This is a genomic window from Psychroserpens luteus, from assembly GCF_015319355.1.
GTDB lineage: Bacteria > Bacteroidota > Bacteroidia > Flavobacteriales > Flavobacteriaceae > Psychroserpens > Psychroserpens luteus.
Window position 1 is genome coordinate 461,372 of the sequence record NZ_JADILU010000004.1, and the last position, 56,067, is coordinate 517,438.

49 protein-coding genes, 2 tRNA genes and 1 rRNA gene (1 of these 52 running past the window's edge) are annotated in these 56,067 nt (G+C 32.1%); 24 read left to right on the forward strand and 28 right to left on the reverse strand.

Annotation, left to right across the window (positions count from 1 at the left end; genetic code table 11):
- From IM744_RS11950 to IM744_RS12000, 11 genes are all read left to right on the forward strand, one after another.
- On the forward strand, window positions 1-1,023 hold the 3' portion of the coding sequence (locus tag IM744_RS11950) for a PDDEXK-like family protein (RefSeq protein ID WP_194508366.1). 123 nt of this gene lie to the left of the window's left edge; the window shows 1,023 of its 1,146 coding nt (coding positions 124-1,146); the start codon falls outside the window, past its left edge; the stop codon is at window positions 1,021-1,023.
- A gap of 115 nt (window positions 1,024-1,138) precedes the next feature.
- A complete protein-coding gene (locus IM744_RS11955) occupies window positions 1,139-1,450 on the forward strand; it encodes a hypothetical protein (protein ID WP_194508367.1) in 312 nt (103 codons plus the stop codon).
- Complete coding sequence (locus IM744_RS11960) at window positions 1,447-1,938, forward strand: hypothetical protein (RefSeq protein WP_194508368.1); 492 nt, start codon at window positions 1,447-1,449, stop codon at window positions 1,936-1,938. Before IM744_RS11955 ends, IM744_RS11960 begins: the two co-directional genes overlap by 4 nt.
- A gap of 228 nt (window positions 1,939-2,166) precedes the next feature.
- Window positions 2,167-3,603, forward strand: a complete 1,437-nt coding sequence (locus IM744_RS11965) for a P-loop ATPase, Sll1717 family (RefSeq protein ID WP_194508369.1) — start codon at window positions 2,167-2,169, stop codon at window positions 3,601-3,603.
- Between the two features lie 149 nt (window positions 3,604-3,752).
- The gene (locus IM744_RS11970) at window positions 3,753-4,679 is read left to right on the forward strand and encodes a hypothetical protein (RefSeq protein WP_194508370.1); all 927 of its coding nucleotides are present in this window, start codon (window positions 3,753-3,755) and stop codon (window positions 4,677-4,679) included.
- A 116-nt stretch (window positions 4,680-4,795) separates the two neighbouring features.
- Window positions 4,796-6,448, forward strand: a complete 1,653-nt coding sequence (locus IM744_RS11975) for a serine hydrolase (protein WP_241738325.1) — start codon at window positions 4,796-4,798, stop codon at window positions 6,446-6,448.
- Window positions 6,449-6,885: 437 nt separating this feature from the next.
- On the forward strand, window positions 6,886-10,338 hold the full coding sequence (locus IM744_RS11980) for a pyruvate carboxylase (RefSeq protein ID WP_194508371.1): 3,453 nt from the start codon (window positions 6,886-6,888) through the stop codon (window positions 10,336-10,338).
- Window positions 10,339-10,551: 213 nt separating this feature from the next.
- Window positions 10,552-11,883 carry an MFS transporter gene (locus IM744_RS11985; protein WP_194508372.1) on the forward strand — a complete coding sequence of 444 codons (1,332 nt, stop codon included), beginning with the start codon at window positions 10,552-10,554 and terminating at the stop codon, window positions 11,881-11,883.
- 73 nt (window positions 11,884-11,956) lie between these two features.
- Window positions 11,957-12,598: an MOSC domain-containing protein gene (locus tag IM744_RS11990; RefSeq protein WP_194508373.1), complete on the forward strand. Its 642-nt coding sequence runs from the start codon at window positions 11,957-11,959 to the stop codon at window positions 12,596-12,598.
- A gap of 36 nt (window positions 12,599-12,634) precedes the next feature.
- On the forward strand, window positions 12,635-13,870 hold the full coding sequence (locus tag IM744_RS11995) for a DEAD/DEAH box helicase (protein WP_194508374.1): 1,236 nt from the start codon (window positions 12,635-12,637) through the stop codon (window positions 13,868-13,870).
- Window positions 13,871-13,899: 29 nt separating this feature from the next.
- On the forward strand, window positions 13,900-14,289 hold the full coding sequence (locus IM744_RS12000) for a DUF2306 domain-containing protein (RefSeq protein ID WP_206694487.1): 390 nt from the start codon (window positions 13,900-13,902) through the stop codon (window positions 14,287-14,289).
- Window positions 14,290-14,292: 3 nt separating this feature from the next.
- Here IM744_RS12000 and IM744_RS12005 read toward each other — a convergent pair whose 3' ends face one another.
- The 6 genes from IM744_RS12005 to IM744_RS12030 all read right to left on the reverse strand — a co-directional run bounded on the left by IM744_RS12005 (window position 14,293) and on the right by IM744_RS12030 (window position 18,404).
- On the reverse strand, window positions 14,293-14,928 hold the full coding sequence (locus IM744_RS12005; protein WP_194508375.1) for a hypothetical protein: 636 nt from the start codon (window positions 14,926-14,928) through the stop codon (window positions 14,293-14,295).
- Window positions 14,929-14,934: 6 nt separating this feature from the next.
- A complete protein-coding gene (locus tag IM744_RS12010) occupies window positions 14,935-16,116 on the reverse strand; it encodes a hypothetical protein (RefSeq protein ID WP_194508376.1) in 1,182 nt (393 codons plus the stop codon).
- The gene (locus IM744_RS12015; RefSeq protein WP_194508377.1) at window positions 16,097-16,654 is read right to left on the reverse strand and encodes a hypothetical protein; all 558 of its coding nucleotides are present in this window, start codon (window positions 16,652-16,654) and stop codon (window positions 16,097-16,099) included. Before IM744_RS12015 ends, IM744_RS12010 begins: the two co-directional genes overlap by 20 nt.
- Window positions 16,638-17,183, reverse strand: a complete 546-nt coding sequence (locus tag IM744_RS12020; RefSeq protein WP_194508378.1) for an RNA polymerase sigma factor — start codon at window positions 17,181-17,183, stop codon at window positions 16,638-16,640. The genes IM744_RS12015 and IM744_RS12020 overlap by 17 nt, the downstream gene beginning before the upstream one ends.
- A gap of 254 nt (window positions 17,184-17,437) precedes the next feature.
- Window positions 17,438-17,833 (reverse strand): hypothetical protein, encoded by a 396-nt coding sequence (locus IM744_RS12025; protein ID WP_194508379.1) that lies wholly within the window; start codon window positions 17,831-17,833, stop codon window positions 17,438-17,440.
- Window positions 17,814-18,404 (reverse strand): RNA polymerase sigma factor, encoded by a 591-nt coding sequence (locus IM744_RS12030; protein ID WP_194508380.1) that lies wholly within the window; start codon window positions 18,402-18,404, stop codon window positions 17,814-17,816. Before IM744_RS12030 ends, IM744_RS12025 begins: the two co-directional genes overlap by 20 nt.
- A 153-nt stretch (window positions 18,405-18,557) precedes the next feature.
- Here IM744_RS12030 and IM744_RS12035 point away from each other — a divergent pair, with 153 nt between their 5' ends.
- The 6 genes from IM744_RS12035 to IM744_RS12060 all read left to right on the forward strand — a co-directional run bounded on the left by IM744_RS12035 (window position 18,558) and on the right by IM744_RS12060 (window position 22,373).
- Window positions 18,558-18,902 (forward strand): DUF6249 domain-containing protein, encoded by a 345-nt coding sequence (locus IM744_RS12035; RefSeq protein WP_194508381.1) that lies wholly within the window; start codon window positions 18,558-18,560, stop codon window positions 18,900-18,902.
- A 119-nt stretch (window positions 18,903-19,021) separates the two neighbouring features.
- Window positions 19,022-20,008, forward strand: a complete 987-nt coding sequence (locus tag IM744_RS12040; RefSeq protein WP_206694488.1) for a peptidase associated/transthyretin-like domain-containing protein — start codon at window positions 19,022-19,024, stop codon at window positions 20,006-20,008.
- Between the two features lie 128 nt (window positions 20,009-20,136).
- The gene (locus IM744_RS12045) at window positions 20,137-20,361 is read left to right on the forward strand and encodes a hypothetical protein (protein ID WP_194508382.1); all 225 of its coding nucleotides are present in this window, start codon (window positions 20,137-20,139) and stop codon (window positions 20,359-20,361) included.
- A gap of 86 nt (window positions 20,362-20,447) precedes the next feature.
- On the forward strand, window positions 20,448-20,825 hold the full coding sequence (locus IM744_RS12050; protein ID WP_194508383.1) for a DUF3703 domain-containing protein: 378 nt from the start codon (window positions 20,448-20,450) through the stop codon (window positions 20,823-20,825).
- A gap of 134 nt (window positions 20,826-20,959) precedes the next feature.
- Window positions 20,960-21,883 (forward strand): hypothetical protein, encoded by a 924-nt coding sequence (locus tag IM744_RS12055; RefSeq protein ID WP_194508384.1) that lies wholly within the window; start codon window positions 20,960-20,962, stop codon window positions 21,881-21,883.
- Window positions 21,884-21,893: 10 nt separating this feature from the next.
- A complete protein-coding gene (locus IM744_RS12060) occupies window positions 21,894-22,373 on the forward strand; it encodes a hypothetical protein (RefSeq protein ID WP_194508385.1) in 480 nt (159 codons plus the stop codon).
- A gap of 163 nt (window positions 22,374-22,536) precedes the next feature.
- Here the strand turns inward: IM744_RS12060 and IM744_RS12065 are convergent, their stop codons facing one another.
- Window positions 22,537-23,325 (reverse strand): DUF4349 domain-containing protein, encoded by a 789-nt coding sequence (locus IM744_RS12065; RefSeq protein WP_194508386.1) that lies wholly within the window; start codon window positions 23,323-23,325, stop codon window positions 22,537-22,539.
- Between the two features lie 279 nt (window positions 23,326-23,604).
- On the opposite strand from IM744_RS12065, the gene IM744_RS12070 reads away from it, so the two are divergent.
- The 3 genes from IM744_RS12070 to IM744_RS12080 are packed head-to-tail and all read left to right on the forward strand — an operon-like array spanning window position 23,605 to window position 25,858.
- A complete protein-coding gene (locus IM744_RS12070; protein ID WP_194508387.1) occupies window positions 23,605-24,429 on the forward strand; it encodes a lipocalin/fatty acid-binding family protein in 825 nt (274 codons plus the stop codon).
- The gene (locus IM744_RS12075) at window positions 24,426-24,920 is read left to right on the forward strand and encodes a hypothetical protein (protein ID WP_194508388.1); all 495 of its coding nucleotides are present in this window, start codon (window positions 24,426-24,428) and stop codon (window positions 24,918-24,920) included. The genes IM744_RS12070 and IM744_RS12075 overlap by 4 nt, the downstream gene beginning before the upstream one ends.
- A gap of 5 nt (window positions 24,921-24,925) precedes the next feature.
- Window positions 24,926-25,858, forward strand: a complete 933-nt coding sequence (locus IM744_RS12080; RefSeq protein ID WP_194508389.1) for a DUF1963 domain-containing protein — start codon at window positions 24,926-24,928, stop codon at window positions 25,856-25,858.
- Window positions 25,859-25,861: 3 nt separating this feature from the next.
- On the opposite strand, the gene IM744_RS12085 is transcribed toward IM744_RS12080, so the two are convergent.
- The 7 genes from IM744_RS12085 to porU form a co-directional block, all read right to left on the reverse strand.
- The gene (locus IM744_RS12085) at window positions 25,862-26,548 is read right to left on the reverse strand and encodes an SDR family NAD(P)-dependent oxidoreductase (protein WP_194508390.1); all 687 of its coding nucleotides are present in this window, start codon (window positions 26,546-26,548) and stop codon (window positions 25,862-25,864) included.
- Window positions 26,538-27,515, reverse strand: a complete 978-nt coding sequence (locus IM744_RS12090) for a M28 family peptidase (protein WP_194508391.1) — start codon at window positions 27,513-27,515, stop codon at window positions 26,538-26,540. Before IM744_RS12090 ends, IM744_RS12085 begins: the two co-directional genes overlap by 11 nt.
- Window positions 27,516-27,627: 112 nt before the next feature.
- Window positions 27,628-29,313, reverse strand: coding sequence for a pyruvate dehydrogenase complex dihydrolipoamide acetyltransferase (locus tag IM744_RS12095; protein WP_194508392.1), 1,686 nt, complete (start codon window positions 29,311-29,313; stop codon window positions 27,628-27,630).
- Between the two features lie 3 nt (window positions 29,314-29,316).
- A complete protein-coding gene (pdhA, locus tag IM744_RS12100; RefSeq protein ID WP_194508393.1) occupies window positions 29,317-30,315 on the reverse strand; it encodes a pyruvate dehydrogenase (acetyl-transferring) E1 component subunit alpha in 999 nt (332 codons plus the stop codon).
- Between the two features lie 156 nt (window positions 30,316-30,471).
- Window positions 30,472-30,954, reverse strand: a complete 483-nt coding sequence (gene cdd, locus IM744_RS12105; protein WP_194508394.1) for a cytidine deaminase — start codon at window positions 30,952-30,954, stop codon at window positions 30,472-30,474.
- Between the two features lie 72 nt (window positions 30,955-31,026).
- On the reverse strand, window positions 31,027-32,262 hold the full coding sequence (gene porV, locus IM744_RS12110; protein WP_194508395.1) for a type IX secretion system outer membrane channel protein PorV: 1,236 nt from the start codon (window positions 32,260-32,262) through the stop codon (window positions 31,027-31,029).
- 65 nt (window positions 32,263-32,327) lie between these two features.
- Complete coding sequence (gene porU, locus IM744_RS12115; RefSeq protein WP_194508396.1) at window positions 32,328-36,173, reverse strand: type IX secretion system sortase PorU; 3,846 nt, start codon at window positions 36,171-36,173, stop codon at window positions 32,328-32,330.
- A 250-nt stretch (window positions 36,174-36,423) separates the two neighbouring features.
- Here porU and gldJ point away from each other — a divergent pair, with 250 nt between their 5' ends.
- Window positions 36,424-38,100, forward strand: a complete 1,677-nt coding sequence (gene gldJ / locus IM744_RS12120; protein ID WP_194508397.1) for a gliding motility lipoprotein GldJ — start codon at window positions 36,424-36,426, stop codon at window positions 38,098-38,100.
- Window positions 38,101-38,168: 68 nt separating this feature from the next.
- Window positions 38,169-39,434 (forward strand): UDP-N-acetylmuramoyl-tripeptide--D-alanyl-D-alanine ligase, encoded by a 1,266-nt coding sequence (locus IM744_RS12125; RefSeq protein ID WP_194508398.1) that lies wholly within the window; start codon window positions 38,169-38,171, stop codon window positions 39,432-39,434.
- 367 nt (window positions 39,435-39,801) lie between these two features.
- Here IM744_RS12125 and IM744_RS12130 read toward each other — a convergent pair.
- Window positions 39,802-39,876, reverse strand: a tRNA-Val gene (locus tag IM744_RS12130).
- A 38-nt stretch (window positions 39,877-39,914) separates the two neighbouring features.
- Window positions 39,915-39,989 (reverse strand) — tRNA-Val (locus IM744_RS12135).
- 159 nt (window positions 39,990-40,148) lie between these two features.
- Here IM744_RS12135 and IM744_RS12140 point away from each other — a divergent pair.
- On the forward strand, window positions 40,149-41,795 hold the full coding sequence (locus IM744_RS12140; protein WP_194508399.1) for a hypothetical protein: 1,647 nt from the start codon (window positions 40,149-40,151) through the stop codon (window positions 41,793-41,795).
- Here the strand turns inward: IM744_RS12140 and IM744_RS12145 are convergent.
- The 10 genes from IM744_RS12145 to IM744_RS12190 all read right to left on the reverse strand — a co-directional run bounded on the left by IM744_RS12145 (window position 41,792) and on the right by IM744_RS12190 (window position 52,166).
- Window positions 41,792-44,287 (reverse strand): Hsp70 family protein, encoded by a 2,496-nt coding sequence (locus IM744_RS12145; RefSeq protein ID WP_194508400.1) that lies wholly within the window; start codon window positions 44,285-44,287, stop codon window positions 41,792-41,794. The two genes, IM744_RS12140 and IM744_RS12145, sit on opposite strands and share 4 nt — an antisense overlap.
- A gap of 6 nt (window positions 44,288-44,293) precedes the next feature.
- Window positions 44,294-44,587: a hypothetical protein gene (locus tag IM744_RS12150; RefSeq protein ID WP_194508401.1), complete on the reverse strand. Its 294-nt coding sequence runs from the start codon at window positions 44,585-44,587 to the stop codon at window positions 44,294-44,296.
- Between the two features lie 44 nt (window positions 44,588-44,631).
- A complete protein-coding gene (locus IM744_RS12155; protein ID WP_194508402.1) occupies window positions 44,632-45,846 on the reverse strand; it encodes a bifunctional folylpolyglutamate synthase/dihydrofolate synthase in 1,215 nt (404 codons plus the stop codon).
- Between the two features lies 1 nt (window position 45,847).
- Complete coding sequence (locus IM744_RS12160) at window positions 45,848-46,717, reverse strand: energy transducer TonB (RefSeq protein WP_194508403.1); 870 nt, start codon at window positions 46,715-46,717, stop codon at window positions 45,848-45,850.
- Window positions 46,718-46,773: 56 nt separating this feature from the next.
- A complete protein-coding gene (locus IM744_RS12165; protein WP_194508404.1) occupies window positions 46,774-47,160 on the reverse strand; it encodes an ExbD/TolR family protein in 387 nt (128 codons plus the stop codon).
- A gap of 1 nt (window position 47,161) precedes the next feature.
- Window positions 47,162-47,557, reverse strand: a complete 396-nt coding sequence (locus IM744_RS12170) for an ExbD/TolR family protein (protein ID WP_194508405.1) — start codon at window positions 47,555-47,557, stop codon at window positions 47,162-47,164.
- Window positions 47,557-48,252, reverse strand: coding sequence for a MotA/TolQ/ExbB proton channel family protein (locus IM744_RS12175; RefSeq protein WP_194508406.1), 696 nt, complete (start codon window positions 48,250-48,252; stop codon window positions 47,557-47,559). The genes IM744_RS12170 and IM744_RS12175 overlap by 1 nt, the downstream gene beginning before the upstream one ends.
- A 67-nt stretch (window positions 48,253-48,319) precedes the next feature.
- Entirely contained in the window at window positions 48,320-49,717 is a 1,398-nt protein-coding gene (gene nhaD / locus IM744_RS12180) for a sodium:proton antiporter NhaD (protein WP_194508407.1), read from the reverse strand.
- A gap of 10 nt (window positions 49,718-49,727) precedes the next feature.
- A complete protein-coding gene (locus IM744_RS12185) occupies window positions 49,728-50,954 on the reverse strand; it encodes a Glu/Leu/Phe/Val dehydrogenase (RefSeq protein ID WP_194508408.1) in 1,227 nt (408 codons plus the stop codon).
- 153 nt (window positions 50,955-51,107) lie between these two features.
- Window positions 51,108-52,166, reverse strand: coding sequence for an anhydro-N-acetylmuramic acid kinase (locus tag IM744_RS12190; protein ID WP_194508409.1), 1,059 nt, complete (start codon window positions 52,164-52,166; stop codon window positions 51,108-51,110).
- A 93-nt stretch (window positions 52,167-52,259) separates the two neighbouring features.
- Here IM744_RS12190 and IM744_RS12195 point away from each other — a divergent pair, with 93 nt between their 5' ends.
- Window positions 52,260-53,402: an acyl-CoA dehydrogenase gene (locus IM744_RS12195; protein ID WP_194508410.1), complete on the forward strand. Its 1,143-nt coding sequence runs from the start codon at window positions 52,260-52,262 to the stop codon at window positions 53,400-53,402.
- Window positions 53,403-53,451: 49 nt separating this feature from the next.
- Here IM744_RS12195 and IM744_RS12200 read toward each other — a convergent pair whose 3' ends face one another.
- Window positions 53,452-55,893: a helix-turn-helix domain-containing protein gene (locus tag IM744_RS12200; protein ID WP_194508411.1), complete on the reverse strand. Its 2,442-nt coding sequence runs from the start codon at window positions 55,891-55,893 to the stop codon at window positions 53,452-53,454.
- Between the two features lie 97 nt (window positions 55,894-55,990).
- Window positions 55,991-56,067, reverse strand: a 5S ribosomal RNA gene (gene rrf, locus IM744_RS21005); the annotation flags it as partial.

Here is a 56,067-nt window from a genome sequence, read left to right on the forward strand (position 1 = left end):
TTTACAATTGGAGAAAATAAGATTAGCCAAGTTTTAGCTTATTTTTTAGATGTAAATCAAAATCACGGTCAAGGAAACATTTTTTTAAAAGAGTTTATTAAAACTTTCTATGATAAAGAAATAGAAATAAAACAATTAGAAAATGTCTGCGAAAAATTAATTACGGACAATAGAAGAATTGATATTTACATTAAACTTAAAGGCTTGACAATTGCCATTGAGAATAAGATTTGGGCAGATGACCAAAATAATCAATTAAGAGACTATTCAACATTTTTAGAACAGAAATCTCAAGGCAATTATCTACTACTTTATTTAAGTCCTTATGGTTTAGAACCAAAACCAAAGAGTATTAAAGAAAAACTCAAAGGAAGTCTTGTGGAACAGAACAAATTGAAAATCATCAGCTACAAAGACGACATAATCAACCTAATAAACAGTTGGTTAGTAATTTGTGAAGCAGATAATGTTTCACATTTCCTCAAAGAATTTAAGAAACATCTTGAAATTAAATTTCTTGGTAAAAACACATTAAATATGTCAAAAGAATTAAGAACTATAATTCACAAAAACGAAAGAGAAGTTCAGCAGTTAGTAAATGAATATAAAGTAATTGAGAATGAAATTTTAAGTAAACTAAATACAGTTGGAAAAGAATTGGACAAAAACCATCCTGATTTAGATTTCGGAATTGAAATTAGTAAAAGTGGATTGTTCAATTGGAATGGTTCAAGAGTTTACAAATATTCAATCTCAAAAAACGGAAATAAGGTTTGGATACAATTTGCAAAAGAAGAAATACACTTGTACTCAAATTACTATTTAGAAGAAGGAACAGATGTGATTTTCAAAGAAATTCTGACTGAGTTAAATATCAATAACAACATTAAAATAAATCACAATCAAAATAAATCTGAATTAGTAAACATCTTTTTGAGCCAAGTAAAAGTTGCAAACGAAAGTTTTAGAATTTATGATGATCGAATGAAAACTAAAGAAAAGCCAGTTTTCAACAGCCTATAAAAAAAGCAGTTGCATGTTTGCTATATCCAATTTTCGGATCAGAAAATCCTCGTACACAAGACCGCACTATTCTTACATATAACTGTTGTGCTTAATTTAAAACAAACTATAGAGAATGAGACTATTTGTCAGAAATAGATATGGAAAAAAAGTTATTTTAGACATCAAAGCCAATTCAAGAAAAGAACTTGCTGGAAAGATAGGATATAACTTTTTTGTACAGAATCAACGGTATTCTATTCAAGAGGTTCACGCCGAATCAAGTAGTAATGACACTGCTGGAGGAGCAATAATTGGTGGACTAATAGGTTTGTTAGGAGGAGGAATTGGAATGGCAATTGGTGGTCTTGCAGGAGGATTGATTGGTGGAAAAAGAGATGAGGATGAGAATAAAATGATTCGTAACTTTAATAACAGTCAAATATGAAAAAGATAGACTATAAAGTTGTTGGTGTCGCTATTGTTCTGTTTCTAATTTCTGTGTTTTCATATACTAATTGGATTCTTGTATCTACCTTTCTTATGAAATTTTTGGAAAGTAAAATATTGACTTTTGCAATTTGGATTTTATTAATAATTACATCTATTATTCATTATAACAAAAACTATAACGAGGACAATAATATGATTAGTGATAAAGAAGGTTTAGACAAACCTATTGATTATCTCTTATTTATTTTTACTTATGGTGCAATTGGTTCTAGTGTACAAGCTCTTGCTAAGGAAACTTTTGCTAATTATAACTTCAAAGAATTATCTAAATGTGTTGAATTTACAGGTTTTGATAACGTTAGTTTTTTTATAGTAATTATTGTTTTGATTTTTTATAGCTATGGAAAAATAAAACCAATTATTCAAGAGACATATGTTGTTAAAAATAAAATTAGACTACAAGAAACAGAAGAGGAAATATAAAACAAAGAAATAAGTCAAAAAACAAGCAATTTTAAGCTAATCTTAAAACAAAGCTTTCTTCACTACGGTAACCCGTAAAAAAAACAAATTACTTTAACATACTTTTATTGAAATCTACGTAGAACTACGTATAGGTTTTGTAGGAAAAATAGTTGAGATTTGTTTGACAAAGAATATCGATAATTGAAACAGGTGATATCCTAGTGTATTAGGCTTAATTAAAAAGATATGAATAGAACATTAAAGAATATAGCTGAAAATTGGAAACTTGAAGCAAAACTAGAAAACACAGAAAAATACTTTTATAATTATTCCGAAGTTGATAAAATAGTAAAAAATGATAAATGTTACGTAATAGGGAGGAAAGGCTCTGGTAAATCAGCAATTTGTGAACATATCTTAAAAAGAAAAGAACATAATTCGTTTTCAGTCAAACTAAATTTTAAGAACTTCCCATTTAATGAATTATACCACTTAGATAATCAAAAATATACTGCACCAAATCAATACATTACATTGTGGAAATATTTAATTTATTCGAATGTTTGTAGACTAATGGTTCGAAATGAAGCAGTTGACTCTATTGTAAGAAATACATTAGAAAAACTCTACCCTAAACAAGCTATTAAATCGTTGGCTAGGACAATATCTAAATGGACTTCAGCAGAATTTGGCGCAACCGTTTTAGGCAATGGTGGAGCCCTAAAATTAGAAAGAGAAAACACAAGAAACGAGATTCCTTGGATTGAGAAAACTAACATACTAGAAGATATAATTTTTGAACATTGTGACATTTCAAATTATTTTATAGTTTTCGATGAATTAGATGAAGATTATCGTACGGTCAAAGACACTCAAACTTCAGAGCAATATATCTTTTTACTTACAAGCCTATTTAAAGCAGTTCAAGATATAAAATCAACATTTATAGAAACTAATTTGAATATTAAACCTATAGTATTTTTAAGAGATGACATTTATAGTCTAATAAAGGATTCTGATAAAAACAAATGGAGAGATTTTAAGATTGAAATTGAATGGAATAAACAAAAACTTAAAGACCTTCTTGCTTATAGAATTTCAAAAGATTATAATGAAAATATAAATACTCTTCCATTCATTGATGCTTGGCAAAAAATCTTCTTTCGAGAACAAATTGGATTTGGTAATAAACAAGAAAAAAAAATAGACTCCTTTGACTTCATATCACGAAGTACACATTTAAGACCAAGAGATTTTATACAATACATACAAAAATGTGCTGAAGAGACTGACGCAAAAGGCTTTAAATACATTAAAGAAGCAAATATTAAATTTGTGGATAGAGCTTTCTCAAACTATTTAAGAGATGAGATTGTAGATGAAGTTTTCCCCGTATTGCCTGAAATAGAGCAATATTTCCAAATTTTTGCTAATATTAGAAAATGGAATTTTACTTTAAAAGAATTCACAAAAGAGTATGAAAAATATTTAAAAGCTGGGACAATAAAAGAACAAAATATTGATTATGTTTTAGATAATCTCTATAATTTTAGTGTAATAGGTAATCAACACAAGCATAGAAAAGATAAGTTGTTTTTTAAATATTTACATTCAAATATGACATTTAATAGAACCGAAAACATTGTAATTCACAGAGGACTTTTTAAAGCATTGCAATTATAACCAAACCTAATATCCTTTTTTCCAGCACACTTACAAACATTTGTAGATTTTCTATTCGGGTTATATTTGCTTAATTAGGTGCTTAAAACACGTAACAAACCATATATACAATGTTACAAAGCATTTGAGAAAAACCAAAACAACAACATATGAATAGTTTAAAAGAATTCTTTCTATCCTTTTTCGAATCAGCAAAAGATAGGCTAAAAAACCCTGTGATTGGAGCATTTGTAATAGCCTGGCTAGCTGTTAATTGGCGTTTTCTTGCAATACTTTTATTTTCAAGTAAAACAATTGAACAAAAAATTGAATTTGTAGAAACGAATTATTTTGATATTGATTTCAACTTATGGATTCCATTAACTTTTTCAGTTTTCTATGTGCTAATACTGCCATACATAATGGCACTTTTTGATTGGCTATCACAAAAGGGAATTGCAAGTCGTAAATTAATTTCAAAAAATCATAGAATAACTGACATTCAAAACCGACAAGAAATTGCTGCTGAAGAATGGCAACTCGAAAAAATTAAAGAAGGTAGTCCAGATATACAAGCTATGAAACTAAAAATTTCTCAACTTGAAGAACAATTATTAGAAAAAGATGATGTTATAACAAACCTTTCTGAAAACTTGACACCTGATGATGTAGAATCTGTAGAAGTTAAGAACTTATCAGAAAATAAAAAATCGCAAACTAAAAGAAAAACTTCTACAAAACCCAAGAAAACCAGGCCAGAAAAAGATACTAAAGAAAAAACAAAAAATATTAATCTTGAATTAAAGGATTTTCCAGTAATGAAAGATATAGTAATAAGAGATTTAGCAAAAACCGAAAGAGAATGGATTTTAATTTTCGCATTGTATTCAAGTGATTATGGGAAAAAAGTTTTTACGAGAGAAAATATAATAACGAAATATGATGAATCAAATAGAAAAACAAATAGTCGATTAGCAAACGTGTCAAATAACCTAAAGAATATGGTGAAAGCTGGACAAGTTAAGTTCGTAAATGACGACGATATGCTTTTGACCGAAATTGGAAAAGAAATAGCTATTGAAATTTTAAATAGATAAAAATGGTGTGCAACAAAAAACTGGAGTAAAAAAACCAAACAAAACCCGTAACATAACCCAAATTCTGTCGTCAAACCATAAAGTATTAACTTTAATCAATCAAAAATCAATTCGACATGAAGACCAATCATCACATTTCCAAAGTCATTATGGGTTGCATCTGTTTACTGCTAACAGTAAGCAGTTTAGCCCAAAACTTAGAACAACAAATTGACACTTACATTAGTGAGCAATACACATCAGACGCACCAGGTGTTTCTGTTTTAGTCGCCAAAGATGGCAAAACCATTTACCAAAAAGGCTTTGGAGACGCTAACTTGGAGTTAGATATTTCCGTAGCACCAAAACACGTTTTTGAAATTGGATCTATCACCAAACAATTCACAGCAGTTGCTATTTTAATGTTAGAAGAACAAGGCAAACTCAGCGTCAATGATCCCATTACTAAATTTATTCCAGACTATCCAACCCAAGGTAAAACCATAACGATTCATCACTTATTAAATCACACCTCTGGGATTAAGAGTTATACCAATATGCCAAGTTTTATGACAGAAGCTCGTACAGATATGACACCAACAGAGCTCATAGATAAATTTAAAAATGAGCCTATGGAGTTTGATCCAGGCACTCAATTTAATTACAATAACTCTGGCTATATCCTTCTAGGTCATATCATAGAAGTGCTTTCTGGACAATCTTATGCAGATTTTATCCAAACCCATATTTTTGACAAAGTTGGCATGACCAATTCGTATTATGGCAGTATGGTGAACCTCATCCCAAATCGTGCAAGCGGTTATTCTCAAACGGAAACAGGTTATAGAAACGCCAATTATTTGAGTCTCACGCTTCCTTATGCTGCTGGTTCTATCATGTCTACCACAGATGATTTACTCAAATGGCAAAATGCAATTAGTGCCAATACACTCATTAAAAGAAGTTCTTTAGAAAAAGCAATTAATGGCTCTACATTATCAACTGGAAAAGCGATTCCTTATGGTTATGGCTGGCTTAAAGGTGATATTAATGGCTCACGTACAGTAGAACACTCTGGCGGAATTTTCGGCTATTCTACAAATGGTATTTATCTTCCAAAAGAGAAGGTCTATGTGATTGGATTGTCTAATTGTGACTGCGGAAATGTTAGTGCGATCACCACAAATATAGCAGCAATGACTATTGGGAAGCCATTTCCTAAAAAAGAAGATGCGATTGCATTAACCGAAGCGCAATTAAGCAAATGGGTTGGTGCTTATGAGTTTGAAGGCACGATTCGTCATATTACCCTAAAAGACAAACAATTATTTAGTCAGCGAGAAGGGAGTGTCAATCTGGAAATTTATCCAATGACAGCAACCAACTTTATTTTTGATGGTGGTGATACGGTTTATGATTTTTATACTGAAAATGGAAACCGCATGGTCACTATGAAAGTTAGCGGAAATGCTGTAACAGGAAAAGGAATTGATAAAGCGCCTCCTGCGGAACGTGAAGAACTTGCATTAAATGTTGATGTGCTCAAGCAATATATTGGGACTTATGAAATTCAACCTGGATTTAATATTGTAGTCAGCGTTAAAGACAATAAGATTTATGGTCAAGCTACAGGTCAAGGTGAATTTGAATTATTTGCTGAGGACAAAGACAAATTCTTTTTAAAAGTGGTTGCAGCAGATCTTCACTTTTATAGAAATGCAGAAGATAAAGTTGAAAGCTTAACCTTATTTCAAGGCGGACAAGAAATGCCTGGAAAGAAAGTAGACTAGAGTTTTTATATACAATAATGATGAACCACTTCTCCCAATAATTACTGGAACGAAGTGGTTTTTTTATGTCCTACAAGACGCTGTCTGAAAAGTATTTAGAATGTCATTCAGAGCGCTAGCGAAGCATCTCAATGTACCAACTTCCAATATTTTAATTACTATAGATGCTTCCTAAGCATTTAAAATGTCACTTTTTAGACAGCTTCTTCTCATGCGCTACAAAAATGACAAAGTCAAATTATTTTACAATTTTTTATAATATCTATCTTGTAAATCATAGATTTTAAAATTACCTTATAGCTTTATTTGGTCACTATCCATACAGTCATGATTTAGCAATACATCTGACTGTGAATTTGATCGTTTCCGAAGTAAAAAATAAAGACATAATATTTAAAAACAAACATCTATACTTCATCACATAATTCCACAAAAAAATGAAAATAAAAAAGGTTCTTGTTGCCAATCGAGGAGAAATTGCAATTCGTGTATTACGCGCTTGCACTGAGTTAAACATAGCTACTGTAGCCATTTACACCTATGAAGATCGTTATTCTCAACATAGAAACAAAGCTGATGAATCTTATCAAATTGGAGAAAACAACCAACCTTTAAAACCGTATTTGGATATCGCTCAAATTATAGATTTGGCAAAATCTAAAAACGTTGATGCCATTCATCCTGGTTATGGTTTTTTATCTGAAAACTCTGAGTTTGCAAGACAATGTGCTGCAAATGACATCATTTTCATTGGACCAAAACCCGAAGTCATGGATGCTTTAGGCGATAAAATTACAGCCAAAAAAGTCGCTGTAAAATGTAAAGTTCCAATTATTGAAAGTAATAAAAAGAAACTATCATCGCTTAAAGTAGCGCTTTCTGAAGCTGCAACTATTGGCTATCCATTAATGCTAAAAGCTGCATCTGGAGGTGGTGGTCGTGGGATGCGAATTATTAGAAAAGATGAGGATTTAGAACATAATTTTGATTCTGCCAGAAATGAAGCTTTAAATGCGTTTGGTGATGACACCATGTTTTTAGAAAAATATGTGGAGAACCCAAAACATATTGAAGTTCAAATTGTAGCAGATAACCACGGAAACATAAGACATTTACATGAGCGCGATTGCTCTGTACAACGTCGCCATCAAAAAGTGGTTGAGATTGCGCCTTCTTATAATGTAAGTGAGGAAGTTAAAACTGATTTATACAAATATGCGGTTGCTATTGCTACCGAAGTTGGCTACAACAACATTGGTACCGTAGAATTTTTAGTCGATCCAGAGGATCACATTTATTTTATAGAAGTCAACCCAAGAATCCAGGTAGAACATACCGTTACCGAAATGGTAACAGGTATTGACTTAGTGAAAACACAAATTTTTGTTGCTGGTGGTTACCCATTAGATAGTCTGCAAATTAAAATTTTCGATCAGGAATCTATCGCAACCTATGGTTTTGCGTTACAATGTCGTTTAACGACTGAAGATCCTGCAAATAATTTCACACCAGATTATGGTAACATCACCACCTATAGAAGTGCTTCCGGAATGGGAATTCGCTTAGATGCTGGAAGTATTTATCAAGGTTATAACGTGAGTCCGTTTTTTGATTCTATGCTAGTTAAAGTCTCCTCTCATGGGAGAACTTTGGATGGTGCCATTAGAAAAATGGTGCGTGCTTTAAAAGAATTTAGAATTCGTGGTGTAAAGACGAACATCCATTTTTTACAAAATGTGATTCAGCATGACACCTTTAAAGAAGGAAAAGTATCGGTTAATTTTATTGAGAATACACCAGCATTATTCGACATAAAACTTCCTCAGGATAGAACCTCTAAAGTGGTTCATTTTTTAGCTGAAGTGATTGTGAATGGAAATTCTGATGTGAAGCACATTGATGAGAACAAAGTGTTTAGAACGCCTAAAGTTCCAAAGTTTAGTCTTTCCGAAGCACATCCAAAAGGCACCAAGGACATGCTCACAGAATTAGGTCCTGAGAAATTTTGTGCTTGGTTAAAAGATGAGAAAAAAATTCATTTTACAGATACCACAATGCGAGATGCGCATCAATCTTTATTAGCAACACGAATGCGAACCTTTGACATGCTCAAAGTTGCAGAGAGTTTTGCAAAAAACCATCCCAACACGTTTAGTATGGAAGTTTGGGGAGGCGCTACTTTTGATGTGTGTTTGAGATTCTTGCATGAAAGTCCGTGGACACGTTTAAGAGAATTGCGAAAAGCAGTGCCTAATATATTATTCCAAATGTTATTGAGAGGTTCTAATGGTGTTGGTTACAAAGCCTATCCTGACAACCTCATCGAAAAATTTGTAGAGAAATCTTGGGAGAATGGTGTGGATATTTTCAGAATTTTTGATTCCTTAAACTGGGTCAAAGCCATGGAACCAAGTATCAATTATGTTCGTGATAAAACGGGCGGAATTGCAGAAGCTGCCTTAAGTTATACAGGAGATATTTTAGATGTTAATGAAACCAAATACAATCTTAAATACTACACGCAACTCGCCAAAGATTTAGAAAATGCTGGTGCGCACATGATTTGTATTAAAGATATGGCAGGTTTACTAAAACCGTATGCTGCTACTGAGTTGGTGTCTGCATTAAAAGACACTGTGAACATCCCAATTCATTTGCATACACATGATACGTCATCGTTACAAAGTGCAACCTATCTAAAAGCTATTGAAGCTGGTGTTGATGTGGTTGATGTTGCGCTAAGTGGCTTGTCTGGATTGACCTCTCAACCTAATTTTAATAGTATTGTTGAGATGATGAAAAGTCAACCAAGAGCACATGAGTTTGAAATGTCTAAACTAAATGCTTTTTCTAATTTCTGGGAAGATACTCGTGAGTTATATTACCCATTTGAGTCTGGATTAAAAGCTGGAACTGCAGAAGTGTTTCAGCATGAAATTCCTGGCGGTCAATATTCAAATTTGCGTCCGCAAGCTACTGCACTAGGTTTAGGAGATCGTTTTGATGAGGTTAAAAAAATGTATGCTGAGGTTAATACCCTCTTCGGAAATTTGATAAAAGTGACACCTAGTTCTAAAGTTGTTGGAGATATGGCCATTTTTATGGTGACCAATAATTTCACTACAGCTGATGTTATGGAACGTGGAAAGGAGATGTCTTTTCCAGATTCTGTCATTAGTTTCTTTATGGGAGATTTAGGTCAACCGTCTGGCGGATTTCCGAAGAAACTACAGAAAATCATTCTGAAAAATAAAAAACCATATACCAATAGACCAAACGCACATTTAGAACCTGTAGATTTTGATTTAGAATTTAAAGCCTTTACGAAGAAGTTCCAAAAAGGTTTTACGCGTGCAATAGAAATGGAAGATTTTCTATCGTACACCTTATATCCTAAAGTATTTGAACAAGCGCATGAGAACTATAAAAAATATGGTAATCTGACATTAGTTCCAACAAAGAATTTTTTCTACGGAATGAAGCTTGGCGAAGAAATACTCATTGAATTAGAACCTGGAAAAACAGTCATTATCAAATTATTGTCTATTGGGATTCCTAATGATCAAGGTATGAGAACCGTCTTTTTCAAAGTCAACGGAGAAAATAGATTTGTTGAGATCTTAGACACAACATTAAACCTTAAACTTGAAGTCAACACTAAAGCAGATCCAGCAGATGCCAATCAAATTGGAGCACCATTACAAGGGTCGCTTTATAAGGTTTTAGTCAAAAAAGGACAAGAGGTTAAGGAGAATGATCCGCTTTTTATCATTGAAGCCATGAAAATGGAAACCACTGTGACTGCTTCTAAAGCTGGGAAAGTGAAAACGGTGTCGCTTAAAGAAGGCTCTATGGTAAAACAAGATGATTTGATTGTGACTATAGAATAACCTTAATAGATTTAGTTTAAAATTCTAACTACCAATAAATAGTTCGTAACCGTATACCTTTAATAGGAACGACAAAACGGAAACTATTGGTAGTTTTATTTTTTAAACATACTTGAAATGCATTTAAATCAAGTTATTTTTTCAATGGATTGCATTAATTTCATTAAAGAAATAGGCTTTAATTTGTAATTGAACACCTTCAACATCTCACTTTTGGCAAAACATTTACTTCAAAAATTATATGGATTTCTAAATAACGAACATGGCGAACGTGTTTGTAAAGGCATTACTGATGACGCTTGTGATCATGTGACTCGCAATTATTTTTTAATTCTACTGAGTTCCACATTTACAAAATTGGGAGACACACTTAGCAACCCAAAAACAGTATTAACTTGGCTTATGACCTATGTGAATGCACCTGTATCTATTATAAGTCTCATTGTCCCAATACGAGAATCTGGCTCAATGCTTCCGCAAATAGCACTCACAAAATACATTAGTAAAAAACCCATTAGAAAATGGATTTGGGTGATTGGATCTTGCTTGCAGTTTTGTGCAATTGCCTCTATTGGTTTTATCGCACTGTATTTTAAAGGTGCTGTAGCTGGATGGTTGATTTTATTGGCTGTTGTGCTTTTTAGTTTATCAAGAAGTATGTGCTCTGTAACGTCAAAAGATGTCTTGGGAAAAAGCATCCCGAAAACAAGACGTGGAAAATTAAAAGGTTATACGGTTTCGGTTTCTGGTGTTCTTGTATTATTAGCTGGACTGTTTATACTTTACAAATCAAAAACAGATGTATCTATTGAATTCTATAGCTATCTCGTATTTTTCGCTTCTATTATGTGGCTTTTAGCTGCAATTGCGTATTCTAGGATTAAGGAATTTCCGCAGACCATTTCCGAAGAAAAGGATAAACAAGATGAAGAACCTCCTGAAGGTCTATTATCAAAATTCAAATTGCTCAAAGAGAATAAACAATTTCGGAATTTTGTCATTGCCAGATCGCTTTTATTATGCTCTGCTTTAACAGCTCCATATTATGTTGTACTAGCGCAAAATAATGTAGGAAAGAAAAGTTACCTGCTCGGTTTGTTTATCATTGTCAACGGAATTGCTTCTATTATTAGCGCACCATTTTGGGGCAAATTCTCAGACAAATCCAGTAAGAATGTGATGGCACTTGCTGTACTTATAGCTTCTATTTTAGGGATTATTGCTTATTTTATTATCTCATTTTCAACAGATTTAAAATCGACAATATGGATTTATCCTACTGCTTTTTTCATCCTTGGGATTGCTCATGGTGGTGTAAGACTAGGTCGAAAAACATACATCGTAGATATGGCAACTGGAAATGAGCGCACTAATTATGTTGCAGTAAGCAATACCATTATTGGATTGATTCTTTTAGTCACAGGAGGTTTGAGTGCTTTGGTATCTCTGATTTCTGTAGAAGGTGTGATTCTTGTGTTATCGCTCTTTGGGGTTTTAGGCGCTTATAAAAGTTACAAATTACCTAATGTAGAAAAAACGGACTAACATTAAAAAGACCTAAAAACGATATTGAAATTTCTATCCAATTTAGCTATCTTAGTCGTCTATTCATACGTTAATGAAAATACTCTCTACTAATATTGCCAAACCAATCACCTTCATCTGGAACGGTAAAGAAGAAACGACTGGGATCTATAAAAAACCGGTTGACACTCCTATTTTCCTCGGAAATGAAGATGTAAAAGGCGATGAAGTCTCAGACAGAAAATATCATGGAGGCGAGTTTAAGGCATGTTATTTGTTTTCAGCAGATCAGTATCCGTATTGGAAAAACCTCTACCCTAACCTAGATTGGACCTACGGAATGTTAGGTGAAAATCTAACTGTAGAAGACCTGAACGAAAAAGAACTTCACATTGGTGACATCTATAAAGTTGGCAATGCCTTAGTTCAAATTACGCAACCTAGAGAGCCTTGTTATAAGTTTGCGATGAAATTTGACTCTAATGACGTTTTAAAACAATTTATTGATCATGGGTATTCAGGCACTTATGTTCGGGTTTTAGAAGAAGGTAGTGTTGCAACTGGTGATGTGTTTGAACTTGTTGAAAAAGCAAAAGACAGCATTTCTATCTTTCAGTTTTTTGAGCTTTTATATGCTAAAGAAAAAGACCAAAAATTGCTTCATAAGGTTGTAGATAACGAAGTACTTCCTCTAAAAAAACGTGTTAAATTGGCATCATATATTAAAAATAGTTGATTTGCTTTAACCTATCTTTGCCACAAATAATTATGTATGTCATTTAAAGACTTAAAACTCAACAAACCTATTTTAAGAGCAGTTGCCGAAGCGGGTTACGATAATCCAACATTGGTACAAGAGCAAACGATTCCTTTTGTTTTAGAACGAAGAGATGTGATTACCTCAGCTCAAACAGGAACTGGTAAAACAGCAGCTTTTGCGTTGCCTATTTTACAGCTATTGTATGACAAACAAACTGCACCAAAAAAAGGTAAGAAAATTAAAGCGTTGGTTATAAGTCCGACGCGAGAATTAGCAATCCAAATTAATAAAAACTTTGTAACCTACGCTGCACATACCAATTTAACATCTGCTGTAGTCTATGGTGGAACATCGATAGAACCACAAAAAGACATTCTAAAAAAGGGTATTGATATTTTGGTGGCAACTCCTGGACGTTTACTCGATCTTCATAAACAAGATTTATTAAATTTAGATTATATAGAAACTTTAGTTCTTGATGAAGCAGATTTAATGCTTGACATGGGATTTATTGATGATGTCAAAAAAATTGATCGTTTGTGTCCAGACACAAAGCAAACGCTTCTGTTTTCGGCAACAATGCCTTTTAAAGTAGAACAATTAGCTAATTCTATATTAAAAAATCCAGAACGTATTGAAGTGACACCTACATCTTCCGCAGCAAAAAATGTGAGTCAGGTGTTGTATTACGTTCCTAAACAAAGTAAAATAGAATTGTGTTTACATGTGCTTAGAAATACCATAGAAGGTAATATTCTTATTTTTAGACGTACTAAGTTTGGTGTAGATAAATTACATGAAACACTCATAAATAATGGCTTTACTGCAGAACGTTTGCATGGAGACCGTTCTCAAATTGAACGTCAAAATGCGTTGGCAGATTTTAAACGTGGTAAAGTAAATATTCTTATTGCAACAGATGTTGCTGCTCGTGGAATTGACATTATTGACTTAGATGCTGTTATCAATTTTGACTTACCTAACGTACCAGAAACCTATGTTCATAGAATTGGTAGAACAGGTCGTGCAGGTGAGTTTGGAAACTCCTATTCGTTTTGCTCTGCAGACGAGAAACCTTATGTAAAAGCCATCCAGCAATTGATTAATGTTCAAATTCCTGTTGAAGAAACACATCCTTATCCTTTAGATCCAAAAGCGCAACCTGTTGTTCATAAAAAACAAGGAAGCAAGTATAGAAAAGGTCGTAAAGGTGAAGGTTCTAAACAGAAAAAGAAACGTTGGTATTAATAACAAAACAGACTTAAAAATCATTTAAAATGACAAATTATGAGATTTTGATGTTTTTACATTTATACACTGTAATTCCTTGTGTATTTATTGGTGGCTTACTTCTTATCATAAAAAAAGGAACAGGTACTCATAAGAGACTTGGAAGAATTTACATGATTCTAATGTTGTTTACTGCTATAGTCACATTATTAATGCCTGCTGCTGTTGGTGGACGTATTTTAAATCATTTTGGATGGATTCATCTTTTTAGTTTTTTAACACTTTGGACAGTACCCACTGCTTATTTAGCAATTAAAAAAGGAAATATAAAAGCACACAAACGAAAAATGATTTTACTTTATTTTGGTGCTATTGTAATCGCTGGCGCCTTTACCTTTACTCCTGGTCGTTATTTGCATGAGGTGTTTTTTATGTAATGATTAGTCAAACTTCATTTCAAAAAGCAGGTAGTGTTCAATCCCAAATTTTTCTCCCCATTTTTCGATAGATTCTCCTGAGGTTCCAACTTCACACCATGATTTAGAACCATCTTCTCTCTCATAAGGCAAGATGTAAGCCAAGAAGTAAAACTTTTTATCATATCCAATTTGCAAATTACTTTCATCTGCAAGATTACGTAAGCTATAATCTTCAGATCCTGTCGCATCATAATCTTTGGTCACACTAAATCTTGGAAACTTAAATTTTACCCTTAGGTTTTTACCTGTATGTCTAGCAATGATTCGCATGCTAAGTATGGAGTCGTTTATCGTTTCAAATTGTTTGATTCCAAGATTTTTACTATCGAATACCGTTGTGTCATTAACAACTTTACCGTTCCAGATTTCTTTTACGGTTAAATGATAGCTTTTCCCTTTTAGGTCTTTCCCTGAAAAATCGACTTTCATATAATCAATACCTTGAAAGCTTAGCAAATCATTGACTTCTGAATTATCAGATCCATATTCTGTTTCCATTTTCAAACCCGAAGTATTATTAAAATCCACCTCGTTTTTTTGCGCATTTAGTGTGCTGAAGCAAATGAATGCCACAGCTAATAAAAATAAATTTTTCATTTTGCTTTAGTTTTTAGAAGAGGTAAATGTGTCGTTGTAATTATAGATGATACCATGAATGATATCAAAATTTATGGCTCCAGAGAAATGGCCTTCGCCTTTGGCTTTCCGTTCCATCATATTAAATTTTTCGCCTTTGCTCGTAGGCTGCATATTGACTTCATATTTGTTGCCATACATGCTCTTCGTATTATTACCCATGACTTTCATACTAAAATCGTTGTCTTGAGGATAGAAGAGATGAATTTTAGAATATTCTGAAAACAGATCAAAGCGTTTAAAATTCGGGTCCCAGTTATAGAAAAAGTACTCGCTATTGAAATCTGTAATGGATACTTTCTCTTTAAGTTCTCCAATTTGGATTTTCGAAAACTCAGAAGTAATACTCACATTCTGAACACTCCCAATCAAGCCTTTAGAAATATTATTAAAATTATAAGCTCCTCCAACAATCCCTTCTGCCCTTAGATTGGCATTTTCAATTTTAAAGAGATTGTATTCATTTATTAATTGTTTGGCATAAAAATAACCTCGTTTCAAAACAACAGAGAGTTCATTCATACGATCATCACGCATGGTTATTTGTGCATCTTTACCATTAATTTTAAGCTTTAAATATGGCGGAATTTTAATCACAAATTGACTTCTTAAAATCTTGACATTTCCCTTTCTAATGTTTTTTAATTTTCCGTTTTCATCTTTTGTTTTAAAACGATCATTAAAGTATTTGAATGGCGCTTTAATCTTTCCGAAGGCATTATAACGAATCTCCTCAACTATAGAATCTCTAGATTTTCTAACAATGGTATCATTTGATGTTTTTGAGTTTTCATAATCATAAACCAATCCTTCTGGTGCTGTGTAAGCATAAGTAACATCTGAAATTTGGGTGACACTATTAGATATTAAAGTAATATGGTTTTCAAATTTTGTCGCCTCAACTTTTATATTTCGCAGCTTCTCTTCTATCTCTTTATTTGAATAGCCATCAAATTCTAGTGTGTAATCAAAATGGACTTTCCCGTCTGTAGAGTTTTCAATAGAAACCGTTGTATTCTCTAAATTAAAAATTGCTGTTGTCTTTTTATCTGCGGAAAAACTCTCGGAATACACCGTTTTTTTCTGTGCAAAAAGCGCTCCTGATGTGATGAGCATCAACAAGCAAATTTTAAATGTTAATCGTTTCATATTGCTCGGTTTTTTGATTTAATACTTTGATGTGTTCTTGAATGTCTTTTAGTAATTGTAATCTGGTTTGGAGATTTTCTACTAATGATTCTATAACTAGAATATTGTTAGTATCTGTTTTAAACTGTTTTGAAATCTCTTTGTAATCATTATCTAAATCATCAAGTTTGGTTCGATATCGTTTTACTAGATTTTCATCATTAGCAACATTTATAAAGTGCTTCCACTCGACATCTATACTTGCTAGATATTCTTTTTCTATAGTTTCTATTTGAGTTTCCATAGAAGACTCTTCTACAACTTGGTTTGTTGTATTATCCAGCGTAGTAAATAATGTGATTGTTAATGCTCCAAATAAGGTGATGATGGCAGCAATTTTAATCAAATAATTACTATTCAATTTAGATTCTCGTCTTGGTCTGGATGCTTTGAGTTGATCATAAAATTCTTGTCTATGATTATCTGGCAATTGTTTTCCTGGAGCTTCGACAGGCTCAGCTTCCGAATTTTTGAATAATTTTCTAATATCTTGCTTCATTATATTGTGTTTTTAAAAGGTCGCGAAGTTTTAATTTTCCACGCCTTAAATGTGTTCTTGAAGTTTTTACTGGAATCTCTAAAATGCTAGAAATCTCTTCATGATCATAGCCTTCTATCAAATACAATTTTACAACAACTTGATATTTATGATCTAATGTCTCTATTGCAGAAAGGACTTCCTGTTTGGAAATTTCCGAAGAAAACATCCAATCATTTTCATCTTCTATTTTTAAACTAATAAGATCTGTTTCTACAAATTCTAGTCGTTTCTTTTTTAATTGGTCAATACATTGGTTGATGACGATTCGTTTTAACCAAGACCCAAATGTAAATTCTGGTTGATAGCTTTCAATATTTGAAAACGCCTTTATAAAACTATCTTGCATCGCGTCTTTTGCATCTTCGTCATTTAAATACCTGCAAGAAATCTGAAACATAGCACCACAATACGCGTCATAGATTTGCATCATGGCTTTTTCATCTCCTTTTTTACAACGTTCGATTAAAAGGTTGTGGTCTTTAGACATTCAATATTGGTTAGTGTTCACTATTAATAACGAGAGAAATTCTCTAGGGTTTCAAAATTGTTGATTTTTTTTGAAATACTTTGATTTTATTCTGAAATTTTAAAATAGGAAAGATTTATCACTCCTACGAAGGCAGGAATCTAATTTTTGTTTAAGACTCTGAATTCCTGCCTTCGTAAGAATGACAAGTTTACAGAAGCTCATCTTAATGATTATCGCGAGATATTAAACAAAAATATTTGAAGTTTTAAAGACTAAACCTCATAACGCTTATTGAAATAATGCTTTAGTAAAGGGATTTGAATACAAATCATAAGTGCTAAAAATAACACTGCATATACTGAGGTTTGTGAGAATTCGAGGTTTGATAATGGGTTGACAAATTCGTAATCTAAATCACTCAACCAGCTATTTTTTTCTTCGGAAGTTCCAAAACTCACATACCCAATAATTCCTGCAAATACCAATATGATTAATGCCCAAACCTTTTTAGATATTAAAGGCACATACGTTGTCACGCTTGATGTACTCAGAGCGTTAATTTGAGACATCACGCTTTTTGTAAAATCAAACGACGGACTTTCAACTACCGATTTCCCTATTACTTTTCGGGAGAGGTTATCTAAATGTTTATCTGCGTTCTCGTTCATAATGTTCAATAATTTCGGGTTCTAATTGCGATTTCAAAATGCTCGCTAATTTTTTTCGACATCTAAACAACTTCACTTTTATAGAATTTGATGTGATGCCAACTACTTTAGAAATCTCATCTAAAGATAAGTCATCAAAATAATATAAGGTCAACAAAAAGCTATCTTCACTTGGTAGCTTTGCAATACATCGCTGTATGGCTTCTTCCTGCTCTTTTGCTTCAATTTTTGTTAATGCGTTATCAATTGTTTTTACTTCATGAGCTGTAAACTCATTGATTTCAACATCGTTTAAAAACTTTTTATTCTTTTTAATTCTGTCTAAACAGGTATTATAACACACTCTGTAAATCCAAGTCGAAAATTTAGAGTCACCTTTAAACCTATCTAATGACTTATAGGTTTTTATAAAGGTGTCTTGAGCAACTTCTTCGGCTTCTTCCCTATTTTTCAACATTCGTAATGCCAATGTAAAGACCAAATCTTTATAATTATCCACCAGCACTGCAAAGGCGTTACTATTGCCTTCAATGATTTGATTGATGAGTATTTGGTCGTTGTTGGTGGTCATTTTACATTAAGACGACGTATTTAATTAAATGGTTACACTTTCCGAGGAAAAAAAAATATTTAAAACTTTTTTAAATAAATCTGTAACCAAAATTCAAAACCTGTCGTCATAAGATCAGAATATTTAAAATTAATCAATTAAAAACGAAACATTATGGAAGCAATTCTAATCCCAATCACTTTTTTTATCGCATTGTTTGGTATGGTATACTTATACCTGTCAACAAGAAACAAAGAACGGTTAGCACTTATAGAAAAAGGTGCAGATGCCACAATTTTTATGAGAGGCAAAGGTCACACAGCTCCAATTTGGAAAGTCTTAATTCTTAATCTTGCCCTTTTATTAATGGGTATTGGATTGGGTATTATTATTGGAGGCGTTTTGAGTGCAAATTTAAATGTAGATTCAGAAATAGCAATGCCAGGAAGTATTTTTCTATGTGCAGGTTTAGGACTCTTTCTAGGTTTTAATATGACCAAAAACCTAGACAAAGAATAAACAAGATCTAATCAATCTTAAACCGTTATAATTTGATATTAATAGTCTCAAATTGTAGCGGTTTTTTATTTACATAAACTTAATTGTATCTTTAGTGCAAATGTAAAGTTTGCCCTAAAATGAAGAATACAATTATCACAATCTACCTATGTCTCTTGCTTTTTGCGATTAATGTATCTGCTCAAACTAAAATCATAGATTCAGAAACCAAATATCCTGTATCCTATGCAACCATTTCTTTTGGAGATGGTCAAGGCTTATTTGCAGATGATGATGGTCTATTTATTTTTACCAAAAAGCTATACAAAGATGTAGATTCCCTATTTATTTCATCTCTTGGTTATAAAGATCTAGCCTTAGCAACCGCTAATTTACCTAAGGTTATAGAAATGCAGATAGATATTAATAAACTAGATGAAGTCATTATCACTGCTAAAATTGATAGAAAGTTTAAAAAGGAAACGATAAAACCCTATTTAGACGATGACTATTATAAATGTTGGCTACCGACTGTAGAAAGTGAAATTGCTGTTTTTTTCCCTAACGGAAATGAGAAACTCAAAAAAATCACGTCTGTTTTATTTCCTATTACGCTTGAGTCAAGAGATTGGAAAAAGCGTAAACGTGCTAATGCAGACAAACGGAAATTCTCAACCCTATTTAAGGTTAAATTCTACAAAAATAATAATGGCCTTCCAGGAGATGTAATGACTTATAAAAACATCATATTTAGAGCTACAGAGAAAAATGGAGACGAGTTTGAGTTGGATGTTTCTGAATATGATTTATTTATTCCAGAAGATGGTTTTTTTGTCTCTCTGCAAGTTTTAGGCTATACAGATCATAATGGAAAACTATTACCTAATAAAAAATACAAGGAAATTAAAGGCAAAAGCGGAATGGTAAAAATACCAACCAATTTTAGGCCATTGTTACCTTTTACAAATGAGATTAATTCATACAACACATATATTAAACGTGTTTTTATTAGTGGTAATAATTGGGTACAGTTTAAAAAAGGTAATGGTATAGAATCTAGTCTACTAAAAACCAACCTTAATAATTATGGTGTTGGGATTAACTATAATGAATATAGGGATGAGTAATCTTTGCTTGTCTATTTAAGTTGTATATCTTTAGTGTTTAGCAACTGGTTGTAAGTCATCAAAATAATGATTTAAATATAATACAGACTAGTCTCAACTCTAATCTATTGCATTAATAAATAATTATTATGAAATTAAACTTATTGTCTTGTGATGCTCAAAGACCAGATAGAAGAGCAATAGCCAAATGTATTGCAGAAATCTCATCTAACGTAGGGGAATCATTATCTAATGAACTCACAGAGATCCTCTTAGAAGGTGACGCTGTAGATATTGAAGTAGAAGATAAAAACTCAGGCTCAGCTTTAAGAGCTTTACGAAAATTAAGTATTGACTACGAAATTATAGAATGAACACAATTGTTAGCAGGAATTTTATCTTAGCATAAAGACTTAATACAAATGGGTTTTATAGTATTAAGAGCACAAAATAAACTCATATGAAATTTCACACTTCACTTCCAAAAGGACTAAAACCATATTACAATACAGAATTAGAAAAATACCAAATTGAATACTCAAACCAAAATTTAAAAAGTGCTTGGCGCCATTTGGAAAGAGCTCACATCATTGGACAAAAATATCCTTACGCTCATACATTGGTACATTGGAAAATGTTACAGTTCGGGTTTAAAATTAAAAATGGAAAAGAAATCCTCGGACAAATACCACGTTTGATTTTTGGAGGCGTAAAATCATTTGTTGGCAAAATTCCAGTTGGAAATCCTGGAGGAGCTAATGTTGCTCCCTTAAAACCGTTTCCAATAGAAAAGGAACTGCAAGATATTTTTACAAAAGCTGGAGTGAGTTTCTGCTGAAAAAACATAAATATATTTACTATAAATAGTTTCTTGTTCTCACAACTTTCATAAATACTTATAATTTTTCTCTGGTTAGTTATCAATTTACTAACTTACTTTCATATCAAAGACGCGTAACTAACACCTAACAAATGAAAGTTCTTTTTAAAATCATATGCATCTCATTATTACTAATGTCTTGCTCTTCAAATGATGATAGTGAGTCTCTAACATATCCTTCATTTGGTTCTGAAATTGAAGTCACTATTAATGGTTTGTCATTTGATGCTATGGAACCATTTCTATCTCCTGATGAAAACTATCTATTCTTTAATAATTTAAATGATGGTATAAATACAAAACTTTATTATGCAACTAAGATTAATGATTCGACATTTAATTATGTTGGAGAATTAATGGGAACAAATCAAACCACATCACCACATTTAGACGCAGTTGCAGATATGGATATTAATGGGGATTTTTATTGGACATCAACAAGAAATTATCCTACCGAATTAAACAACCTATTTCACGGAACTTTTAACTCCGGAAATGTGAACACTATAGCAAGAGTGCAAGGTGATTTTAATATGAACACTCCTGGTTGGCTTGTTATGGATCACGGAATAAGTTTAGACGGAGAATTTCTATATTTCAACAATGCAAGATTTGATGACACAAATTGTCAAGGTCCTTGCGAAACAACATTAGGAATTGCACAAAAAGTCAATGCTACAACATTTAGTACGCTTCCAAATTCTTCTTCAATCTTACAGAACATTAATGATACAAATTATATTTATTATGCACCTTGTATAAGTAGCGATAATCTAGAATTATATTTCACAAGATATTTAAAAGGGCAAATTACTTCAAGTACAGCTTTTCAAATATGCGTTGCTGTTAGAAGTAATGCGTCTTCAAAGTTTTCAATACCAAAAGTTTTATTTTCGGAAACTATTGCAAATTTAATTGAAGCTCCCACGCTTACTGTAGATAAAAGCATTATCTATTATCATCAAAAAACCACCAATTCTCATAAAATAGTCATGAGATATAGAACTACTTTGTAAAACAGATGACATGAAAAAAGTAAATATATTATTGTTGTCTTTAGTGGCTTTATGCAGTTGTAGTTCTTACGAAGAACAACATATTAGTGAATTTAATATTAATAAAAACGCACTAAGCAACGGAGAATTAGTTGAAATCATATACGCTCCAACGTCTCCAGATTTAAATACTAATCTTGAATATTATATTAAAGCCCTTGTGGTTTCAAAAAAAACGAATGACACTGTGAATGTCTTGATAACCTCTATAAATGACTTCGCACAAGATGGGAATTTGAGACACTTTATTTCATACGATTCAGATGAATATAAAGTATTTCAGAATGTATTATTTTCACAAATAAAAGGAGTTGAGTTAAATGAAACTCATGTAAGTGATTTTGAACCCAAAAAAATAGAAAAAGTAATATTGAATAAAAAATATCAAAATATTGAAAACAACGACTATCCCATAACAATTGGTTCTTTTGGACATGTCATAGAACATTAATAAAAGGGTTGCCAACCACACACAGCCCAGAATTTTGGATTCATGTTGGATTGTGTTTATTTTTAGAACAATTATTTAAATAATTAATTTTAGAGAATTCTACTATAAAATAATATATTGGGTTTGAATATATTTACGAATATCCAAACCCAATTAAAAATCTCTAAGCAGTTTTTCTTTTTCTTAATCTTTTTCTAATTAATAAAAACACGACAACACTAATAATAACCAAAGGCCATAAATACATGAGTCCAATAACAAAAACTTCAATAGCACTCCAACCAAAGCTTAGTCCCTCTTTACTTTTAGATAAAAATGTTTTGGAATAGCTTTCTGGTTCTTCTGTGTATGCAACAGTTTCATACAAATCAATTTGAATTGTACTGTATGACACCTTATTTGACAAGTATTTTAATCGTCCTTGTGCAGATTCTATTTCTTCTTGAATAACACGTAGTTTCTCTTCTGTTGCCAATATATCTTCAACTGTTTTGGCATTTCTACGCAAGATGGTTTCATATCTAGATTTAACTTCTAACTTGGTGTTTAATCGGGTTTGAATATCCACATATTCTTCAGTAACATCTTTAGTTGTTATGTTTTCGTATTCTACAAAATCAACGATGTAGCCAATAGAATCCATCATAGAATCAAAATGTTGTTGCGGAATTTTAATCGTAAACCGATTCTCTTTTTTATATAAATCGTTGGTGTATCTAAGATCTGAAATGTAAGCGTCATACCTTGCTGCAATCTTTTTAATGTTTCGAGTGGCTAACTTTACATTGTCAACTTTGTATCTCGCTGTAGCAGATTTAATGATTTTTAAATGCTTCGGAATCTCATTGTCTCCAATATCAGATTTTAGAGCTGTATCATCATTTTTGATTACAGACTCATAATCCTCGTTGATATCTGTGCTTGCCACTTCTATGCTTTCTTTGTAGTTCATTCTATTCTGTTGACATCCTATAAAAGAGAAGATCACAGTGAAAATGATTAGGAATTTAATTCTTGATTTGTCTAACATTACATTCATAATTTTATATTTTTAATGATTATGAAACAAATCTAAAGTGTGAATACAGTTTAGGCTTGTAAAGGACTTGTAAACCCGTTGTAAACTGTTTTGCAATTCTCAAATTATTAAAAATCAAACAATTACATTAAACTGAATTCGGAAGAAACATATCAATTTCAACAACTTAAAAGTGCTGTAATTTCCAAATTCTTGGAAAACCATAGCGCTCCTTCAGATGTTAAGGATTGGAATGGTGATACTATTGTCATGTTTCAGGAAGATTTATTTCAAGAAGTAAAAGGTAAAGTCAGTGAAAAATGGTTTTACACCTATTTTAAAAACGAGAGTTCAAAATTACCTCGAGTAGATATGCTCAATTTGTTGAGTAGTTATGTTGGGTTTGAAAATTGGCATGCGTTTAAAGCTTCTCACATTTCCGAAGAAAAAAAATCAAATTCAGTAAAAAAATTAAGTTGGTTAATCATTTTTATACCAATAACCATTGTATTTATGGTGACAATGAATTCTAAAAATGAATTTAAATTTTGTTTTAATGATGACTTAAACTCGACTATTGTCAATCAAATAGATATAAAAGTATTACAAGACGATCAATCTCCTTTATACTTTAAAACCGATAGTTTGGGCTGCTTTAATTATGAGACCAAAAGTGACAAAATCACATTTGTAGTATACTCTCCTTATTATAAAACTGATACGATTGTGAGATCTATCGATAAAAATGAACATCAATCCATAAAACTTCAAAGTGATGATTATGCGTTGGTTTTGAAATATTATACCAGCGGAAATGTAAAAGACTGGAAAAAGCACAAGCATAAATTACAACAGTTAATACATAATGATGCTCAAATTTATAGATTTTATGAAGATAATATAGGTGTTGAAATTTACACTAAGGAAGATTTCGTAAGGCTGTTGACTATTCCGACAAAAACGCTTAAAAAAATTAAGGTTTTAGATAAAAGCTATGAAAACAATCAAATCAAAACCTTAAAATTCACAGTGAAATGAAAAAGACACTATACATATTACTCCTTTTTTCTTTTATGACTTGTAAGAACAATGAGGCTATGAAAATGGAGAGTACAGATATGGAAGTGATGTCTGTAAAAGACGAAAATGACTTTGATAGAGTAATGCTTTCTTCGGAAGCTATAAGCATCAAAAAACTGGAAGAGTATATGAATCTAATCCAACTCAAACAAGAACATCCAGAGTTTGAAGATGATATTATTTTACAGCTTCGAAATTTCACCTTAGACAGTTTAGCAGCTTTAAACTACCCTAAAGGATTCACAATATCTGATGTCAAAATAAAAGGAAAGCCTAGACCGTTAACAAATACTCAAGAGTTGTTAAGTTTAAAATTCACAGTAATATCACCATCAAAAACTTTTAAAGATTCGATTGGTGTGATGATTAAAAGCGAACCCATTGAGCTAGATGGTAAAACACAAATATCGAGAGAAATTTTGTTTTTATCACTTTCAGGAAAACCATAACAATTATGAAAACACATGTACAATTTTTATTGAGTTTAATAGTATCACTAATGGTATTTGGGTGTTTTGCTCAAAGCTCGTTAGAAGTATATGAACAAAAAAAAGAAGCCTTTACTGAGACTATTCTAAAGCATAAATGGAGTGAACCCAATAAAATTAAAAGTATAGTTGAACCAGTAATCGTAATGCGTACTGGTAGAAACCAAAAAATAGGCGCATCAAAGTTTGGTGGTACTCCAGACTTACCAGAAGGTACAGAGTGGCCAAAATCTGAAGGACATTCAATGGTGTTTTTTGCACAACTGAATTTAAATGACATTGCCAATTTTGATCAAGAAAACTTACTGCCAAAAACAGGCTTTTTATACTTCTTTAGTTATTTTGAAGCTCCTGAAGGTGACTATGGAGCAGAATATGAGTATAAAAAAGAGAACGCAGATTACAAGGTTCTGTATTTAGACAAACCTTTGATCGATTTAAAGGCAACCAAATTCCCAAAAGATTTAGTTAAGGTATACCAGTTTAAGCCAAGTCCAATAGACTTTGAGTTGATATTTCAAATTCCGCCAACCATAGAATGTTCAGCTTATGACGTAGCAGATTTAAATTCGGATGATGCTGCTATTTACGATCAACTTATAAGTGATTATGATAATTATGAATGTGAAGAACAAATGATTTTAGGAACACCTTGCCCAATGCAATATGGAGCCGACTTTGATTGGGCACTTTCCTATTTAGATATTACTGATTTTCAAGATCCAATACAACGAGAAAAAGTAGAAAACATAAGACCAGAGTTTATCAATTTATTCTCATTTCCTATGTATGATATATTTGAAAAAATAGGCTATTCAAATTGTTATTTCGGAATCACAAAAGAAGATTTAAAAAATAAGGACTTTGATAAAACTGTTTTTATCATGCAAGGCACATAGAGTTTAAGGCGTAGAATTAGAAACCTGCAAAACCTTACCATTATAAAACTTATTTCCATTTAGAGAAAACTCGTTGATATAAGTTGCCATTTCCAAAGCAGTTGTTGGTGCTTGATAATCTGGGAATGCTTCTTTAAGCATTTCGGTTTGCACTGCTCCTAAGGCTAACACGTTAAATTGTGGTCCTGTTTCTTTATATTCTTCTGCAAGTAACTCTGTGAGCGTGATTACTGCTCCTTTACTAGAACTGTAAGCTGCTAATCCAGGAAATTTCATACTACCTTGGATTCCACCCATTGAACTTATAGTAATGACATGTCCATCACTTTTCATAAAAGGCAATACAACTCTTGTCATTTCTGCAACACCAAACACATTGGTTTCATATACTTTAGAAAAGTCTTTAAATGACGTTTCTGCAAATGGTTTGTTGAGCAACATACCTGCATTATTGATTAGAATATCAACATGCTTCCATTCGTCTTGAATAAATGTCTCTACTTTTTTATAATCCTCTTCTTGGCATAAGTCAAATGCAAAAGATGAAATATTATCAAACTGAAGATTATTAACTGGCTGCGCATTTCTAGATAATGCCAATACATTATGACCTTGATTAGCGAATAAATGTACTAACTCAAAACCAATACCACGACTTGTTCCTGTGATGATTATATTTTTACTCTTCATTTAAAACAACTTCTTTAGTAGGTGCATTCATCATGCCTTCTAAAGCAGGAATCATTGTATTCATAAAATTTGCCATATGAACATAATCCATTTGTTCTGCTTCATCATCTACATGGTGATAATAATCAAAATTCGTGAAATCAAATGTAGATATAGCATGTGCTGGAATCTCTAATTCTTTATAAAACGGAAAATTATCTGATCTAAAGAAGAGATTCATTTCTTGTGCCTTCGGAAAAAAGCCAACTACTTCCTCACCAGCATATTGATTTAAAATTGGTGCAAAATTAGAACGATTGTATCCACTCATATAAGCAAAAGGTTTTCCTTCTCTTGGTACTCCAATCATTTCAAAGTTAATCATCGTATAAACGTTAACATCTTCTTTCTTTAATCTTTCAGCTAAATGACCAGAACCTTTAAGTCCCATTTCTTCCGCAGAATATAAAGTGATTAGAATACTACGTTTATTCGTTTTAGTCTTAGCAAAATAACGTCCAAACTCCATTGCAGCAATAGTACCAGAAGCATCGTCATTGGCTCCATTAGCTATAGTATCACCATCAACTTCTTTGCCTTGACCAATATGGTCATAATGTCCTCCAAGAATGATATACTCGTTTTTAAGTTTTGGATCATTGCCTTCAATAACACCAACAATATTAAATCCTTTAATTGGTGTAGGATTTGCTGCTCTTTGATTTACAAATTCGAAGTCATCTCTATACGTTTCAAAATAAGGTTTGATCCCATTTTCTTTTAAATAATTTTCAATATAAACAGCAGCTTTCTCAATACCTGGAGTTCCTGTTGCTCTTCCATTTAACTCATCTGAAGCTAAGAACTCCATACTCTTTTGGATTGAACTTTGAGTTATAGTAATTGGCTCTCCATCTTTAACATTTGGTTTAGTTCCACAAGAGATTAATAGTAATGCGATTGCAAATATTGAAATTATATTTTTCATTTAAGATTTATTTGAGTTTAAAGATAAAAAAATCCTGACTTGAAATATTATCAAATCAGGATTATATTATAATAGATTCCGTATAAAATACAGAATGAATACTATTTAGAATTTATACTAACATCGTCACAGGATTCTCGATATACCCTTTTAAGGTTTGAAGAAATAGTGATCCTGTTGCACCATCAACAGTTCTATGATCACATGCTAACGTTAATTTCATAGTGTTTCCTGCTACTACTTGTCCGTCTTTAACAACAGGCTTAGCCACAATTGCACCAACAGATAAGATGGCAGAATTTGGTTGATTGATAATTGAAGTAAAACTTTCAATACCAAACATTCCTAAATTAGAAATGGTAAATGTACTACCTTCCATTTCATCCAATGATAGTTTTTTATTTCTTGCTTTACCAGCATATTCTCTAACAGCTGCACCAATTTGTGGTAAACTTTGTTCATTGGCAAATTTCACTACTGGCACTAATAAACCGTCAGGAACTGCAACTGCAACACCAATATGAACGTGATTATTAAGTTGCATTCTATCATCAAACCACTGAGAATTCACTTGCGGATGTTGTTTTAATGCTAATGCGCAAGCTTTAACAATCATATCATTAAATGATATTTTTGTGTCTGGTATAGAATTATATTGCACTCTAAAAGCCATTGCATTTTCCATATCAAACTCCACATTTAAATAATAATGAGGTGCAGTAAATTTAGATTTCGCTAAGTTTTTAGCGATTGCTTTACGCATGTTTGAATTTGGAACCTCATCAAAATCTTCTTGTCCTGATGGCACAAATTTACCAACTTGAGTTCCAGCTTGAGCAGGTGTATAATTTTCGATATCGCGTTTAACTATACGTCCATTTTCACCGCTTCCTTTTATTTGAGATAAGTTAATCCCTTTCTCCTCTGCCATTTTTCTAGCTAATGGAGATACATGGATTCTATCGTTTGAATTTGAGTGAGATTCTTCGCTAACGCTCTGAATGACAGGCTTACTTTTTTTAGTTTCAGCTTTTGGAGCTTCTTTCTTTGGTTCCTGTTTAGAAGATTTATCTTCAGAAACTGAGCTTGTTGAAGCTTTTTCTTCGGAAGACGAACCTGCTACTTTAAAGTTTTTAGCAATACCAGCAACATCTGTTCCTGCAGGACCAATAATTGCTAATAATGAATCTACTTTTGCAGAATCTCCTTCGTTTAAACCAATATATAAGAGTGTTCCTGATTGGAAAGATTCAAACTCCATTGTTGCCTTATCGGTTTCAATTTCTGCAAGAATATCACCTTCTTCTACTTTATCACCTACCTTTTTTAACCAAGTGGCAACCGTTCCTTCTTCCATAGTGTCACTTAAACGTGGCATGGTTACAACGATTACACCTTCAGGCAGTGCTTGTTCTTTATTATTATTTTCTTCGGAAGATGATTTACTTTCTTCAGCTCCTTCTGATTGTTTTTCTTCTTTTTCTTCGGAAGAAGATTGATCATCCTCTTGTGCTTTAGCTTCCGAAGCATTATCACCTAAATACTGAGAAATATCTTCACCTTCTTCACCAATGATGGCCAGAAGTGTGTCCACCTTAGCGGTTTCGCCTTCTTGAATTCCAATATAAAGCAAAGTTCCTTCGTTGAAGGATTCAAACTCCATAGTTGCCTTATCGGTTTCTATTTCTGCTAAAATATCGCCTTCTTCAACTTTGTCGCCTACTTTCTTTAACCAAGCAGCAACAGTTCCTTCTTCCATCGTATCGCTCAAACGAGGCATGTTAATTACTTCTGCCATAGCTTATATTTTGTGTTGTATGAATGGATAATCTTCTTGTTCGTAAACTGCGTCGTACATGACATTCTTTTCAGGATATGGAGATTCTTCTGCGAATTTCTCACACTCTGCGACTAATGCTTTAACACGTTTATCTATAGTTTTTAAATCGGCTTCTGTAGCATATTTATTTTCTAGAATAATGTCTTTAACTTGAGTAATAGGGTCAATTTTCTTGTACTCTGCAACTTCATCTTTAGTTCTATAATGTTGCGCATCACTCATTGAGTGACCTCTATAACGGTATGTCTTAACTTCTAAGAATGTTGGTCCTCCTCCAGATCTTGCTCTTGTAATTGCTTCATCAAAAGCCTCTGCTACTTTTATAGGATTCATTCCATCTACTGGTCCACAAGGCATTTCATATCCTAAACCTAGTTTCCAAATATCTGTATGGTTAGCAGTACGTGCTACAGAAGTTCCCATTGCGTAACCATTGTTTTCACAAACAAAGACTACAGGTAAATTCCAAAGCATGGCTAAATTAAACGTTTCGTGTAATGATCCTTGACGTGCTGCTCCATCTCCAAAACAACATATTGTTACGCCATCTACATCATGATATTTATCACCAAATGCAATACCTGCTCCTAAAGGAATTTGACCTCCAACGATACCATGACCACCATAAAAACGGTGTTCTTTTGAAAATATATGCATTGATCCACCTAAACCTTTAGAGGTACCAGTTGCCTTACCGTACAATTCTGCCATAATACGTTTAGGATCAACTCCCATACCTATTGGCTGAACATGATTTCTATAAGCGGTTATCATCTTATCTTTAGTCAAGTCCATCGCATGAAGTGCACCAGCTAAAACAGCTTCTTGACCATTATACAAGTGAAGAAATCCTCTTACTTTTTGTTGAATGTATACTGCAGCAAGCTTGTCTTCAAACTTTCTCCATAACATCATGTCCTCATACCATTTAAGGTAAACTTCTTTTGTGATTTTTTGCATTTAGTTTATTATTTGTGTCTAAAATAATACTCAAGATTAATACTCTTGCGACATCACTATAAGGTTTCAATCTAAAAATTGAAACAAGCGAATAACAAAAGTAACACTTTAGTTAGTAATGAAAAAACCGAAAAACGTAAATTTATTACGAAATCGTTATAGAAAACTCCTATCGAAGCCTAAAGGCAACAAATTAGCAAGTGAGTTTGATTTCACAACTTTCCCTGAAACACCCATAAAGTAGATTTCTATAGGCAAATCTTGTTTGACTTCATATTCTGAAATTGATTGCCTACATGCTCCACATGGTGGAATTGGAGATGTTGTTGGTTGTTTTTGAGAACCTGCAGTTAATGCCATCATCACAATCTTTGCTTCTGGATAATTTGCTCCTGCATAATAAATTGCTGTACGCTCTGCGCATAAACCAGAAGGATACGACGCATTCTCTTGGTTGTTTCCTGTAATTACTTCTCCATTATCTAATAAAATCGCTGCTCCAACTAAAAATTTTGAATATGGTGCATAAGCCTTGAGTCTTATTTCTATGGCTTGATCCATCAATAAGGCTACATTTTTCGGAAGTTCGTTATAGTCTTCATAAATGGTAAGTGTCGATTCTATTTTTATGTCTTTCATCAAAAACGAGTTTAGCCAAAAAAACTATTGCTGTTATAACAATAGTTTTTTTTAGTTGAATTATATGATCTATTAATACTCATCGTATTCTCCATCTCCAAAATTAAATGTTAGAGAAAAACGCAATGTATTTTCTAACGGACTTTGGATTTTTGATGCCGAAAACAAGTATGATAAATCAATATTTATAGTAGTGTATTTAAATCCAGCTCCCATTGCAAAAAACTTTCTTGCTCCTTTATCGTCGCTTTCATTAAAGTAACCTGCTCTAAAAGCAAATGATTCTTGATATAAATACTCTGCTCCTATTGCCCAAGTAAATTCTTTAAGTTCTTCACTAAATCCTCCTGGAGCATCTCCAAAAGATTGAAAAACTCCTGATAAGAAATCTACATTATTATCTTGACCTCCTGTAATGATTGTTGGCTCACCCTCATCAATATCTGCAGTTGTTGCATCATCATCGGTTTGCTCTCCATCCCCATTAGTATCAACAAATCCATATAAAGGAGGTGTTGGCACTAAAAGCTTAGTGACCTCTGCGGTTACAGATAATGTATTGTATTCATCAAATATAAAATCAAATCCTCCTCCTAATCTTAGATTCGTTGGTAAGAAGTTTTCACGACCACCATCATCATATTTGATTTTTGGTCCTAAATTTTGGATAGCGAATCCTAAACGTGTTCTACCATTAAAACTATCATACGCTTCTTCTTCACTTTGATAGAAACCAGAAATATCAACTCCAAAAGAACCTGCTGCACTTGCATTGGCATCTACTGCTTGAATTCTTAAATCTGAACGCAAATAACGTAATGCTACAGCCATAGAAAATTGATCTGCTAAACGTAAAGAATAAGAAGCATCTACTGTGAATTCATTTGGTTTTTCTATTAATGGTTCTGAAAATTCATCTGGACGAATTTCAATTTCACCTAAACCAAAGTATTTAAAACTAACACCAAAGGCACTTCTATCATCAATTCTATTAAAATAAGTTAGATATGCAATAGATATATCATTTACCAATTTACTTAAGTATGGTGTATAACTTACTGCAATACCTGATTTTGCTTCAGAGAATGTATATTTAGCAGCATTCCATTGTTGTGAATAAGCGTCTACAGAAGTTGCAACACCCATATCTCCCATACCTGCAGATCTTGCATCTGGCGCAATGAGCATAAAAGGAACACCTGTTGTAATTACTGTAGATTGGTTTGGAAATGTTATAGTTTGTCCTTCTTGGGCATAAATATTATTAATTGCAACGAGGGAAACAAGGGCTAAAATGTACTTTTTCATATTTAAATTCATGTTTATATTAAGGTATTGCTACTTATAATATATTAAGCAAATATAATTTATTATTATAGTATGACAAGTTTTTCAATTTTTTCAACTTGTTTATTTAAACTATTAGATCTCACTTTTAGTTTATAAACGTAGACTCCTTTTCCTATTTTATCTCCAAAATCATCTCTTCCATCCCAAACGATATCTTTGGAAAGTGAACTTGTAATTTTTCCTCCTCCAGATGTTTGTCCATTTAAAGTACGTACTATTTTTCCTGATACAGTGAATATCTGTACTGAAACGTCTAAAACATCAGAACTATTGTGATTGAACCAAAATTCTGTATAATCTATAAATGGATTTGGATAATTTAGGACATTAGTAATCACTAATTCTTCGTCCTTATCTCTCACATTAAATTCTATTTGAGCACTTGAAGCATTATTGTAAACATCCCAAGCTTTAAAAGTTAATGTATGTAATCCTGGTTCTAAATCTCTAAAAGGATAGCTTAGTTTTCCGTTGGTATAATCATCAACACTAGCCTCATAATAATCATTTAAAATGAATGGATTGGTTTCATCTCCATCAATAATTGAAGTGATATCATGCCCAATTCCACTCGCAGTATTTATACCATTATCGTCTTGAAGTCGTGCAATAAGTACTGGCTGCTCATTTGTGATTCCGCCAGAAACAAAATTTTCGTCATTCATAAATAAGTTAATGACAGGTCCTATGTTATCTTCTTCGGCATTTTCATTAATTCCTCCTACTTGAATATCAAAACTGTAACCAGACTTATCATCTAATATATTATCTTGTTTTGAATAGAAACCAACTTTTCCTTGACCTATAGGAATACCAATATCTCGAGGTACTACAAATTCAAAATCAAATTTACCATTAGTTACTGTTGCTTGACCTTTAAACATCGTTTCACCAAGTGTTTTGAAATCTAAAATAATTAAATCTCCATTGCTTGTTATTCCATTATTACCCAAAGTTTGCCTATCAATTTCTTTATCCATAACAGTTGCAGTAAGAATACCATTATAATTAGATAAAAAATTACCTGAAGTATCATAAACCTCACCAGACATTTTAACTCGGTCTAAAGCTTTTAATGGTTCTGTTTGTTGAGCTACAGGGACATCATTAACAGCTGTTAATCTAATTTCTGGCTTAGCAAATGCTAACTTCATAGCAGGATCACCAATAAAAAAAACTAATGATTTTTGAGGATTACCAACAACAGATGGATCATTTTTTGTTAATCTTAGTGCTTCAGCAATAGTTGGATAATCATTAGATCCATAACTAAATAAATATGCATCTAGTTCTTCGTTGACTGTTACACCTACGGTAACAAATATTTGTCGAGTTGTGGTAATTAATCCTATTGCTCCTCCTTCTTTATTCCAAAATGTAAATTCTCCAGATGTTTGTCTATTTGGATTATCAAACTTAGTAAACTCACAAGTCACTGTAATAAAAAGATTAAACTTACAAAGGTTTCTAATCTCTTGAGCATCTACTTTTGTAAATATACGTTCTGCAGCTAACCCATCTTCTCCTCCATGGCCAAAATAATTAACAACTAGTGCTCCCACGTCTAGTGCATTTTTAATAGCCTCGTTAACTGATGGATATCGTTCTCCACTTGCTGAAGATTGTTGTTGATATGAGTCTGTTAGAATTTTAGTAACATTTATAAAAGGTTTTTCGGTTGTGATTTCATTAGCTATTTCATCTGTAGTTGTTTCTAATATTATTTCCCATGCTTTATCTACATCATCAGCTATTGTAACGACATTGTTTCTCCAACTACCAAAAGCTTCTTCACCATAATAGCCTTCTATTTTATCTACTAATTCTTTGGCACGTTGAGGAGTATCTGCTAGAATTCTTCCAACAGCGATATCTAATAGTTCTGATCCTTCCATTTCCCCCTCATTTTGGTCCATCATTCCGTAGAAATCATCTGAGATAAATGAGGACACTAAACTGAAACTTTCTGTTGAATTCCAAACAGGAACAATATTAGTGTTGTTAGAGATTCTGTCTTTGTAATCATAAGATGCATCACCAAACAAACATAAATATTTTAAACGTTTACTTGGTTCACTAGCATTTTGATAAACATATTGCACCATATTTCTTATCGCTGCTATATCTTGTTTACCAGAACTAAATTCTTGGTAAATTTCATTAAGCGTAACTACTTTAACATTTAAGCCATACTGATCTCTATTTATTTGAGCTAATCTATTGGCTTGAGAAATATAATTGTTATTTGCAATGATTATGTAATCGATATCTTGAAACTCGCCTTGAGTATTTTTAAAAATAGTTCCTTTTATATCTTGATTTGCAACACTAGTGTTACCATCTCTTGATGGTTGAAAATAATTTGAGCTAGTAACTGTAAGATATTTTTTTGCAGATCCAGCAATGTCTTTAAATACTAAAGTAGAATTTTGATCACTATTTATTACTGCTTTAACATTATACTTATCTGTTATATCCCAAACTTCTTGAACATTTGTTGCATTGGTTAACGTGTATTGTACGATTCCAGAACTTAATGCTACTTGATTATTTTTAAATACAAATTGAGTACCTTCAAAAATCAACCCTCTAGTTGCTTCAATAGATATATAATCTAAATAACCTTGAGTAGATGGGTTACTATTGTTATTGTAAATGAGTTTTACTGTTACATCCTCTGTATTAAGTGTAAAATCATTTTGAATTGATTTACCATCGGCTAGTATTGGATCTTCAACAGCGTTAAAACCCATTGTTGCTTCTAAGTTTCCGTTTAAAACAAACTGCATACTACTTGATGATGTCTCACTAACCGCAGCTGCTAAAACCCTAACCTTGGCTGGCTCTGTTGTTATAAGATTTGGAAAACTGAAATTAAATTCTTTTTCATTCTCAACATCAAAGCGTTCTCCAAACCAACGTCTTCCAATTTTTCCTAAATTATTTTCATCTACTTCATGAAATTGATAGTCTTGAAATGTTGTAATTTCTAGAGAAGCTTCATCTTCTGGCTGATTTAATGTAGTTATACGTTTTCCGAAGCCACCTTGAGTAGTAATGTAATAATAGGACTTATCTGCGTACAAATTTATGTTTGTATCACTTTCTTGGTTGTACTCGGTAGGTCCTTCAGCATAAAACAAGATATAATCATTATCATTAAAAACACCATCTTCTCCACCAATAAACCGAATTGCATTCTCCTGTAAATCAATTGGAGCAGGCTCACTATTTGGTAATGGAAGCATAGCACCTCCATTCCCAAACAGCTTTATTGTTCTTGGATCTCCATTGGTATTTACTCCCATTGAGTTTAAAAAACTCTTATTAAGTATAAAAACTCCCGATTTTTCTACATAAAAACGTTTCCACTCTCCAGTACTTAGTACAGAACTAACAATCTCTTGATTGTTTAAATTTGTTCTATTAGCTAAACTTCCATATTGATAATTTACAGTAAAAGCTGTTATTTTTTTATAAACACCTCTATCATTAACTATAGGAGTAATTTCAAAATATGCAGATATGTTATCTCTTTCTATAGCATTCTTCAATTTTACTTGAGGTGCATTTGGTATTGTAGATAATGGTAAATCTTTTAATTCTGAAACACTTATAGTTGCATATGATACTTGAGTAAGTTCAACAGAACTTTCATCTATATATGTAGACTCATCCCAGAGAGAAAAAAAAGTGATTCCTTTTTTATAAGTAAAACCAAAATGCTTTTTATCAAATGCAGGAATTTCAATGCTAGAATTTTGTGTCTCTAAAACTGTAAAACCATCCCAATCAATATTAAATTGTTTTTGTTGTGCATTACCAAAAAATGCAATTAATAGAAAAGGTAAGAGTAAATATTTTTTCATAGTTAAATAACGTCTATTAGGTCGTGATATTATTTAGTGCAACTTTTTTATTCAAAATTACAACAATAATTGATTTAATCGTTCGTTATTAAAGACAAAATACATCGATAAACAGACTAAAAGTCCGTTATTCTGTATAAAAAAAGGGATGAAATGCAATTTTTTTTGCATGATTTTAGTAAAAAGTATTGTAAGTTTACCTTTAATTACTATATTGCGTCTCTAAAATTTAATTAGCTTACTTAAAAGTATGGATATGAAAAACGTCTTAAACCTAAGGATACTATTAGCCCTAGTTGTATCTTTAACAATTGTTAGTTGTAGTAGAAACTCTTCAAAGAATACATCAAGAGCTACAGGTTGGAAAATCAATGACAAAAATGGTGGTTTCCAATACAATGACAAATTCCAAGAGCAAGAAACTGCTCCAGGATTAGTATTTGTTGAAGGAGGAACCTTTACAATGGGTAAAGTACAAGATGATGTTATGCATGATTGGAATAATTCTCCAAATCAACAGCACATTCAATCATTTTACATGGATGAAAGCGAAGTTACCAATATAATGTATACTGAATACTTAGATTGGATCAAACGAACTTATCCGCCAGAAGAAGAAAACTATAGATTAATTTACCAAGGAGCGCTTCCTGACACATTAGTATGGAGAAACCGCTTAGGTTATGCAGAAATGATGACAGAAAATTACTTACGTCACCCTGGTTATGGAGAATATCCTGTTGTAGGTGTCAGTTGGATTCAAGCTGTTGAATTTGCAAGTTGGAGAACAGATAGAGTTGCAGAAATGAAATTGCAAGAAGCAGGTTACTTAGAGAGAGATTCTCAATTAACCTCATCTGCAGATAGTAACTTTAATGTTGATACTTATATCAACGCACCAACAATGACTTATGGAGGTAATGATTCTATCATTAATCCAGAAAAATCTAGACGTAGAGTTCAAACAACTGCTGCTGGAGATACAATTAACCAATATGCTCGTAGAGAATCTGGTTTAATATCACCAGACTATAGATTACCAACTGAAGCAGAATGGGAATACGCTGCTTTAGGTATGAGTGAATTAAGAAGCTTTAACGTTTATAGAGGACGTAAAAAATATCCATGGGATGGTCAATATACTAGATCAGGAAAACGTAAAACTAAAGGTGATCAATTAGCCAACTTCAAACAAGGTAAAGGAGATTACGGTGGGATTGCTGGATGGTCTGATGATGGTGCAGATATTACTGCTCAAGTGATGTCATACGAACCAAACGATTATGGTATTTATGATATGGCTGGTAATGTAGCCGAGTGGGTTTATGATGTTTACAGACCTATTGTTGATGATGAATTTAACGATTTCAACTATGTTAGAGGTAATGTATACTACAAAAACGCAATCAATGAAGATGGAACTGTAAAAGTTATCACTCCAGATGAAATTGTATATGACACCCTAAGTAACGGTAGAATTGTTGCTAGAAATTTACCTGGTGAAATTGCACAAGTTCCTGTTGACGAAAATGAAACTTATCTAAGACCTAATTTTGATAAAAGTGATAACATTAACTTTAGAGATGGAGATACAAGATCTTCTCGTCTATATGCCGAAAGTTTTGACGAAGACGCAGACGAATCTAAGAGTACAACAAACAAAATGTACAACTCTCCTAAGCATAATGTTCAAAGAGATTCTTTAGGAAACTTAATTAAAGAATTTGATACATCTAACCAAAGAACATCTTTAATTAACGATGAAGTTAGAGTTTACAAAGGTGGTTCTTGGAGAGATAGAGCATACTGGATTGATCCTGCACAACGTAGATACTTCCCACAAGATATGGCAACAGACTATATTGGGTTTAGATGTGCAATGTCTAGAGTAGGTTCAAAATCTCAAGGAACTAAGAAAAGAAACTAATACATTTCTTATAAATAAATTTAAAGTCCTAATCATTATGATTAGGACTTTTTTATTACATTTATTCTATGACTATAGAAATATTACATGAGCATTTTTTACAATGCCAATCTGCTTGTACAGACACTAGAAAAATCTCTAAAAATTGCATGTTTTTTGCGCTCAAAGGCGGAAATTTTAACGGAAACAAATTTGCAAAAGAGGCCATTAAAAATGGTGCTGCTTTTGCTATAATTGATGAAGCAGATTATAAAATAAGCGATCAATATCTTTTAGTTGAAGATGTGCTTAGTGCTTTGCAAGACTTAGCTTTATTTCACCGGAAATCTCTAAACATTCCTATAATTTCAATCACAGGAAGTAATGGAAAAACAACAACAAAAGAACTAATAAATGCAGTGCTTTCTAAATCTTATAACACGATTGCTACTATAGGAAATCTAAACAATCATATTGGAGTGCCACTAACGCTTTTAAGCATGAGTAGTTCTACGGAAATCGGTATTGTTGAAATGGGTGCAAATCACCAAAAAGAGATTGAATTTCTTAGTAATATAGCCTTACCTGATTATGGATTGATTACAAACTTTGGAAAAGCTCATCTTGAAGGTTTTGGAAGTTTTGAAGGTGTTATTAAAGGAAAATCTGAACTTTATGATTATTTAAAAGCCAACAATAAAACTATTTTTGTTAACCAAAATGACGAACTTCAACTTAAACAAGTAGGTAATTATACTCATACAAAAAAAATTGGCTCTCAATCTAAATTAATAGAATCGCAGCCTTACATTGCTTTAAATTATAAAAACCAAACTATAAAAACTCATCTTACAGGCGCATATAATTACAATAATGTGTGTGTTGCAATAGCCTTAGGAGAACACTTTAAAGTTCCTACACAAGATATAATTGATGCTATAGAAAATTATATTCCAAATAATAATCGCTCTCAAATTGTAGAAAAAGATGGACACCAAATTATTTTGGATGCTTATAATGCAAATCCATCTAGTATGATTGCTGCACTTTCCAATTTTAATCAACTTAACAATGAAAATAAGGTTGTTATTTTAGGAGACATGTTTGAATTAGGTGATACTGCTCAAGAAGAACATCAAGGTATTTCAGATTTTGCAAGTAGCCTAAAGTTAAATAAAGCAATTTTTGTTGGAGAAAATTTTTATAACATTACATCTAAAAACACCGATAGTTATTATTTTAAATCTTTTGATGATCTAAAGAATGACTTCGAAAATTTTAATTTAGAAAACCAATTAATCTTAATAAAAGGATCGCGTGGCATGGCTTTAGAGCGTGTACTCGATTTGATATAAACACAAATCACACTTTTACAAAAGACCTGAATATCAATAAAAAATTATATTAACTAAGCGTTTAAATTAGATAGCATAATAAATTAGGAACTCAATCTATAGTTCATGTTAGAAAAATGGATATCATTATTAAATAGTATTTATTATTGCTTTATAAAATGCAAGAATACTACTTCCTTCAAAACAGACTCAATTTCCTCTTAAAAAAATCAATAGATTAAACTCACTCCTACAAATAGAGTTCTAATGTGCTCAGACACATTTAGACTTTTCATTTTTTAAAAATTTGTTTGAGCTTACAACTCACGAATCTAAAAAAAACAAAAATCCTGATTTGTCAATTGACAAATCAGGATTTTTCTTGATGTGGGTCATACTGGATTCGAACCAGTGACTTCCACGTTGTCGACGTGACACTCTGAACCAACTGAGTTAATGACCCTTATAAATAAAAAAAGCCCACATTACTGTGGGCTTTTGTGGGCAATGAGGGATTCGAACCCCCGACCCCCTCGGTGTAAACGAGGTGCTCTGAACCAACTGAGCTAATTGCCCTATTTATTGGACTGCAAAGATACTCTAGATTTTTAATTACCAAAAGGTTTTTTCAAAAAAAATTATATTTTTTTTCAAGAAAGCTGTTTACCGAATAAATAAGGTTAATTGTTGTGTTCAAACTTATTTTGATATTTTTATATCTTATAATTTTATACTTTGAAATATATCTCTTTTATTGATCAATTAGGCTTAGACATTAATGAGTTATCTCAAATTGATGCCAATGGTATCATTAAACTTCAAAAACAACTCAAAGCTAAGGCTATGTTGGGTGATGCCAATAATCTTGGTGACATTTCAAATCTAATTGACAAGTTAAAGGATACCACTGTATTACAACATCATGTTTTTATCGAGAAACATAATTGGCTCAAGCAATTAATTTCTGGAAATTACCAAAACATCAAACAAAATGAGATTACTATTGATGATTCACTCATTTCAAATCTTGATGATTTAAAATACTTTTTAGCTCCATTTTTAAAAGAGAATTTAAAAGTCTTTTTATCTGAAACTTTAGGTAAGGGTAAGTATGTTTTACTTCTTAAAGTATTAACTCATAATTACCTTTTTTCCGAAGAAAACAATCAGCTTACCATCAATTTTTTCAAAGCACGATTAAATTATGCTTGTGTTTATCTAAGAGAAAGCAGATTAAAGGATAAAGAATTCCCAATAGGTTTCATTACCAACAAAGTATTTATTAATTGTTTAAATGAATATCCTGACTGTTTTAACAACGACATGCAGGAACTCAACTCTGAGGTAATTGATATCTACAATTCAAATCGTAGAAATACAAATAATCAAGAGTTTAGGTTTGCAGCAAAAGCAATGGTGGCATTTTCAATTTTAGATACATCTAATGTATTTTTAAAGGAAACATTAGTTTCTAACGCTGATATAGCCAAACAATACTCCTACCCTTCTAGATCAAGTAAAAAAACAGGTTCTGGTTTTGGTGGATGGAGCATTTTTGTAATTATTATGATTGTGATTAGAATCATTTTTTGGGCAGGAAAAAGTTCTAGTACCAGTTATGATTATGATTATATAAGAAGTAGCGACTATAAATCGAGCCCTGTTTATAATGATAAAATCCAACGTATGATGGATAGTATTCAGCGTTCTGGCTCAACTGATGATACTTTTACTATTGATGAAGAGTTAATTGAGGAAACTGTGTTAGATGATTTCTATTCTGAATCGATTTTAAATGACAGATACAAACTTGCTGATCACACCAAATTCATCTATACACTAAAACGAAAGGTTGAACAAAAGACTAGCGATGAGATTTTAGGTATGAGATTAGACCCTTTTTCAAATCCGTATCAAACAACTTTTAATGATTTACCATATTCTAAAGATAATCTTGATAATACGTTTCTTAAAATAAACAATAAAAGTAAAAAAGATCTTATTGTATTTAGGCTCACTCCTGGTATTGATCAATCAATGTTTATCCCAAAAGGTGAGCGAATTTCAATTAAAGCCATACAAAATGACTCTTTGTTATTTTATACAGGAACAGATTTTGTCTCCACCCGCTTTTCGCATTTTAAAAAAGATACCGATTTATCTAATCTTTACAAAATCACAGATTATGATACTTCCGTAGAAAAAGAAATCATCATTTACCCTTTTGAGGATATCATCTCAAAAGTAAAAAGTAGTTCTTCTAACAAAATATTGATAGACACAGTACGTGGAGAAACTATAAAAGCCAATAAAATAAAATTAAAGCAACTAAGTATTAATAAAATTTATACAAATTGGTACAACAAAAAATACAGGAATTAGCCTAAACCTGTTCTACTATCGTCTTTAAATTTCTTTTGTTTTTCTTTTTCATAATCCGGCAAGAGTGCTGATAAGCCATAAACAATATGTCGTAAAGATTTGTAATCTTTCTTCTCTAACGCTTCATCGCCTTGCTTTAATAATTTATCTGCTTTACGTTGATTTATGAATTCTGTTACAAACTTCATGTGTAAGAAATAAGTAATAAAATTCTCATCACTAGATTGAATTATAGAATCATACAACTCATCTAGTTCCTTAATTTTAGAACGAATTAAGTATTTATTTCCAGAGTTGATAACCTCGCGTTCATTTTTTATAATGCGTGTATATTTTTCTTGAAAGCGTTCGTTCTCCTCTTTGTTTAAATGATATTCTAGATTTGATTTAGACTCATTATACTCCTCAATTTCTTGAGCAATTAATTTATTTCGAGTTAAATCATCAAAATTTTGAATGAGTTTTCGTTTTCTATCATCTAACTGAAATTTTGCATCAGACACATCATCGTCATTAATTAACGAGGCTGCAATTTGAGTTTCAATCAAACCTACTCTTATGTTTTCTAACTGATGTGAGTATTCAAAATTTTCTTCGGAATTATTGGTCTTTATTAACTCCTCAACATCTCCAAGAACCGTATTAATCTCCATATTAATCTTATTGATGCTTATGGCTCTTTCAGATTCACTAAAGACATTTTTAAATTCTTGATCACAAGATTGTAAAAAGACGTTTATTTTTAAATCGCGAGACTCTGTTACCTCAATTTCAATTTCTATATCTGTACCTTTTATAAGGTCCTCTTCTAGATCTTTTCCGAAGATTTCAATATAACCAATACTCAATCCAGAACTTGGCAACCCTTTAGATTTACCTTCAATAATATTGATAATCAAATTAGATTTAGATTGTCTCAATATTGTTTTAGATGCAGTTTTATAAATTTTCTTCTTCAGTGGTAAAATACTACCCTTCGCAAACACCAAATCTAATCGCGTAGTTGATGCATCTAAATCATCAACTTCCATACAAATATCGTTAGGCAATGGTTGCCCTTGCACATTGTAACTCCCTTGGTTTATGGCTACAGTATCTATGACTTTCAAAACATCTAGAGCATCATTCAACAATTGTATTTTAAATGGATTTAATCGACCTTCTAGAAGTGGCACAAACTCAGAAAACGTGTCATCATCTAAAGTCTTCACACCAGAATCATAACCACCATCTTTTCTCATTATCCTATAACTATTTACGTCACCAGAATTCACCTTACACGTAATTAGCTCTTCTAAATCTCTAGTATTTTGTTCATAAAACAACTTGAAATCTATGGTTTCTGAAATCGTGTTTTCAACTTCCTTTTCTTCGATCTCAATAACAGTTGCTGGCTTAGAACCTGCAAAATAAGCTGCACCATGAACTACTGCAGATGTTGGATCAATACTAGAATCAACCTCTACTCCAATAGCATCAGCAATACGTTTTTTGATTAATGGCACATAAGTCGTTCCTCCTATTAAAATCACACGGTCAATTTGTGAATTAAGCAACTGATTGTTCTTTATAACATCCTGAATAAAAGTAATCGTCTGCTCTACTCTTGAAGAAATCAAATCTTCAAACTGTTCTCTTTTTATAATGAATTGTTCATAGAAATTCTCTCCATTGACATCAATATCTATTTCAATTTCAGTCTCCTCATAATGTGAAAGTTCTTTTTTAGCTTCTTCGGAAATTTTAAGTAGTTCAAAATATAGACCTTTAAAATTAGTAGTCTTAGACTTCAAATCTTTCCAAAGATTAGTGAGCGACAACTTGTCTTCAATAAACGGAACAATTAAATGCTCAACGATAAGATTATCAAAATCTGCTCCTCCTAAATAATTATCACCTAAATTATCTGTAACCTTTAATTCTCTATCATTTACTTCTACTAAAGCGACATCAAAAGTTCCGCCTCCAAAATCGTAAACAATCCAATTTTGTTTATCGGTAACTTCAATATTTGAAGTGTTTGCAAACGCCAAGCAAGCTGCAATAGGCTCTTGTAACAAAACAACTTCCTTAAAACCTGCTAGATAACCTGCTTTTTTGGTTGCATTAGATTGTATGGTATCAAACGATGCAGGAATAGTAATCACAACAGAATCCAAAACTTCTTCATCATTCACAAAGTTTTTAAGTTCCTTCAATATTAAGGATGACAATTCTATTGGAGACATTTCTTTATCAATGGATGGTACAAAATAAGTATCTTGCGTTCCCATTTTACGTTTAAAAAGCATGCAGATATTTTCGGCATCTTTTTCTAAATAATCTAATGCTTTATCACCAATTACTGTTCTATTTCCACGAAAAGCGATACAAGATGGCAAGGTTTGTTTTAAACCTAACGGGTTATTGTAAATTTTAATATTTCCGTCGTCATATTTAGCAATTAGACTATTAGTCGTTCCTAAATCTATGGCAAAGTTTATAGTTTTCATTCGAAGCTATTCTACAATTACAATTCCTTTTTGAAGGAGTTTCGTTTCGTTGTTTTCAATTTGGTAAATGACAGGTTTTAAGACTTTTGTGATTTTAGATTTTCTATTTAAATCACCTAGAATATTAGCTTCAACATCTGTCATTTCATTACGATAGGTTTGACCTATTGGAATAACAATTTGGAATCCCATAGCTTCAAACTCGTGGTAGATACGATCTAAATATCTATTTCCACTATCGTTATTTTCCTTTTTTAATTTAGAATCTAGAGCAAAAATTTGATTGATAATCTCAGTCATACTAATTTTTTACATTGAAACTTAAATATACGATTATTTAGTTTTTATACGACTTCTGCGACTACAAAAGTACTTCCGCCAACATAGATTAAATCTTCAGTGTTCGCTGCAATTTTAGCTTCGTTCAATGCATTATTGACAGATTGGTATGCTTCTCCCTTAAATCCATTAGAAATAAATTTAAATCTTAAAATTTCGGCATCTAAACCTCTTGGGACATTTGGTTTGCAAAAATAGTACGTTGCATTTTTTGGTAGTAATGGTAGAATAGAATCAACATCTTTATCATTGACAACACCAAAAACCATGTGAAGTTCTTTATAACTTTCTTCAGCTAATTGCTTGACAATATAAGTAAGTCCTTCTTTATTATGAGCAGTATCACAGATAACTTTTGGTTGTGTTTGCAACACTTGCCAACGACCTTTTAAACCTGTGTTTTTGACAACATTTTGCAATCCTGCTTTTATGTTTTCTTCGGAAATATTAAAACTTTTATGACTTAGAATTCTTAAAGCTTTAGTCGCTGTTTTGATATTATGCTTTTGATAATTTCCTTTTAAATCGCTAGTATAAGTAGAATTGGTTTCATCTGCAAAATAAATTTCAGAAGCATTTGATTTAGCAATTTCTAAAAATACTTTTTTAGTTTCCTTTTGGGTTTCTCCTATGATGACAGGCACATGAGGCTTTATAATTCCTGCTTTTTCGGTTGCGATTGCTTCGTAAGTCGTTCCTAAAAACTGAGTATGATCAAACCCTATATTGGTAATCACTGAAACTTCTGGAGTAATGATATTTGTAGAATCTAATCGACCTCCAAGACCAACCTCTATAATAGCTATATCAACATTTTGTTTGGAGAAATAGTCAAAAGCCATCCCAACAGTCATTTCAAAAAAAGACAATTGATGTTGCTCTAAAAAAGCTGTGTTACGTTTTATGAAACCTATTACAAATTGTTTACTTACTTCTTTACCATTAATTTTAATACGTTCTCTAAAATCTTTTAAGTGTGGAGATGTGTACAAACCAACTTTATAACCAGCTTCTTGTAAAACTGATGCCAACATATGACTTGTAGAACCTTTACCATTGGTTCCTGCGACGTGAATACTTTTGAATTTGTGCTCGGGATTTTTTAAGTGATTGGCTAAAAGAATCGTATTTGATAAATCCTTTTTAAAAGCAGTTTTACCTTGGTTTTGATACATAGGCAACTGCTTAAACATCCTGTTTACTGTATCTTGGTAATTCATTTTAATTTGTAGGAGAAAAATTAACAACTACTTTACCAAACTGTCGAGCAGGTGCTTTTGAATTTGCAGGCCATTTGTAAGACATGGCTATTTTTCTTGCTTGTTCTTTTAAACAAATCGTCGCATTATTACTACCTCTTACACCTGGAGTTGCTTCTATAACTTTACCGCTTCTATCTACAACAATATCAACCATGATTCTACCATATTCATTTTCACAGCCTTCATAAATTTTGTAGTCCGGTTTTCCTCGTCCGTTTAAACCATAACCAACACCTCCATTTCCAGATCCTGGAGTACCATCGTAAGGTGCATATGGATTTCCATCTAAATCACCTTTATCTCCTGGACCATCACCTGGACCTTCGCCATCACTAGTTGGACCATCAGCATTTTTGACACCTCCAATAAGCGCGTCGAGTTTATCTTTTTTATCTTGTTCTTCTTTAGCTTTTTTAGCTTCTGCTTCTTTTTTTAATTTTTCTTTGAGTTCAGCATCTGCTTTGGCCTTAGCATCTGCTTTGGCTTTGGCTTCTTTAGCTTTTTTGATTGCTATGGCTTCTGCAGATTCGCTAGTCATAACATCTTCTACTTTACTACTTGCTTCTGTAGGCTTTGTTACTTCCTCAACTTTCTCAGCTTGCTTTTCTTCTTTTACAACCTCTTCATTAACTCTAGACTTTATTGGCTCTGTTGGTTGGACTTTACCTGAACCAACTTCAGAGTTTCCAAAATTAATTGCAACACCATATTCTTCTGGTGGATCCATATAAGTATTTCCCATTACAAATAAAAGCAATACAAGAATGACCGCAATTAATGCAGTAATCTTTGCTGAATTTTGTTCGTGTTTGGTTTCTAAATACTTCATCTTAATTTGTTTGATGTCTTTTATGCAAGATTCATTCCGAAGAAATAAATATTTTTTTAATTACTAGGTTTTACAGCTAAAATAACTTTAAAACTATTCTTATTTGCCATATCCATAAAGTTAACAATATTCTCAATTGGAACTGATTTCTCAGCTCTTAGAACTATAGTTAAATCATCGTTTACAGCCTTTTCTAATAAAACTTCTTCAGTATCCTTTATATCATATTCTATATCATTAATAAATACAATTAAGTCTTTATTTATTTTAACAACAACACTGTTATTGTTTTCAATAGAATCATTAGCAGTTATTAAAGGTACTAAAAGATCAATACTGTTATTTTTTTCAATTTTATTAGTTAACGATTGAAAATAAAACAGTGTGACCAATAAAACTATTCCTATTCCAATATATATGAAAAGCTTTAGATTTCTTTTCACGTTAATTACTTGGTTTTACAGCTAAAATAACTTTAAACTTATTTCTATTAGCAATATCCATAACCTTTACAACATGCTCTACAGCAACAGATTTTTCTGCACGTAAAACGATAGTCGGTTCATCTTTTTTTGATAACAAAGAAATTAATTCGTTTTCTAAAACACTTTCTCCTACACGCTTTTCATCAATATAAAAGGTCAAATCCTTTTTGATGCTAACCGCAACAGATTTTTTGTTTTCAGTTTTCCCACTTGCTGTTGGTAATAGTATATCAATAGCACTAGTGGTCACTAATGTTGAAGCTATCATAAAAAATATCAATAACAGAAATACAATATCTGTCATTGACGACATATTGAACTCAGGTGTTACTTTATTTCTTCCTCTTAAATTCATTAAATAGGCTCGTTTAGGTGATCTAAAAATTCTAAAGAATTAGCTTCCATTTGATATACAACTTTATCTGTCTTTACAACTAAATGGTTGTAAGCCATATAAGCAACAATACCTACAATAAGTCCTGCAACCGTTGTTGTCATTGCAGTATATAAACCACTTGCTAAAACATCCATTTGTATGGTTCCTCCAGCATTGGCGAGTTCAAAAATTGCTAAAATCATTCCAACTACAGTTCCAAGAAATCCAATCATTGGAGCTACACCAGAAATCGTAGCCAGGACACTTACGTTTTTTTCTAATCCGTAAATTTCTAATCGTCCAGCATTTTCAATCGCTGTATTGATATCTTCTAAAGGTTTACCAATACGTGTAATCCCTTTATTAATAAGTCTTGAAACAGGAGAGTTGACTTGTGCACATAACATTTGCGCAGAATCAATTTTACCATTACTCACATGGTCTTTAATTTGATTCATAAAGTTAGAATCTATTTGAGAAGCTGCTTTTATAGCAAACAATCGCTCAAAATAAATATAGATGGCAAAGATGAGCATCACGAATAAAACCGCAATAATCACTTGACCTGCGAAACCTCCACTACTAATTAATTCTATAATGGATAATGTTTTTTCTACTGGTTCTCCATCTGTTAAGATGTCTGCTCCTTCTTGAATATTACTTTGTAATATCATATAATAAGTATTGAAAATTATTTTTTTCTATTGATATAACGACTGATTTCTATCTAAAGTATGCACTTTAAAATATAGTTCTTGTAAACATAAAGACAACAGCTCCTGCTAAGAAACCTATCAATGCTAACCAAGATATTTTTTTAAGGTACCAGAAAAAATCAATTTTTTCCATTCCCATAGCAACAACTCCTGCTGCAGAACCTATGATTAACATACTTCCTCCTGTTCCTGCAGAATAGGCTATGAAATGCCACAATTCATTATCAGTACCTTCAGTAAACATTCCTAAACTTGCTGCTACTAATGGTACATTATCAATTACAGCAGATCCTACTCCTAAAAGTAATACTACTAAATCTGAAACTCCTCCATGATGAAGCTCTGTACCTAACATTGGCATCGTTTCTTGAAGTGTCCCTGCAAAACCAAATAAAATTCCTAGAGATTCTAAAGCAGCAACTGCCATTAATATTCCGAGGAAAAATAAAATACTTGGTAATTCAATCTTTGATAATGAATGATGTACAGGACTATGGTGAGCATGTGCATCACTTTCTGCTGAATCATGACTAGAAATACTAAATTTTGAATTACTATAAATTTCAGCAAAAATGGCCACAATACCTAAAGCTAACATCATACCAACATAAGGAGGTAAATGTGTTACTGTTTTAAAAATTGGCACAGATACAATACCACCTAATCCTAGGTAAAGCATTGTAGAACTGAATTTACTTTTAGGCTTATCGTCCTCTTCTTCTGTCTTTTGATCCAAATCACCTTTAAATGCTGGCATAAATGACGCGATAAAAAACGGAACAAGCATACAAACAAGTGATGGTAAGAATAAATACACAAACAAGTGACCTGTAGTTACTTTTTTACCAATCCATAACATGGTTGTTGTTACATCACCAATTGGAGACCATGCTCCACCTGCATTTGCAGCAATAATGATTAAACCTGCATACCAGATACGAACATTTCTATCAAAAACTAATTTTTGTAAAATTGAAATTAATACAATAGTAGCTGTTAGGTTATCTATAATTGCAGATAAGAAAAACGCTAAAAATCCAAAAATCCAAAGGATTCTCTTTTTACTTTTTGTTTTAATAAAACCTTTTATTGTTGAGAAACCGTCAAAGTAATCAATGATTTCAACAATAGTCATTGCTCCTAATAAAAAGACTAAAATCTCTGCAGTTTTACCTAAATGATGAAGTAACGTTTCTTCCATCCAGTGCATTTTACTTTCATGTCCTAGACTTTCAAAACCATCTACCAATCCATGATTTGCAGAGTCAAACCATTGTGGAAAAGAATCTATACCTAAAGAAATTAATGCCCAACTTATAGCCATCATCACTAAAGCTGGAATTAACTTATCAATTTTTATACTGTGTTCTATAGTTATGGCTAAATAGCCTAAAACAAATACTAATATTATTATGGTTTCCATATTGGTCTAGTTATACTAATTGAGTTAAGGCAATTTCAAAAGCTGTAGCGCTTATGCCTGTTTTTGTTTGATTTTTATCGTGAACTTTTTGAATGGCTTTTCTAATAATTTCTGAAGTATCATTAAAAATTGCTTCATCTGTCATTTGTACTTTTCGCTCCATGAAATAAGCAAAAACTCTAGCCATACCACAGTTTGAAATAAAATCTGGGATAAGACTTACTTTGTTATCTGTGTGCTCCATAATACTTCCGAAGAAAATTTCCTTATCTGCAAAAGGTACATTTGCTCCACATGAAATAACTTCTAAACCTGTACCAATCATTTGATCAATTTGATCTTGAGTAATTAATCGAGACGCAGCACAAGGTGCAAAAATTTCGGTCTCAAGAGACCATATTTTTTCATTAATTTCTGAAAACGGAATGAGATGGTCACTTACTAAGGTATTTCCCGATTTTGCTAAATACAACTCTGTAATTTCTTCAAAAGAAAATCCATCTTCTTTTATTAAACCACCAACTATATCTATAACACCTACAACTTTTGCTCCCATTTGAGACAAATAAAATGCTGCTGCAGCACCTACATTACCAAAACCTTGAACAATTGCTCGTTTACCAATTATAGAATCTCCTTGGAGATCATAAAAATGTTTTGCTGCTTCTGCAACTCCAAAACCAGTAATCATATCTGCTACTGTATATTTTCTAGCTACACTTGGTGAATATTTTGGATTTTCTATAACCTTAATTACACCATGTCTTAATTGACCAATGCGGTTAATTTTATCTGCAATTGTAGGTTTAAAATGACCTTCAAAAACACCTTCTTGTGGGTGCCAAACTCCGCTTTCTTCAGTAATTGGAATAACTTCATGTATTTCATCAACATTTAAATCTCCTCCTGTACCATAATAACTTTTAAGTAAGGGAGATACTGCTTTATACCAGCGTTCTAAAACTCCTTTTTTTCTTGGATCTTTAGGGTCAAAATTTATTCCAGATTTTGCTCCTCCAATTGCTGGACCAGATACAGTAAACTTCACCTCCATGGTTTTAGCAAGTGATAAAACCTCATTCATGTCAAGACCTTTTCGCATTCTAGTTCCTCCTCCTGCTGCACCTCCTCGAAGTGAGTTAATAACAGTCCAACCTTCCGCTTCGGTTTCTGGATCTTTCCAATTGAAAATTATTTCTGGGGATTTATCTTCGTATTTCTGTAGTAATTCTTTCATTTATATACTTTGAATCATTTAATAACTTATTTAATAATATTTGATGTAAAATAAAAGAGTAGCTAAAGCTGATTCATTTGAGAAAATTTCTATTAGTTAGTTATAACAAATATAAAAAACATAAAATCGCTTTATATTAATTTTAGAATATTTTTATGGATAATATATTACTCCAGAAGAATGGTCATAATCTGCACCAGTTACACTAGATAAACAGTTCACTTCTTCTCTTAGTTTTAAAATGCCTAAAAGTCCGAAAATAAGCGCTTCTTTAAATTCTATAATGTCTGTAGAGGGTACTACTAACTCGAATTCTTTTTGAGCTTTAATTCGTTCTAAAAGGAAATCATTAAAAGTACCTCCTCCTGTAAATAAAACTTTAGAATTTGTTTTAAAGGCATTAGCTATTTGAATCGCATTATGCTCTATAACAGTTCTTAAAATATTTTCTTCGGAAAGTTTAGATGCTTCCAATATTGGAAATATTTTAGATTCTACCCACTCTAAACCCAATGATTTTGGTGGTTTTTCTGAATAAAAGTCTATCTCATTTAGAAGCTTTAATAAATTTTGGTCAATCGTTCCTGATTTTGCAATGGCTCCTCCTTTATCATAATCATACCCTAATTTTTTAGCATAACGATTCATGATGATATTAACAGGACAGATGTCGTAGGCGATTCTGGTTTTATTTATTTCCGAAGAAATATTAGCAAAACCTCCTAAGTTGATACAATAGTCATATTCTGAAAACAATAAACGATCGCCAATTGGTACTAAAGGAGCTCCTTGACCATTAAATTTTACATCTTGAATTCTAAAATCGCAAACCACTGTATTACCAATTAACTTTGCTAATGTTGGCAAATTACCAATTTGATAAGTAAGATGATGTTCTGGTTGATGTAACGCTGTATGTCCATGTGAGCAGATGACATCAATATTATTTAGTTGATATTTCCGAAGAAAATCATTTATAATTTCTGACAAATAAACAGTGTATTCTTCGTCTATTGATTTTAATGTTTCTAAATCAAAATTAACGAGATTTGAGAGTTTGAGTTTCCAGTTTTCGGTATATGGAATGGTTTCAGCATTATGGATTTTGAATGTCCATGTTTTACCAATTTTAAAAGAAATATGTGCTAAATCAATTCCGTCTAAAGATGTTCCAGACATTACTCCTACGATATTATAACTGGTTTTTATCATATTCTGTAAAAATAACTATAACGATTGAAATTTTCCTAATAAAGACTTATCTTTGCCATCATTTTTTAACAATTCAATAATTTATTTTATACTATGGATTTTAGCTTAACCGAAGAACATATAATGATACGCGATGCTGCTCGTGATTTTGCACAAACCGAATTACTTCCTGGCGTTATAGAACGTGACAATGCACAAACCTTTCCTGATGAACTTGTAAAAAAAATGGGTGACTTAGGCTTTATGGGTATTATGGTTGATCCTAAATATGGTGGAAGCGGAATGGATGCCATCTCGTATGTATTAATTATGGAAGAACTTTCTAAAATTGATGCATCTGCCTCTGTCATGGTTTCTGTAAATAACTCTTTAGTTTGTTATGGTTTAGAAGCTTATGGTAATGAAGAACAAAAACAAAAATATTTAACAAAACTTGCGACTGGAGAACAAATTGGTGCATTTTGTTTAAGTGAACCAGAAGCTGGTAGTGATGCAACTTCACAAACAACTACAGCTATAGATAAAGGTGATCATTATGTACTTAATGGAACAAAAAACTGGATTACTAATGGTGGAAGAGCAAGTGTTTACTTGGTAATTGCACAAACTGATAAACATAAAGGTTCTCACGGTATTAACGCTTTTATTATTGAAAAAGGAATGCCTGGATTTGATATTGGACCAAAAGAAGACAAATTAGGAATAAGAGGAAGTGACACACATACACTACAGTTTAATGATGTAAAAGTACCTAAAGAAAATAGAATTGGTGCAGATGGGTCTGGATTTAGATTCGCTATGAAAACATTATCTGGAGGACGTATTGGAATTGCAGCTCAAGCTTTAGGAATTGCTGCAGGTGCTTACGAATTGGCTTTAAAATATTCTAAAGAACGTAAAGCTTTTGGTACCGAAATTTGTAACCACCAAGCTATTGCTTTTAAATTAGCAGATATGTATACTGAAATTGAAGCTGCACGTATGTTGGTTATGAAAGCTGCTTGGGATAAAGATCAAGGAAATAACTACGATATGTCTAGTGCTATGGCAAAATTATATGCATCTCAAGTTGCAATGACGCATACTGTTGAAGCTGTTCAAATTCATGGTGGAAATGGTTTTGTAAAAGAATATCATGTTGAGCGCTTAATGCGTGATGCAAAAATTACTCAGATTTATGAAGGGACTTCTGAAATTCAAAAAATTGTAATTTCTAGAGGTTTGATTAAAGCATAATTAAACAAAATATAAAAAAGAGGCTTCAGAATTAATTTTGAAGCCTTTTTTAGTTTGATAGATTATCGACAACTAATCTTAATTCACCATAAGTATATTTATCATCTATTTGGTGTTTTAAGTCTGAGATATTTTCAAATTTATGCTTCGGAATGAGTTCTTTTAACTCTTTGTAATTTTCTTCGGAAATCAAATCGGTAATTTTAATTTCCCCTGAAGGAATAAAACTTGCCAAATGTCCAATTATTGTACTCACGTTAAGTTCTCTTATATCTGAAATATCTTCTATAGATTTCCCTGATTGAAATAAAGCTAAGGATTCTTTCTTGGTTTCACCCTTTTTTCGTTTTGGTTTAGCCTCTGGTTTTTCAAAAATCTCCTTATCCAGTGATGTTTCTATATCATTTTCATCACAATATGATCTTATGACTTCGATAATTTCAGAACCGTACTTTTCAATCCTTGTTTTACCCATACCATGAACTTGCTTTAAATCAGCTTTAGTTATAGGAAGCATTTCACACATGGCATACAAAGCCTTCTGAGTAAATATTTGATAATGAATAAGGTCTTCTCTATCTGCGATTGTATTACGTAATTCGCGAAGTAATTCAAAGAGTTCTACATTAGTAGTACCATCAATAACAGCTTTTCTAGGCTTCTTAGGTTTTTCTTTAGCTAAAAACACAGATTTGGCACGTAATTCTAAAAAAACAGTAGAATTAAAACTATTACTTAAACCTTGAAAATATAAATGTTTAGTTGACAGTAATTCTTCAAATGTATCTAACTGTTTAGTGATCTCTTGTTCAAGAGCTTTATTGTCTGTAGAAAAACTAAAAGTCTTATATGGTTCTTGAATATTTATTTTTGTTTGTTCAACAAAGTATTCCACTGCTTTTGCAAAACGCTTTTGGAGTAATTCATTTTGTTCGGGCTCTTTTTCATCAATAGAAATTCCTCTAAGTTGAGCATTAAAACCGTTAGCTACCTTAAGTAGATTTGTAATCGTATTTTTTATTGCAATCAAAGGTGTTTCTATTTTCCCTTCTATACTACCTCGATTCTTATAATAAATATCTAAAACACGATTAACTGGATATAAGAATTTATAGAAATTAAATAATTCTGATATTAAATTCAATTGAAATTCAACTTTCGATTTATGTAAAACAGATTCATCAGGTTGATTTCCCTCTGCTTCTTTATTAAAATTAATAACATTCGTGTCACTAATTATTTGACTTGAATCAATTTTACTTTTGAGGACTAATCCCTCTAAACTTTTACATCTACTTAATGCAACATACGTTTGTCCATGAGCAAAAGCTCCTTGAGCATCAATAATTGCTTTTTCAAAAGTTAGCCCTTGGCTTTTATGTATTGTAATAGACCAAGCTAAACGTAAAGGTGTTTGGGTATAAGACCCAATCTTATTTTCTGTAATGGCTTTAGTCTCGGTATTAATATTGTAATTTATATTCTCCCAAACCTCTTTAGTAACTATAATATTATAGTCATCATCTGGACATTTCACAACGACTTCATCTTTATCTAATAGAATGACCTTACCTATTTTTCCGTTGAAATATCTTTTATCAACAGAGCTATCATTTTTAATAAACATTACTTGTGCACCAACTTTGAGAATTAGTTGTTCCTTATTAGGATATGAGTACTCAGGAAATTTACCTTCCACTTTTGCAGAATAACTTTGTGTTTTAGATTTAAGCTTTTCAAGTTCTGAAAGATTTACACGTTCAGCTTTATTATTGTGTGTAGTTAAATAAATATAACCTTCATTATCATGAGGTGAAAAATCTGGTTGAAATCGTTTGTTTAATTCATTAGCTGATGATTGAGATAATGTATTAGTTCTAATTTCATTAAGAATTGTAATGAATTTAGGATTATCCTGTCTATAAATATGCTTCAGTTCAACAGTTATTGATTTACTTTTCTGAAAAGCTAAGCTGCTAAAAAAAAACGCATTATTATAAAATGGTTTTAACAACTGCCATTCATTTTCTTTTACAACAGGTGAGAGTTGTTGTAAATCACCAATCATTAATAGTTGAACACCTCCAAAGGCAAGCGTTTTATCTCTATAACGTCTCAGTGTCTTATCAATTCCGTCAAGTAAATCAGCTCTAACCATACTAATCTCGTCAATAACAAGTAAGTCTAAAGATCTAATAATATTAATTTTTGTTTTACTGAATTTTCTTGTAAAGTTTGAAGTACCATCTAGGCTATCAGTTGGTAATATAGGACCAAAAGGCATCTGAAAAAAGGAATGAATTGTAACACCTTTAGCATTAATAGCAGCTACACCAGTGGGAGCAACTACTACCATTCTTTTTAAAGATTTCATTTTTAATTTATGTAAAAACGTAGTCTTACCCGTACCTGCTTTCCCTGTTAAAAATACATTTCTATTAGTATTATTAATAAAATCCCAAGCTAAATCAATCTCTTTATTACCACTCATAAAACTATTCTTAAATATGTGAAGATAAAAAAAGGAATAAGAATTATTAAAATATAAAACAAAAAAAATCCTCAACAAATAAATGTTGAGGATTTAAAAAAGGCGACGACCTACTCTCCCACAAATGCAGTACCATCGGCGCAAATGGGCTTAACTTCTCTGTTCGGAATGGTA

Excerpts from the sequence above, each read along its gene's own strand:
- IM744_RS11955 (WP_194508367.1), top strand. The coding sequence starts at position 1,139 with ATGAGACTATTTGTCAGAAATAGATATGGAAAAAAAGTTATTTTAGAC.
- IM744_RS11960 (WP_194508368.1), top strand. The coding sequence starts at position 1,447 with ATGAAAAAGATAGACTATAAAGTTGTTGGTGTCGCTATTGTTCTGTTT.
- IM744_RS11965 (WP_194508369.1), top strand. The coding sequence starts at position 2,167 with ATGAATAGAACATTAAAGAATATAGCTGAAAATTGGAAACTTGAAGCA.
- IM744_RS11970 (WP_194508370.1), top strand. The coding sequence starts at position 3,753 with ATGAATAGTTTAAAAGAATTCTTTCTATCCTTTTTCGAATCAGCAAAA.
- IM744_RS11975 (WP_241738325.1), top strand. The coding sequence starts at position 4,796 with ATGAAGACCAATCATCACATTTCCAAAGTCATTATGGGTTGCATCTGT.
- IM744_RS11980 (WP_194508371.1), top strand. The coding sequence starts at position 6,886 with ATGAAAATAAAAAAGGTTCTTGTTGCCAATCGAGGAGAAATTGCAATT.
- IM744_RS11990 (WP_194508373.1), top strand. The coding sequence starts at position 11,957 with ATGAAAATACTCTCTACTAATATTGCCAAACCAATCACCTTCATCTGG.
- IM744_RS11995 (WP_194508374.1), top strand. The coding sequence starts at position 12,635 with ATGTCATTTAAAGACTTAAAACTCAACAAACCTATTTTAAGAGCAGTT.
- IM744_RS12000 (WP_206694487.1), top strand. The coding sequence starts at position 13,900 with ATGACAAATTATGAGATTTTGATGTTTTTACATTTATACACTGTAATT.
- IM744_RS12005 (WP_194508375.1), bottom strand. The coding sequence starts at position 14,928 with ATGAAAAATTTATTTTTATTAGCTGTGGCATTCATTTGCTTCAGCACA.
- IM744_RS12010 (WP_194508376.1), bottom strand. The coding sequence starts at position 16,116 with ATGAAACGATTAACATTTAAAATTTGCTTGTTGATGCTCATCACATCA.
- IM744_RS12015 (WP_194508377.1), bottom strand. The coding sequence starts at position 16,654 with ATGAAGCAAGATATTAGAAAATTATTCAAAAATTCGGAAGCTGAGCCT.
- IM744_RS12020 (WP_194508378.1), bottom strand. The coding sequence starts at position 17,183 with ATGTCTAAAGACCACAACCTTTTAATCGAACGTTGTAAAAAAGGAGAT.
- IM744_RS12025 (WP_194508379.1), bottom strand. The coding sequence starts at position 17,833 with ATGAACGAGAACGCAGATAAACATTTAGATAACCTCTCCCGAAAAGTA.
- IM744_RS12030 (WP_194508380.1), bottom strand. The coding sequence starts at position 18,404 with ATGACCACCAACAACGACCAAATACTCATCAATCAAATCATTGAAGGC.
- IM744_RS12035 (WP_194508381.1), top strand. The coding sequence starts at position 18,558 with ATGGAAGCAATTCTAATCCCAATCACTTTTTTTATCGCATTGTTTGGT.
- IM744_RS12040 (WP_206694488.1), top strand. The coding sequence starts at position 19,022 with ATGAAGAATACAATTATCACAATCTACCTATGTCTCTTGCTTTTTGCG.
- IM744_RS12045 (WP_194508382.1), top strand. The coding sequence starts at position 20,137 with ATGAAATTAAACTTATTGTCTTGTGATGCTCAAAGACCAGATAGAAGA.
- IM744_RS12050 (WP_194508383.1), top strand. The coding sequence starts at position 20,448 with ATGAAATTTCACACTTCACTTCCAAAAGGACTAAAACCATATTACAAT.
- IM744_RS12055 (WP_194508384.1), top strand. The coding sequence starts at position 20,960 with ATGAAAGTTCTTTTTAAAATCATATGCATCTCATTATTACTAATGTCT.
- IM744_RS12060 (WP_194508385.1), top strand. The coding sequence starts at position 21,894 with ATGAAAAAAGTAAATATATTATTGTTGTCTTTAGTGGCTTTATGCAGT.
- IM744_RS12065 (WP_194508386.1), bottom strand. The coding sequence starts at position 23,325 with ATGAACTACAAAGAAAGCATAGAAGTGGCAAGCACAGATATCAACGAG.
- IM744_RS12075 (WP_194508388.1), top strand. The coding sequence starts at position 24,426 with ATGAAAAAGACACTATACATATTACTCCTTTTTTCTTTTATGACTTGT.
- IM744_RS12080 (WP_194508389.1), top strand. The coding sequence starts at position 24,926 with ATGAAAACACATGTACAATTTTTATTGAGTTTAATAGTATCACTAATG.
- IM744_RS12085 (WP_194508390.1), bottom strand. The coding sequence starts at position 26,548 with ATGAAGAGTAAAAATATAATCATCACAGGAACAAGTCGTGGTATTGGT.
- IM744_RS12090 (WP_194508391.1), bottom strand. The coding sequence starts at position 27,515 with ATGAAAAATATAATTTCAATATTTGCAATCGCATTACTATTAATCTCT.
- IM744_RS12095 (WP_194508392.1), bottom strand. The coding sequence starts at position 29,313 with ATGGCAGAAGTAATTAACATGCCTCGTTTGAGCGATACGATGGAAGAA.
- pdhA (WP_194508393.1), bottom strand. The coding sequence starts at position 30,315 with ATGCAAAAAATCACAAAAGAAGTTTACCTTAAATGGTATGAGGACATG.
- cdd (WP_194508394.1), bottom strand. The coding sequence starts at position 30,954 with ATGAAAGACATAAAAATAGAATCGACACTTACCATTTATGAAGACTAT.
- porV (WP_194508395.1), bottom strand. The coding sequence starts at position 32,262 with ATGAAAAAGTACATTTTAGCCCTTGTTTCCCTCGTTGCAATTAATAAT.
- porU (WP_194508396.1), bottom strand. The coding sequence starts at position 36,173 with ATGAAAAAATATTTACTCTTACCTTTTCTATTAATTGCATTTTTTGGT.
- gldJ (WP_194508397.1), top strand. The coding sequence starts at position 36,424 with ATGGATATGAAAAACGTCTTAAACCTAAGGATACTATTAGCCCTAGTT.
- IM744_RS12125 (WP_194508398.1), top strand. The coding sequence starts at position 38,169 with ATGACTATAGAAATATTACATGAGCATTTTTTACAATGCCAATCTGCT.
- IM744_RS12145 (WP_194508400.1), bottom strand. The coding sequence starts at position 44,287 with ATGAAAACTATAAACTTTGCCATAGATTTAGGAACGACTAATAGTCTA.
- IM744_RS12150 (WP_194508401.1), bottom strand. The coding sequence starts at position 44,587 with ATGACTGAGATTATCAATCAAATTTTTGCTCTAGATTCTAAATTAAAA.
- IM744_RS12155 (WP_194508402.1), bottom strand. The coding sequence starts at position 45,846 with ATGAATTACCAAGATACAGTAAACAGGATGTTTAAGCAGTTGCCTATG.
- IM744_RS12160 (WP_194508403.1), bottom strand. The coding sequence starts at position 46,717 with ATGAAGTATTTAGAAACCAAACACGAACAAAATTCAGCAAAGATTACT.
- IM744_RS12170 (WP_194508405.1), bottom strand. The coding sequence starts at position 47,557 with ATGAATTTAAGAGGAAGAAATAAAGTAACACCTGAGTTCAATATGTCG.
- IM744_RS12175 (WP_194508406.1), bottom strand. The coding sequence starts at position 48,252 with ATGATATTACAAAGTAATATTCAAGAAGGAGCAGACATCTTAACAGAT.
- nhaD (WP_194508407.1), bottom strand. The coding sequence starts at position 49,717 with ATGGAAACCATAATAATATTAGTATTTGTTTTAGGCTATTTAGCCATA.
- IM744_RS12185 (WP_194508408.1), bottom strand. The coding sequence starts at position 50,954 with ATGAAAGAATTACTACAGAAATACGAAGATAAATCCCCAGAAATAATT.
- IM744_RS12190 (WP_194508409.1), bottom strand. The coding sequence starts at position 52,166 with ATGATAAAAACCAGTTATAATATCGTAGGAGTAATGTCTGGAACATCT.
- IM744_RS12195 (WP_194508410.1), top strand. The coding sequence starts at position 52,260 with ATGGATTTTAGCTTAACCGAAGAACATATAATGATACGCGATGCTGCT.
- IM744_RS12200 (WP_194508411.1), bottom strand. The coding sequence starts at position 55,893 with ATGAGTGGTAATAAAGAGATTGATTTAGCTTGGGATTTTATTAATAAT.